This is a genomic window from Paractinoplanes hotanensis (assembly GCF_023717965.1).
Lineage (GTDB): Bacteria > Actinomycetota > Actinomycetes > Mycobacteriales > Micromonosporaceae > Actinoplanes > Actinoplanes polyasparticus.
Genome location: NZ_JAMQOL010000049.1, coordinates 55,220 through 111,104 on the forward strand (window position 1 = coordinate 55,220; position 55,885 = coordinate 111,104).

Sequence of the window (55,885 nt, forward strand, 5' to 3'; positions counted from 1 at the left end):
GACGCGCAGCGGCGGGCCCGTGCCCGGGAACGGGCGCTGCACCAGGCCGGCGCCACGCTGTTCGCCGCCACCACCGAACCCGAGGCCGCCCAGGCCATCCGCGACGGCGTCGCCACCTTGATGCCGCCCGACACGCCGTTCGAGCTCACCCTGGCCTGCGACCCGGACGCGCCGGTCGAGCCCGGTCTGCGGCTGCTCACCGCGGCCGAGTTGCCCGCCGGTCTGCCCGCCGGCGATTTCACCCACTTCCTGTGCGCCACCGTGCCGGTGCCGGGCGACAAGGGGAAGGGCATCTGGCTGCTCGGCGGCCCCGGGCCGGTGCTGCGCGAGCTGATGCCGTCGATCGAGGCCTTCCTGGCCCAGATCGAGGTCGTCATGCAGCGCATCGGCCTGTCCCGCGAGGTCAGCCGGCGCGACAGCGAGGCCTACTTCCGCACACTCATCCAGAACGCGTCCGACGTCATCCTCATCGTCGACGGCGACGACCGGATCACCTACGCCAGCCCGTCGGCCGACACCGTGCTCGGCCAGCCCGACCTGACCGGCGCGCCGCTCGAGTCGCTGATCGCGCTCAGCCACCACGCCGCCCTGCACGACGCCCTGGCCGCGATCCGCGACGGCCACGACCAGCACGAGGCGACCGACCTGGCCGTGCTGTGCGCCGACGGGCGGCTGCTCCAGGTGGAGTGCACCGGCCGGGATCTGCGCGAGGACCCGACCGTACGCGGCCTCGTGCTGACCATCCGGGACGTGACCGACCAGCGCCGCCTCGAGAGCGACCTGTCCCACCTGGCGTTCCACGACGGCCTGACCGGGCTGGCCAACCGCGTGCTGTTCCGCAACCGGCTCGAGCAGGCGTTCGCCGTGGCCGGCCGGGACGCCGCCACCATCGCCGTGCTCTTCGTCGACCTCGACGACTTCAAGGACGTCAACGACACGCTCGGGCACGCCGTCGGCGACCAGCTGCTGGTCAGCGTGGGCGAGCGGATCGCCGGGATCATCGGGGTGGCCGACACGGCGGCCCGGATGGGCGGCGACGAGTTCGCCATCCTGATCGAGCAGAGCCCCGACGCCACCCGCGCCGAGGAGCTGGCCGCCCGGATCGTGCGGGCGCTGGCCGTACCGGTGGAGGTCTCGGACGGCATCGGCGGCACCCACATCGTCAGCGGCGCGGCCAGCGTCGGCGTGGCCACCAACCACGACGCCGAGTCGGCCACCGAGGTGCTGCGCCACGCCGACCTGGCGCTGTACCAGGCCAAGGGCGACGACAAGGGCACCTGGCAGCGCTACCGCGGCGAGCTGCACACCGCCATGGTGCAGCGGCTCGAGACCCGTACGGCGTTGCACGAGGCCATCGACGACGAGCAGTTCGCGCTCATGTACCAGCCGATCGTGGACCTCGCCGACAGCACCATGGCCGGGGTCGAGGCGCTGATCCGGTGGCAGCACCCGGTCCGCGGCCTGCTCGGCCCGTACCACTTCATCGAGGTGGCCGAGGAGAGCGGCGCGATCGTCGAGATCGGCCGGTGGGTGCTGCGCGCGGCGCTGAACGAGTTCACCAGCATGCGGGCCGGCACCACCCTCAAGTACGTCAGCGTCAACGTCTCGGCCCGCCAGTTCCGCACGCCCGGCTTCGTCGACCAGGTGCGCCAGGCCCTCGAGGACAGCGGCGCCCGCCCCGAATGGCTGCTCCTCGAGATCACCGAGAGCCTGCTGCTGCGCGACGCCGACCAGGTCTGGCACGACCTGGGCGAGCTGCGGGCGCTCGGCGTCCGGATCGCGATCGACGACTTCGGCACCGGGTACTCGTCGCTCAGCTACCTGCGCCAGATGCCGGTCGACGTGCTCAAGGTCGACAAGTCCTTCATCGACGACGTGCTCGGCAGCGAGCAGCAGCGGGCGCTGGTCGACGCCATCGTCACCCTGGCCCGCAACCTCGACCTGGCTGTGGTGGCCGAGGGCATCGAGCACGAGGGGCAGCGGGCCGAACTGGCCGCGATGGGATGCCCGTACGGCCAGGGCTATCTCTTCTCGAAGCCGGTGTGGCCGCACGAGATCGCGGCCCGGTCGCAGCCCGGCGTCATGTCGCCCGCAGCCTGAATTTCGGTTCATTCACTGGCAATAACGGTCAGTAGGCGGCAGGGTTCTCGGTGTGCTCGAGAATCCCGTATGGGCCGCCCTCTCCGGACCGCAGGCCTGCTTCGCCGAGGCGTCCGGTGACGCCGCCCGCTACCGGTCCGACGTCGCGCCCTGGTGCGCCGTCGCCGACCCGGCCGACCCGTCGGCCTGGGCCGACCTGGCCACGCTGACCGATCAGGCCGCCCTTACCGCCCCGGCGCTCCGTCCGCCGGCCGGCTGGCAACCGGTGACCGTGATCCCCGGCGTCCAGATGGTCGGCCACACCATGACAGGCGTGCACGACCCGTCCGCAGTCCGCCTGACCGAGACCGACGTGCCCGAGATGCTCGACCTGGTCTCCCGGGCCAAGCCCGGCCCGTTCGGCAAGCGCACCGTGGAACTCGGCAACTATCTCGGCATCCGCCACGAGGGCCGGCTGGTCGCGATGGCCGGGGAGCGGTTCCGTCTGCCCGGCTGGACGGAGGTCAGCGCGGTCTGCACCGATCCCGATTTCCGGGGCCAGGGCTTCGGCGCCCGCCTCACGATGGCGGTCGCGGCCGGCATCCTGGAGCACGGCGACCTGCCGTTCCTGCACGTGGCGGCCGAGAACGCGGCCGCGATCCGGCTCTACGAAAGGCTCGGCTTCCAGACCGGCCACGAGGTGGTGTTCGCGGCCTACCGCCGGGTGGACTGACTATTCGCCCAGCGCGCCGTCCGGGTCCGGCTTGGCGTGGCCGGTGTCGGCCCAGCGGTCCTGCAGGTCACCGATCTGCTGCAGCACGTCGGCGATCTCGGCGCGCACCCGGGCGAGGCGGTTCTGCTCGTCGGCGGGCAGGCCGCCACCGTGGTCGTGCGAGGTGAGGGTGCTCTCGGACTCCTCGAGCTCCTCCCGCCGCTCGTGCAGCCGGTTGAGCTGGGACTCGTACTCTGCCTGGGTGATCGGTTCGGGTTGCATGGCCGTCCCTTTCCCGGGTGTCGGCCGTGCTGAAACTCGGCGTGAGCCGGCACACGGCGCCGTTCTGTCGTACCGGGGTGGAAGGCTCTGCCTCATGGTTAGCTTCGACCCCAAGGCCGATCTCGTCCACTATCTGCAGCAAGCGCGCGAGGCGTTGCTGTGGAAGCTCGACGGGCTGTCCGACTACGACGTCCGGCGGCCCCTGGTCTTCACCGGCACCAATCTGCTCGGGCTGGTCAAACACGTCGCGAGCGTCGAGGCGGGCTACTTCGGCCAGACCTTCGGGCGGCCGTTTCCCGAGCCGATGCCGTGGATCGAGGGGGACGCCGAGGACAACGCCGACATGTGGGCCGACGAGTCCGAGTCACGCGAGCAGATCGTCGATTTCTACCGGCGGGTCCGGGTCCACGGCGACGCCACGATCGCGGAGCTGCCACTCGACGCGACCGGGCGGGTGCCGTGGTGGCCCGCCGAGCGCGCCGAGGTGAGCCTGCACCGCATCCTGGTGCACGTGACCGCCGAGGTGAGCCGGCATGCCGGGCACGCCGACATCGTGCGTGAGCTCATCGACGAGTCGGTCGGGGTGCGGGCCGCCCACAGCAACCTGCCGCCGGGCGATCGCGACTGGCGGGTCGCCTACCGCGAGCGGCTCGAGCGGGTGGCCCGGCTGTCGCTGCGGGAATGAGGGCGGCGTGCCCGGCGGGGCAGTTGCACGCCGGCGAGGGTGCGGGTGGCCGCCGGTCCGCGCCGTCGGCGGGGCTTGGTCTTCGGGCGGCCCAGGTGCGCCAGCAGGTCGATGGTGTCGTGGGTGCGCACGGGGTCCGGCTGCTCGTCCTCGGGGCGGGCGTAGGCCGCCTCGTCCTCCACCGGCGCGACCCACTGGCGCTCGGGCTCCGGCAGCACCACCGGGCGGAAGCGCGGGAAGCGGTCTGCCACGGCGAGAGCGCGCTCCGGGCTCGCGAAGACCAGGGCGGCGGCCAGGTTGGCGACCGCGAAGGGCAGACCGAGCAGCAGCCAGCCCGGGTTCGAGCCGATCGATCCCGCGGCCAGCACGGCCGCGGCCACCGCGACGCTCAGCGCCGCGCCGGTGCCGATCCGGCGGATCGAGTACGAGCCGAGACCCGAGAGCCGGGCCACCGCGGTGGCACAGACGCCGGCGAGCACCACGGCGATCAGCCACGAGACGATGAGCGGCCACAGCCGCAGCCAGGTGCCGTCCTCGTCGCCGAAGAGGAACATCAGCAAGGGCACGCCGACGACGGCCACCGCGAGCAGCACCACCGCGTCGACGGTCAGCACGATCGCCGCCGCCATCACAGTGTCGACGCGCGAGCCCCGTACGGACTCCCCCGCCTCGATGTCGACCATTGCCCCGCCGCCCTCCGCCAGATCCTGACGCAGGAACTTAACGTATCGATACCCGCGGTGTCTCCTCGGCCGACGGCGGTGTCAGAGCTGGCCGTGGTTGGGCGGCTGAACGCCGGAAAGCTTCGTCGACGGCGCGGGCGGCGCCCGCGCGGACGGCCGGGGCCGCCGTAATCAGCGGTCCAGCAGCTCCAGCGTGCGCTCGTCGGGGCCGTCGTAGAAGTGGTCGATGACCTGCTGGAACGGGGCCGGGTCGCCGTCCACCGCGGCGGCCCGCGCGAACAGGGTCATCGACGAGCGCAGCTTCAGGTCGTCGGGGTAGCCGAAGATCTCCGTCGCGCTCCGCTCGGCCTTGACGAGCACGGCCGCCAGCTCGTACAGCCGCGGCCCGAGCACCGGGTGCGCCAGGTAGGCCCGGGCCTCGTCGAGGTCGCGGATCGCGTAGTGCTGGGCCGTCGGGCTCGAACCGAGACCGCTGAGCTGCGGAAAGACGAACCACATCCAGTGGGTGCGCTTGCGGCCGGCCGTCAGCTCGGCCTTCGCGTCCTCGTACGTGCCGTTCTGCGGCTCGACGAACCGGTCCAGACTCATCGGTTCAGGCTACGGCGCGACTCCCGGTCGTTGGCCTTCCGGATGGCCTCGACCAGCTCGGCCTTGGTCATCCGGGACCGCCCGGTGATGTCGAGCCGCTTCGCGAGGCCGAGCAGGTGCTCCTTGCTCGCGTTGGCATCCACGCCGCCGGCCGTCTCGGCCCGGGTATCCCGCCCGCCCGCGGCCTTGGCGTCGCTCGGGCCCTTGGTCTCCTTGGGCTCCCAGTGGTCGCCGACCTTCTCGAACGAGTGCTTGACGGCTGAGAACGCGGTGCGGTGCGCGCGCTCGCCCTCGCCGTACTGGTCGACGGCCGAGTCGTGCGTCTTCGCGAACGTGTCCTGGGCCTTCTCGGGCGACCGCTTCAAGGTGGCGGGCATCTCCTCGCGTGCTGGCATGGTTCTGGCCTTCCCCCACCCGGATCGCCCAAACACACCGACGTATCGTCCGGCGCAGGCCTCCAAAACAGGACAGAGGCGCAGATACGGCGCGGCACCTGGTGCCTGAATCAGAAATGGCGCCGGTAAAGGCCCATAACCCCGGACAATAGGGGCTCCTGATCATCTAGGAGTCCTCCATGTCGGACGGCGAGTTCCTCCGGTACGCCGGGGCGCTGGCAGCGTCGGGCCTGCTGTTCCTGATCCTGGCCGTGCTGGGCGTCGGCCAGGGTCTGCCCGTGCGCGCGCTCGACGTGCTGCTCGGCCTGGCGTTCCTGGGTTACGCGGGCTACCTGATGGTGGTCGCGCCCGAGTCGCCGTTCATGAGCTGGTTCGTCTTCGCGACGCCCGCGCTGGGCCTGGCGGTGGCCGTGATCGCCCGCCGCCGCACCCGCGTCCGGATGAAACGGCTGGAGGAGGACCTCACTTCCCCGTACGCGGCCCCGGCCGTCACCGGCCATGCCGAGCGCCAGCCGTTCCCGACCCCGCCGCCCCCGCTCGACCCGTCCGCGCCGGCGCCCGCGCCGACCAGGCACAAGAAGTCGGACGCCCCCGCCTCGTCGACCGCGATGCCGTCCGGCCTGCCCCCGTCCGGCCTGGGCGAGAACCCGGTGGTGGCCGAGCCGCGCCCGCCCCGCCCGTCCGGCCTTCCCTCCCTGCGCTCCGAATCCGGCTCTCCCGCGCATTCCGAGCCCGGCGGCCCTCCGGCCCACGTAAGGACCAGCAGCCCCTCCACACACGCCGAACCCGGTTGGCCCACGGCGCACCCGCAACCGGGCGGACACTCCGCGCACGCCGAACCCGGCGGGCCGTCGGCGCACTCTCATCGGGGCGATCGCTCACCGCACGCCGAACCGGGCCGGGCGTCGGCGCACTCTCAACCGAACGATCCGTCGACACACGCCGAACCGGGCCGGGCGTCAGCGCACTCTCAACCCAGCGAACCGTCAACACACGCCGAACCGGGCCGGGCCTCAACGCAGGCTGGCGGGTCGTCGACACACGCCGAACCGGGCCGGGCGTCAGCGCACTCTCAACCCAGCGATCCGTCAGCGCAGGCTGGCGGGTCGTCGACGCACGCTGAACCTGGCTGGGCGTCAGCGCATGCTCGGGCCGGCGGGTCGTCGACGCCGAGCGGGCCGGGGGCATCAGCGCGGCGAGGCGGGAACGACCGGCTCCCGAGCCACGCCGAACGCGGCCCGGCCCTGCGTCCGCCGTCGCCGGGTTATGCCGAGCCCGGTTATGCCGAACCGGGGTATGCCGAGCCCGGGTATCGGGCCCGCCACGGGGCGTCGGGGGACGAGACGGCCGAACACGACTACGCCCGCGGCCGGCACCGGTCCGACTCTGACTAAATTGACGGCATGGACTACCGCCGGACATACCGCTCCGCCGCCGTGACCTTCGTCGACCTCGTGGGGCGGGTGCCCGCCGACCGCCTCGACGGCCCCGGCCTGGGCGAGTGGACGCTGCGCGAGCTGATCGGCCACACGGTCAGCTCGGCGCTGGAGCAGGTGCCCGCAGTGCTGGGCACGGCATCGTCACCCGGACTGCGCTCCCCGTCCCTCCCCGGCGCGACCGCGGCCCAGCGGGGCGGCCCCCAGGCGGTCAACGTCGAAGCGCCCGAGGGCTACTTCGCCTTCGTCCGCGATGTGCCGGCCGACGTGTACGCGGCCGCCGTCGCCGCTTCCAGTGACGACGCCCGCCGGGCCGTCGACCTCCTGGACGCCGCAGGGGAACTGGCCGGACGAGCGACCCAGGCGCTGGCCGGCGCCGGCGACGACGACGTGGTGACCACCCCCATCGGCGGCATGCGCGTGCGCGACTGGCTCCCGACACGAACGTTCGAACTGGTGGTCCACGGCAACGACGTGTCCGCCGCGGCCGGGGTCCCCGCCGGCTTCGACCCCGCGGCCGTGTCGGAGGCGACGCTGCTGGCCGTCCGGATCGCCGTGGCCCTGGGCGAGGCCCCAACGGTGCTGAGCGCCTTGACCGGCCGTTCACCCCTGCCCGAGAAGTACTCGGTCGTCTGAGACATCACCCGGGCCGCCGAGCGCGCGCTGCACCGGGCTCTGCGCGACGCCGCGCCTTTGCATGACGCGCGCACCTTGCGCGACATGGAGCGACATGAGCACCCTCCGCAACGCCCCGAATATCGCGTGACCGCGCGGGTTGCGCGATGCCCGGACTTGCGTGACCCCCAGGGGTTTGCCTCAAACACCGACTTCGCGTGACATCCGAGCGCTGCATGACGCCCCCTCGGCCGGCGATCGACGTCGGAATCTGAGGGTTCCGGGCCCGGTCTCACCGAACTGCAACCGGTCTGCACTCCACAACGGGCCGAAATGCCCGAAGAGAGGGGCATGACCGACACAATGATCATCGAGCTCGGCCTGGGCGCCATGACCATCGCCGCCAAGATGTGCGCGCCGGTCCTGCTGACGGCCCTGGGGGTCGGCTTCGCCATCTCTCTGTTCCAGTCGGTGACCCAGATCCAGGAGGCCACCCTGTCCTTCGTCCCGAAGGCCGCAGCAGTCTGTGCCGCCCTCCTGTTCTCGGGCAACTGGATGCTCCACGAAATGACCACCTACACGACGCAGCTCTTCAGCCGCATCCCGGAACTGATCGGCTGACCCAGCCATCCCACCACCCATTCAGCGGCCGACGATGAGTTCGCGCAGTCTCTGGACGGCGTCGGTTCGCGCACCGGCCAGTGCGGGCTCGTACTGCACATTCGCGGCGCGCACCGGCACCGGCCGGGGCGAGCACGCGACCTCCTGATCGATGAGGTCGATAAGCTGCAGCCCCCATCGGCCACCGATGACCACCCTCTCGGGGTCGATGAGCGTGGCGAGCGCCGCGATCAGCCCGCCGACGGCGGTCACCACCGCGGGCGGACGCTCCTCGAGCACGCGCCCGACGTCGATGGCGGTCGAGGCCGCACGCCGCAGGCCGAGCTCACCGAATACCTGGATCAGCGGCATCGCCCGCCCGCCCGGACCCACCGTGATCAGATGGGCCACCTCGCCGGCGACCCCACGATGTCCCCGGCGCACCTGCCCGTCGCTGACGATCGCGCAGCCGAGTCCCTCATCCAGATACACGTAGGCGAAGTCGTCGACCGGCGCCGCCGCCCATTCGGCTTCGGCGGCCCAATTGACGTCGTTGTCCACGTACACAGGGCCGTCCACCCGCCCCGCCAGCACCGCCACCGGATCGATCTCGCCCAGCAGGAACGGCGCATCGGGCAACTGCAGCAGCCGCCCCGTCTGCCGATCAACCGGATCGGCCGCGCTGACCACCGCCAGCCGGGGCTTCGGCCCGGGCGAGGCGGCTCGGATCGGCGGATCCACGCCGTTCGACGGCGACCCGTGGACGGTGCCGGCTTCCGGCTGCTCCCCGGCGAGTTGGCGCGCCCGGTCGACCGCCCGGGCCAGCGCTGCGGTCACGTCGTCGGGCTGGGCGGGCCGGCCCACGGGTTCCTGAGCGCGGGCCATCAGATCGCCGTAGGCGTTGTGGCACTCGGCCACCACTCCCTCGGGGGCGATGCTGACCGCCAGCGCGGTGCCCACGTCGGGAGCCAGCGAGTAATAGGAACCGACCCGGCCTCGGCCCCGCCCACCGGGGGTTCGGCGGCCGGTATCCACAACCAGACCGGCCGCGGTCAGGCGCCGGACGCTTTCTCCGGCGGTGGGCTTGGAGATGCCGGTCTCGGTGGACAACTCGGCGCGCGTCAACAGGCGTCGGCGCATGAGAGCGCGCAACACGTGCTCATCGGTCAGCGAGCGCAGCAGCTCCTGGGAGGGCTTGGCCGGATCCACCGCGCCCATTCTAGTCAAGGCTCTTGCCTGGAAGGGGTGCGGGGCCTTACCGTGTTTCCAGTAAAGGGACATGACTAGAAGGGACCCACCATGTCGCTCCCCCACTGGGAGGAGACGCCCGCCGACCTCCCCGCCGCCATCCGCGAGGTCAAGGCTGCGCTCCGCCGGCAGATCGCCGCTTCCGGCCGTACGGTCGAGGAGGTCTTCGCCGTCGTCGAGCGCTCCATCGCCGCCGAGGTCGCCGAGATCAATGCCGCCCGGTCGCGCGGCGAGACGATCTGGCCCGTCATCTCCTACGACGACATCGAGGCCGGCACCGTCAGCGCCGCCGACGTAGCGCGGCTGCGCAAGCGCGGCTGCCTGGTTGTGCGCGGTCACTTCGAGCGTTCGCAGGCCCTCGGCTGGGATGCCGGCATCGTGCAGTACGTCGAGGACAACAACTTCTTCTCCGACTATCGCGGCCCCGGCGACGACTTCTTCGGCAGCGTCGGCTCGAAGCCCGAGATCTACCCGATCTACTGGTCGCGCGCGCAGATGGAAGCGCGCCAGAGCGACCGCATGGCCCGCGTGCAGACGTTCCTCAACAGCCAGTGGAAGCACACCTCCGAGGGCGTGCAGTGGTTCGATCCGTCGCGTGACTCGCTCTATCCCGACCGCATCCGCCGCCGGCCCGAGGGCGCCGACTCCGCCGGCCTGGGGACGCACCTCGACCCCGGCACGCTCGACCTGTGGATGACGGAGGCTTATCAACAGGCCTTCCGCCACCTGTTCAACGGCGATGTGGAGAAGTACGACCCGTGGGACGCGGCCTACCGCACGTCCGGCCCGCAGTACCCCGGCTCGACCATGTGCTCGGCCTTCCGCACCTTCCAGGGCTGGACGGCACTCTCCGACATGGCCCACGACCAGGGCGTTCTGCACACCGTGCCGATCCCCGGCGCGATGGCGTACCTGATGCTGCGCCCGCTGCTGAGCGACGTGCCCGACGACGAGATGTGCGGCGTGACCGTCAACCAGGTCTTCCCGGCCACCGACAAGTGGCACGGCCTGCTCCTGGAGGCGCTGGCCGGCATCCCCGACGTCCAGGCCGGCGACTCGGTCTGGTGGCACTGCGACATGATCCACAGTGTCGCCCCGGTGCAGGACCAGAAAGGCTGGGGCAACGTCATGTACATCCCCGCCGCCCCCTGGTGCCCCCGCAACAAGACCTACGCCGCCACCGTCCGCGAGGCGTTCCTGTCCGGTTCGAGCCCGTCGGACTTCCCGGCCGAGCACTACGAGCGCGAATGGCCCGACCGTTTCACCGAGGCCGACCTCAACGAAACCGGCCGCCGCGGCCTCGGCTTGATCTGACCGCGGCAGCGCGCGGCCGGCGACAGCAACGCGGTCAGGGCGGCCAGGCCAGCGCCGATCACGAAGGCGACCGGCGTCTCGGTCGACGACGTGGGATCACCCTGGGAGAAGGGCAATGTCGAGCGCTGCCCGCAGCCGAGCTGCGCATCCTCACCGCGTCGGCCGACCTGTTCCGCACCCGGCCCTTGTACTGCCAGTCGTCGAGGACAAGTCGAACGCCGAAGCGCCGGCGCATGACACTCGGCTCAGTCGGCGCGCCTGGCGCGCGTCGTTATTTCGGTGCCCGGAGACCGGGCGGTCACTATCCTCGGGCCATGATCAGCGCTCGGCGGGCCACGGTGGACGACGCGGACGAGTTGGTGCGGCTTCGAGGCGTGCTCTTCGGCATCGACGACGATTCGGACGAGCAGGGCTGGCGCGATACCGCCCGGCGCATCCTGTTGAGACGGCTGGCCGAGCCGGAGCCGTCCATGGCCGGCTTCGTCGTGGACCAGCCGGGTGCGGACGGGCGGCTCGCGGCCTGCGCCGTCGGCATCCTCGAGGAGCGGCTCGGCGGCCCGCGCAATCCCCGAGGACGGGTCGGCTACATGTTCAATGTCGCCACCGATCCCGGCCACCGGCGCCGGGGCTGTGCGCGGGCGTGCACGTCCGCGCTGATCGAGTGGTTCCGGAATCAGGGCGCCGGCCTGGTCGACCTTCGAGCCAGCGAGGATGGCCTGCCGCTCTACACCTCGCAGGGCTTCGTCCGCACCGCCGACCCCGCGATGCGGCTGACCCTGCCCCGCGCCTGACATTCCCGGTACCGCCACATCGATCGCTTCGGCCGGACCTCGCCCGGCCGGGCCACGCCATCACCCCGCGGAATCTCGTCGGCGCGCGATGTGGCACCGCTCGGAGCGCTCACGCACCCAGCACAACAAACGGGTCCGTAACGCGAACCGGTGTTTCTGGCATTCGGTTAGTACTGCTCGGCGGCCGGCCAGCGGTCACCGAACGTGATGGCGAAGGCGTTGAGTACTGGTTTCCAACGGATCGTCCATCGGGTGCGGCCGGTCCCGGTTGGGTCCACGAGGTTGCCAGCACCGGCCCGGAACCGATCGGTGCGGTCGGGGCTATCAGCTCGGCAAGGCGTTGGCGTCAGCGACGGCCGGAGCGGTCAGGCGATCAGCTTCAGCAGGGCCGCATGGGTGTCGCGGTCGGCGGTGGCGATGAGGCCCTGTGTTCCGCTGTGCACGGGTGAGCCATCGAGAGCGGTCACGACGCAGCCAGCGGCCTGGCACAGCGCTATGCCGGCGGCGAAGTGGACGCTGTCGTTCAGGTGCCCGTCGGTGATGTAGGCGGCCCGACGGCCGGCGGCGACCCACGCGACGGCCAGGGTGCTGGAGATGACACGCGGGCGGAAGTGATCGGTGAACCCGTCGTCGAGCAACAACCGGGCCGCCCGGAACGTGGGCGCGTTCGGGAACGGCGGGTCGAGATTGAGGTCGACCAGGTTCGACGAGGCATCCGGTGTCAGCGGCTCATCGCGCCCAGCGTTGCGGACCCACGCGCGGTCGCCATCGGTCCAGAACACCTCGCCCGCGAACGGATCAGCGGACGCGGCCACCGTGCGCCCGCCGCTGCGAAGGGCGACGTTGACCGAGACCAGCATCGTGCGCGCCGCGTAGTTCAGCGTGCCGCACAACGGATCCACGAGCCACTCGCGCTGCGAACCGACGCCATCGGACGAGCCTTCGCTGCGCCCGCCCTCCTCCCCGACGACCACGTCCCCCGGCCGGGCCTCCCGCAGGATTCCCAGGATCGCCTTCTCGGCTTCCACGTCGGCCTCGGTGGCGAAGTCCCCCGGCGCCTTGTCGAAGCGCGCGAGATCGGTGCCGTAGCGCTCGAGCACAACCGCAGCGCCCGCTTCGGCCGCTGCCACGGCCAGTTCCCCGTCAGTGTTCAGCACCGCCCGATCTTAAGATCTTCGCTCTTGAGCGGAACCACTCACTCACGTCGCCGTGGTGGGGTGAGCGTCCTGGGCGCGCCAGCGCCCTGCTCGCCCCGCCGCGGCCCTCGGCGTGAGCAGCGGTCCGTACCACCACCCCGCCACGACATCCTGCTCTTGACCCTAAGAAGCTCGCCCTCGGCCGTGAGCGACGATTCGCACCACCCGCCCCGCTACGACATCCGGCTCTTCGAAGTGGGCCCGCCGGGCCACCTGGATCTGCCGCAGGGTAAGGATTCACCATGAACCTCGACGAGCAGCGGGCGCACATCCTGACCGGCGCGATGTATGACGATCTGACAATCGAGCTGGTCGCTGCCCGGCAGCGAACCGTCCTGCTCACCGGTGAGTACAACGACAGCTTCGGACAGCCGCCGGCCGCACGCGAGGCGATTCTGCGTCGGCTGCTACGTGACGTCGGGACCGGCTGCCACTTCGAGCCGACGTTCCGGTGCGAGTTCGGCTTCAACATCTCGGTCGGGGACCGCTTCTACGCGAACTTCGACTGCGTGCTGCTCGACGGGGGCGGCATCACCATCGGTGACGACGTGCTGTTCGGTCCGCGGGTCGGCATCTACACCAGCAATCACGCCATCGACCCGGTCGAGCGCGCCGCCGGCGGCTGTTACGCGAGACCGGTGACAATCGGTGACCGCGTCTGGGTGGGTGGCGACGTCACGATCAATCAGGGCGTGACGATCGGTGACGGGTCGATCGTCGGGTCGGGCAGCGTGGTGACGCGACCGATTCCGGCCGGGGTGATCGCCGCGGGAAATCCGGCCCGCGTGCTCCGTAAGATCACCGACGCGGACAAGACCGGATTCAAGGGGAGCTCGTCGTGACGCGTGTCGGTGTGATGTTGCCGCGGGACCTGCCTGTGGATGAGGTGCTCGACTATGCGCGACGCGCCGACGACCTCGGCTTCGACGAGCTGTGGGTGGTCGAGGATCTGGGCTTCCGCGGCGGCATCGCCCAAGCGGGAGCGGTGCTCGCCGCCACGTCGCGGATCGTGGTGGGCATCGGGATCCTGCCGGCCGGGGCGCGCAACGCGGCCTTCGCGGCGATGGAGCTGGCCACACTCGCGCAGCTGTTCCCCGGCCGGTTGATCGCCGGGATCGGCCACGGCATGCCCGACTGGATGCGGCAGACCGGCGCGTGGCCGAAGAGCCCGCTCACCCTGCTCGAGGAGTACACGATCGCCGTCCGCACGCTGCTGCGCGGCGAGCCGGGACCCGCCGCGGGCCGGTACGTGCAGGTGGAGGGCGTGATCATCGGCGAGAAGCCGAGCGTGGCGCCGCCGGTCGTGCTGGGCGTGCGGGGGCCGAAGTCGATCGCGGTCGCCGGCCGGGTCTCCGACGGCGTGCTCCTGGCCGAGCCGGCGGCGCCGCCCTACGTCGAGGCGTCGATCGGGCGCCTGGGCTCGTCGTCCCTCGAGGTCATCACGTACGACGCCGCCGTGGTCGGGGCCGACGGCCAGGCCGCCCGCGACCTGGTGCGCCCCGGCCTGGCCTGGATCGGCGAGCCCGACTGGGCCCCGCATCTCGCCCCGATGCCGTTCGCCGACGACCTGGCCCGGCACCGCCAGGCTTCGTCGGGCCCGGAGGAATTCGCCGCCACGATGCCCGACGCCTGGGTCGGCGAGCTGTCGCTGGCCGGCACGCCCGATGAGGTGCGGGCCCGGATAGCGGCCCGGCACGGCGCCGGAGCGACCAGCGTCGTCATGATCCCGGCCGAACCCGCCCGCCTCGGAGCACTCGAACGCCTCGCACAAGTCGTGCCGCGATAGCAGCCGCGCGGCGTGAGCTGGCAGGCCGGCGTGCCCGACCGGCGCTAACCTCGGCTGACCTGCTGCATCGCGCTGACGTAGCGGTTGGTGGCGTACCGCTGGACCTGCTTCGCCACCGGGCTGCCCAGCCGTACGAGGAAATTCGCCGGCCGGCTGAAGGCCCGCAGTTGGAAACGCACCTCGCCGTCGTCCTTGAGCACAACGAAGAACGCCTCCTCGCCGCTCTCGGGGTGGCCGGGCAGCGTGCCGTAGCCGAAGCCCCGCCGGTTCGGCTCGTCGATCGTGTAGACGACGCGGCACGGGATGCTCAGGAACAGCAGCCGCAGCGTCACGTCGACACCAGGTGCGGCCGGCCCGGGAGCGTCACGAACGCTCAGGCCGGCCGCGCGGTGCATCTGCCAGTGGAAAAGTCCGTCCACAGCCTTCTCGTACGTCGTACGCCCCTCGCCCAGCCGCACGTCGCGGAAGACGTGGTCGTAACCGGCGGGCAGCGGGCCTTCGCGGGTCGCGCCGACCTCGGCGTACGTGAGCGCCTTCTGCATGAGATGAACGTATCCGGTCAGGTTCCGCGCAGGCGGAGCACCTCGGCCCGGGCGTGCGCCACCCGCGGTGTCTCCTGCCCACCCGCGGCCGCGATCTCCTGGGCCAGGTCGCCCGCGCTTTCCACGAGGTGGCGAGCGCGGCGCCGGCTGTGGACGAGTGTGCCGAAGTGACGACGGTCCTTGTGCAGGCCGCTCACCGCGTCCAGCAGCGGCGCGTCGATCACGCCGGTCTCGACCTCGGGCGCGAGCAGTTCGCGCATCCAGGCGCGTTCCTTGGCCGAGGCCAGCCGCCGCACGACCAGCAGCGTCGCGATCGCGAGCGGCATGAGGATCAGGTAGGGCCCGACCACGATGAGGAAGGTGCTCCAGCCGAACAGACCGGACGCGTCGTCCCACGCGAAGTGCAGGAACATCGCGGCCAGGCAGGCCAGGATGCCGCGTCCCACCCGTCGTTCACCGGGCGCGCGGCCGAGAATCCACATGACGCCGGCGCAGAAGATCGCGCTGAACAGGGCGTGCGACGTGATGCCGACGAACCCGCGAACGGCCAGGATGAACAGCGAGGACTCCAACTGGCCCACGCCGAAGCTGGAGGTCGCGTTGTTGTAGGCGTACAGGACGTCCTCGGAGACCTGAAAGCCGAGCCCGATGAACGCGCCGACGATGAAACCGTCGTACGCGCTGCGGATCAGCCTGGGCGCCAGCGCGATCAGCAGAATGAGCCCGAGGGCCTTGCTCCATTCCTCGTCGATCGGCGCGCTCAGCCCGGCGGCCCACGTGCTCGCGCCGGTCGGGCCGAGCAGTTTCGTCCAGATCTCGAGCAGAGCGGTGTTGGCCGGCAAGGCGATCCAGAACGTGGCGGCCACCGCGCCCCAGACGAAGCCGGTGGCCAGCAGGCGGCCCGGCTGCGCGGTGTAGCGGTTCTGGCGGCGCAGGAAGATCAGCCACGGGATGAGATAGATCCCGAAGAACACGATGCCGCTGGTGACAGCCAGGCGGTAGGTGCCACCGAGGGCCGGCCCGAAATACTTGATCATGCCGAGCGCGCCGGCGCCCACGCCGATGACATAGACCCAGAAGGCCGGGTTGTGCGGCTGGAAGAACTTGAAAGGGGCGCCCCAGCCGGACTCGTCGATCGCCTCGAGCTGAGCGTTCTTGGCGGTGGAGGGGGTGATCGTCATTCGTTCGCCCCCGAGGTGATGCTGCGCAGGAACGTGTCGACCTCACTGGAGACCTGCTGGAACTCCCCGGGTACGGCGGCGACCTCCACCAGCAGGGCCGGCGCCGCCGCCGGTTCGGTCCGCGACATCTTGAACGCCGCGAGCAACTCGTCGCCGCCGGTGCCGCTCGCGCTGCGCACCACACCGACCAGTCCGGACGTCGTGGTGAACGTCGTCGGCGTGTCGGAGATGCCGGCGTCCGGGTCTTCCGAGCTGATGACCTGGTCGAGGAACTGGGCCGCGGTGCCGTTGAACGCCGCGCCGGTCATCTGAATGGTCGCGCCGGCCTTGACCAGCTTCACGTCGTCGTTGGTGGCGCTGACGCCCGTACGGTCGCTGACCAGCGCCCCGTCCTCCAGCTGCCAGCCGACGGGCGGCACCGCGGTCGCGCCGTCGCCCAGGTCGAGCACGTCGCCGGCCTTCGTCGGGTTGTCCCAGGGAACAATCGCGTTCAGCGCCGGCCAGCCGTAGATGAGGAGAAGAGCGACCACGAGAACGAACAACGCGGGCTTCATCTGTCGCCGGTCGAGCCCGAACCACCTATGTTCGACGGGCACCCAGCCCGGTATGCCTGTACTCATGCGCACCCCCTGGGCATCAACCTAGTGCTGACGACCACCGGACGCTCGGATTGACGACGGTGGTGGGAGGGAAGCAACATCCGCATGCACATCTGGCCAGGAAACCCGTACCCTCTCGGCGCCACGTACGACGGCGGCGGGACGAACTTCGCGCTCTTCTCCGAACTCGCGGAACGGGTCGAACTGTGTCTGTTCGACGAAGACGGAAACGAGACGCGTATCGACCTGCCGGAACGGGAAGCGCTCGTCTGGCACGGCTATCTGCCCCGGATCGTGCCGGGTCAACGGTACGGATACCGGGTGCACGGCCCCTTCGATCCGGCCAACGGTCTGCGCTGCAATCCCAGCAAACTTCTCCTCGACCCGTATGCCAAGGCCATCGACGGGCGTAACGACTGGAACGAGGCGCTCTTCGCGTACCGCTTCGGCGATCCCGGTTCGCGCAACGACGACGATTCCGCGCCGTACGCGCAGAAGTCCGTCGTCATCAACCCGTTCTTCGACTGGGGCAACGACCGGCCGCTGCGCATCCCGTTCCATCAGACGGTCATCTACGAGGCGCACGTCAAGGGCATGACCGAGCGCCATCCCGGCATTCCCGAGGACGTGCGCGGAACCTATTCGGGACTGGCCCACCCGGCAATGATCAAGCACTTCAAGGAGCTGGGTGTCACCGCGGTCGAACTGATGCCGGTGCACCAGTTCGTGCACGACAGCACGCTCGTCGACCGCGGGCTCACGAACTACTGGGGCTACAACACCATCGGCTTCTTCGCACCCCACAACGGGTACGCGTCCTTCGGCGGGCACGGCGGGCAGGTGCAGGAGTTCAAGTCGATGGTGAAGGCGCTGCACCAGGCCGGCATCGAAGTCATTCTGGACGTGGTCTACAACCACACCGCCGAGGGCAATCACCTCGGGCCGACGCTGTCGTTCCGGGGCATCGACAATCCGGCCTACTACCGGCTGGTCGAGGAGGACAAGCAGTTCTACTACGACACGACCGGCACCGGGAACAGCCTGAACGTCCGGCACCACGAATCGTTGCGGCTCATCATGGACTCGCTGCGCTACTGGGTGACCGAGATGCACGTCGACGGTTTCCGCTTCGACCTGGCGGCCGCGCTGGCGCGTGAGTTCCACGCCGTCGACCGGTTGGCCGCCTTCTTCGACCTGGTCAACCAGGACCCGGTCGTCTCGCAGGTCAAGCTGATCGCCGAGCCGTGGGACGTCGGCGACGGCGGCTATCAGGTCGGCGGCTTCCCCCCTTTGTGGACCGAATGGAACGGCCGTTACCGCGACTCGGTCCGCGATTTCTGGCGCGGCGAGCCGTCGTCCCTGGGTGAGTTCGCGTCCCGGTTCACCGGCAGTTCCGACCTGTACGAGATCGACGGACGGCGGCCGATCGCGTCCATCAACTTCGTGACCGCGCACGACGGCTTCACCCTCGAGGACCTGGTCTCGTACAACGAGAAGCACAACGACGCCAACGGTGAGGACAACCGCGACGGCGAGAGCCACAACCGGTCGTGGAACTGCGGCGTCGAGGGCCCCACCGACGACGCCGACATCGTCGCGCTGCGGGAACGGCAGAAGCGCAATTTCCTGGCCACGCTGCTGCTTTCCCAGGGCGTGCCGATGATCGCGCACGGCGACGAGCTCGGCCGCACCCAAGGTGGCAACAACAACGTCTACTGCCAGGACAACGAGATCAGCTGGGTCGACTGGGCCGAGGCCCGCAATCAGGACGTGCTGACCGGTTTCACCCGGCGGCTCACCGAACTGCGGGCGAAGCACCCGATCTTCCGGCGCCGGCGGTTCTTCACCGGCGAGGCGTTCGGCGACGACAAGGTGCCCGACATCGCGTGGCTGCGGCGCGACGGCCGGCCGATGACGGAGGCCGATTGGAACACCCGCAGCGGCATGACGATGACGGTGTTCCTGAACGGGCGGGGCATTCCGGAACGCGGCGCGCTCGGCGAGACGATCACCGACGACTCGTTCCTGCTGTTGTTCAACCCGCTCGGCGACCCGGTGCAGTTCACCTTGCCGGACCGCAGTTTCGGGCGTACGTGGGAGATCGTGGTCAATACCGCGGATCCGTTGCTGGCGGCCCGGCGGAAGACCGCGAAGGCCGCGTCGCAGCACGAGGTGATGGGGCACACGCTCGTGGTGCTACGGTGCCGCTATTAGTGAGACGCCGTTCGCCCTGTTCCCTTCGATGGGCGAATATCCGGTGTACGACGACGGCGTGTACGACGCTTTCGATGTCCGGGACGAACGGTTCCGCGCCTATGGCGACGCGATTGCCGGATCGGTGGCGGGCAAGGTCGTGCTCGACATCGGCACCGGGCGCGACGCGCTGTGGGCCGTCGCGGCGGCGCGGGCCGGAGCTGCGCATGTCTACGCGATCGAGCGACAGCCCGACGTGGCCGCGCAGGCGCGCTCGGCCGTGGCCGATCTCGGCGGCCGGGTGACGATCCTCGAGGGCTTGTCGACGGGCATCGACCTGCTCACGCCGGCCCAGGTGTGCGTCTCGGAGATCGTCGGGAACATCGCCTCCGCCGAAGGGGCCGTCGCCGTCCTCGCGGACGCGCGGCGGCGCCTGTGCGCCGCGGACTGCCTGTGGATACCGTTCCGCATGCAGACCTGGGCGGCGGCGGTCTCGCTTCCGGAGGGCGCCCGGACGCTGGCCGCGGAAGGCCGTCCGTACGTCGACAGGGTCTTCGCCGCGGTCGGCCGGCCCTTCGATCTGCGGCTGTGCCTGGGCGGCCCCGCCGCCGAACTGCTCGTCTCGTCGGCCGCGCTGGTCGAGTCGCTGGTCTTCGACCACCGGCGCGCGCCGCCCGACACCGACGAGGTCGCCTCGGCGCAGCTCACGGTCGAAGCCGCCGCGGCGCGGATGACCGGACTGCTGCTGTGGAGCCGGATCGCCGTCTCGCCGGCGACCTCGTCGCGCGAGATCGACACGCTGTCCGGCGGCACGCGCGGGTGGGCGCCGGTCTACGTGCCGCTCGGCGCCACCGAGGTCCGGTCCGGCGACCGTCTGGACGTCACGTGGCGCCGCAGCACCAGCGATGACGGCGTCCATCCCGACTATCACGTGTCGGTGGCCGTGCCGGGCGCCGGGGAGCTGCTGGTGTGGTCGAGCCCGCATCACGGTGGCGGCTTCCGCGAGACGGACCTGCACCGGGAGTTGTTCCCGTCCTGACTTGCGCTGTCCATTGAGGTCGGTGGATCGTGGGTGCATGTGGCCGCCGCCCGAACCGGACTGCTGGCTGCATCCTGCCGTCGAGGTGCGGCCCTCCTCCGTCCAGGGTGACGGCCTGTTCGCGCGGGCGCCGATCTCCGAGGGCGCAACGGTTTCCCGCCTGGGCGGACGCCTCGTCTCCACGACGGAGCTGACCGCCCTGCTCGCCACGGCTGACGCATATGTTGACTCGATCAATGTGTATCAAGATGTACACCTGGTGCTGCCGCCCGGCCGCCCGAACGGCAAGGGCAACCACAGCTGCGACCCGAACCTGTGGTGGGCCGCGCCCTACACGCTGACAGCCCGCCGTGACATCGCCGCCGGCGAGGAGTTGACCAACGACTACGCCACCGGCACCGGCATCGACGACTTCGCCATGCCGTGCCGCTGCGGCGCCACTCGATGCCGCGGCCTGATCACCGGCCAGGACTGGACCCGCCTCGACCTGCAGGAGCGCTACGGCGACCACTGGGTGCCGGCGCTCCTGAGCCGCATCCACCGTCTCGGCTAGTGTCCGCGGTTGCGCGGATGGTTCCGGGCCACGCGCTCGTTGCCGTGCCGGTAGTTGCCGGTCAGCCGGGCCATGAGCTCCTGGGGGTCGCCCTCCTCGACCTCGGCCAGGAACCGCGCGGCCGCCGGCCCGCGCAGCACCCCCGCTGGTCGCCCATGGTGCGACATCTCGATGTCGCCGTTCTTGCGAACGCGGTAGGTGAATCCCTCAGGCGCATTGGTCATTCCGGCATCGTGCGCGCGGTCCGGAACCCACGCGACCGATTTCCCCAGCCATCGTCGCCCCGACCCGCACGGTCCGGCATCACGGTCCGGTGCGGCCTCAGTTCCGGGCGGGCAGTCGGGCGGCGTGGCGGCGGGTGGCCGTTGCCCAGCCGGGCAGGTCGGCGGCAGCGCGTCCGGACGGGCCCACGTAGTCGGCCGACGGCCGGATGATCTTCGCCAGGCGCTTCTGCTCGAGGATGTGCGCGCTCCAGCCGGCCGTGCGGGCACAGGTGAACATCGCGGCGAGCATGTCCACGGGCACCTCGGCGAAGTCGAGCACGATCGCCGCCCAGAACTCGACGTTCGTCTCGAGCACCCGGTCGGGTTTGCGCTCCCGCAGCTCGGCCAGGGCGGCCTTCTCGAGTTCGGCAGCGACTTCGTAACGCGGCGCCCCCAGCTCGCGCGCCGTCTCCCGCAGGATCCGGGCGCGCGGGTCCTCGGCGCGGTAGATGGCGTGCCCGAAGCCCATCAGCCGCTGCCCGCTGTCCAGCACCTTCCTCACGTACGTCCGCGCGTCCCCGCTCTTCTCCACGGCCTCCACCATGCCCAGAGCTCGGGCAGGCGCCCCGCCGTGCAAGGGCCCCGACAGCGCAGCCACCGCGGCCGACAGACACGCCCCGACATCCGCGCCGGTGCTGGCCACCACCCGCGCCGTGAACGTCGACGCGTTCATGCCGTGCTCGGCCGCGCAGACCCAGTAGCGGTCGATCGCCGCGACGTGCCGCGGGTCGGGCTCGCCACGCCACCGGATCATGAACTGCGACGTCACGTCCGTCCCCTCGGCGACGCGCCGCTCCGGCACCACCGCCAGCTCCTCGCCTCGGGCCGACGCCGCCACGACGCTCATGATCGCTGCCGACGCCCGCGCCAGGTCCTGACGAGCCTCCGCGTCCGCGATGTCGATGAGCGGCCGCATCCCCAACGCGGCCACGGTCGCCTGAGCGTCCACCCGCGCATCCCCGGTCCGCAGCAGCCACCGGGCCGGCTCCCCCGCTCCCGCCGCCGGCAGCAGCGGCGACTCGAACGAGCCGTCCGCGAGCAGCCCCCACACGTCGCCGAACGAGACGGCGCCGGCCAGCGAGCGGATGTCGACGCCGCGGTAGCGGAGCGCCCCACCATCGCGGTCGGGCTCGGCGATCTCGGTGTCGAACGCGACGACACCGGCCAGCCCTGGGTTCACAGTCATCATGGTGAGAGACTGGATCGCGTACATATTGACGTCAACATTGAACCAGTCAATATGAGAGCATCTGCACATGACCGCCGAGCTGACCCGCCTGACCACCGCCGAAGTCGCCCAGCGCCTCGGGGTGCGACCGGCTACGGTCTACGCCTACGTGAGTCGCGGCCTGCTCAGCAGCCACCGCAACGCCAGCGGCAAGGGCAGCCTCTTCGACCGGGCCGAGGTCGACAACTTTCTGGCCGCACGCAAGCAACCGATCCTGCCCGGCATCCAGACCGGCATCACCCTCATCCGGAACGGCGCCCTGCAGTATCGCGGTCACGACGCCATCCGGCTCGCGAGCGTAGCGAGCTTCGAAGAGGTCGTTGAGCTCCTGTGGACAGGCGCCCGCGCCTACGTCGCCCTGCCGCCCGACGAGACCCAGCGCCGCCTGGCCGAGGCCGTGATCGCCCCGCTGCCCGCGATCGCCCGCCACACCGACCGGCTCCGCGTGGCGGTGTCCGCCCTGGCCGCCGGCGATCCCCTCCGCTTCGACACCACCCCCGCCGCCGTGACCGCCACCGCGCGCACCCTGCTCGGCACGATGGTCGCCGCGCTCCCCCGCGCGGCCCAGCCGGCGGGTAAACACAGCAGCCAGTCCACCGGCAAGGCGGCCGAGCCGGCCGGCACCATCGCCGAACGGCTCTGGCCCCGTCTCACCGCCCACGAGCCGGCCCCCAAGAACCACAGCCTGCTCAACGCCGCCCTGATCCTGCTGGCCGACCACGACATAGCCGCCTCCACCCTGGCGGCCCGGGTGGCAGCCTCCACCCGCGCCAACCCGTACGCTGTCGTCGGCGCCGGACTGGCCGCGCTCGACGGCCCCCTGCACGGCGCGGCCAGCAGCCTGGCCTACCCCCTGCTCGCCGAGTCGATGTCGCGGCCCGACCCGATCGGCACGATCGCCGACAAGCTGCGTTCCGGCGATCCGGTGCCGGGCTTCGGCCACCGCCTCTACCCCGGCGGCGACCCGCGCGCGACGGCCCTGTTCGCGATGCTCGGCGACACCCGCGCCCGGGACGCCGCCGAGCGGCTGGTGGACATCATGCGTACGCGATCGGGCCTGCGACCGAACGTCGACCTGGCCCTCGCCGCCCTGACCATGGAGCACGGCATGCCGGCGGAGGCGGGCGAGACCATCTTCGCCATCGCCCGCACGGCCGGCTGGATCGCGCACGCCCTCGAGGAGTACGGCGATCGCCCGTTGCGGTTCCGCCCGTCCGGCGAGTACGCCACGCCCGCGCCCTGATCGCGGGGCGGGCCGGGCCTGTCCGAGACCGGTAAGGTCCGGGCATGTCGTCCGAAGATCCGAACAGCCTGTCCCTGCTCGAAGGGCTGCACTCCACACCCGCCCGCCGGTATCTGTCCACAGAGCCGATCAGCGACGAGGTCGTCCGCGCGATTCTCGACGCCGCCGTCCGCGGTCCCAGCGGGGGCAACAGCCAGCGGTGGGCGTGGATCGTCGTCCGGGACGCGGAGGTCAAGCGCCAGATCGCCGAGTGGTACCGGGAGGGCTGGGACAAGAATTACGGTTCACGGCGTGAACAAATTCTCCGCGCCGACGACCCGGAGGGCATGAGCGCGGCCAGCTTCCGGGCCGCCGACCATCTCGCCGCGCATCTCGAGGAGGCGCCGGTCTGGGTCTTCCCGGTACTGCTCGGGGCTGCGCGGTCGAGCAACCCGCGGCTGGGCTCCTCCATCTACGGTGCGGTGCAGCAACTGATGCTGGCCGCTCGCGCCTACGGAATCGGCTCCACCCTGACGACGCTCTACGCCGGACACGAGGACGGCGTACGCAAGCTCCTGAACCTGCCCGACGACGCGCTCACCATGGCGCTGATCCCGCTCGGCTACCCGGCGCGCGGGCGGTGGGCGCAGCCGAAGCGGCGCCCGCTCGACGAGGTGGTCTTCAACGAGCGGTACGAGGAAAGGGGTTGACGGCGTGAACCCGTACGTCAAGAGCTTGACCATCGACTGCCAGGACGCGTTGGTCGTGGGCCGCTTCTGGGCGGCCGCGCTCGGTGGCGAGTTGGAGGAGGACTCGACCTCGGCCAAGGCGTTCGTGGAGGCGCCGGGCTGGGGCGGGCCGAACCTGTGGTTCCAGCGTGTGCCGGAGCCCAAGCAGGGCAAGCTGCGCATGCACTTCGACCTGCGGGCGCCCGGCGGCGACATCCCGGCCGAGGTGGAACGGCTGAAGGACCTGGGCGCGACGTTCGCCTGGGAGGCGGACGGGCTGATCGTGCTGCGCGACCCGGAAGGCAACGAGTTCTGCGTCGAGGAGTAGGCGTCGCCGAGTCGTAAAGTGCGGCGGGGGCCGACCGATATCGGGGTATCGCACGACGACACCACGAGGAAGGGACCCGCCCATGGCTCAGCGGACATTGCCGGTCCGCGAGGACCGGTGGCAGCCCACGGACCGGATCTACGAAGGTCTCATCGCCCGCGCGGTCGACCGTTCCGAGGATTCCGAGGCCCGCGACGGCACCGCCGAGATGATGGCCGGCGCCCTGATCCTCGTCATCCTGTTCATCGTCGTGATGAAGGGCTCGGGCTCGGTCACCGCGGCGCTCGCCGTGACCGGGCTGCTCGGCGCGCTCGGCTTCCTCTACACGGTCAACAGCGCGCGACCGGCCAAGGGCAACCGTTCGCAGGTGCTGCAGGAGCTCGGTGGTCCCGGCATGCTCCCGGCCGGCTACCTGGTGCACCCGAAGGCGTGGCAGGCGGGCATGTCCGACCATGTCGCGAGTGTTCCCGAGTCGCAGCTGCTGGCCGCGGCCGAGCTGTGCGACATCTTCCCGGGCACGGTCAACGACCTACTCCGTTTCGTCGGCAACGTCGCGATCCACGTGCCGTCGGGCCGTCACACGAACGCCGAGGACGTCCGCCGCCGGGCTCGCGAGCTGGTGCACGTGGCCAAGCCGATCGTCGTCGACTACGCGAAGAGCGCGCCCAAGCTTCCCGCCCCGCCTCCCGAAGGCAAGAAGAGCAAATAACCACGAGAACCGCCCCGGGCCGATCGGCTCGGGGCGTTTCTGTATCGGGCTGTCACAGCGGGTCAGCCGGCGAGGGCCGCGTAACGGCCGCCCACGTCGACCAGCGAGTCGTGCGTGCCGGACTCGAGGATCCGGCCGTGGTCGACCACGGCGATCTGGTCGGCGTCGCGGACCGTGGACAGGCGGTGGGCGATCGTCACCGTCGTCCGGCCGCGGGCGAGTTCGTCGAACGCTTTCTGCACGGCTCGCTCGGTCTCGTTGTCGAGCGCGCTCGTGGCCTCGTCGAGCACCAGGATGCGCGGGTCGCGCAGCAGGGTCCGCGCGATGGCGATCCGCTGCTTCTCACCGCCGGAGAACCGGTGGCCCCGCGAGCCGACCATCGTGTCGTACCCGTCGGGCAGGCCCGCGATCATGTCGTGGATCTGAGCGGCCCGGGCCGCGGACTCGATCTCGTCGTCGGTGGCGTCCGGCTTGGCATAGCGCAGGTTCTCGCGGACGGTCGTGTGCAACAGGTAGGTCTCCTGCGACACCACTCCGACGATCGAGGTGAGCGTCTCGAACGACAGGTCGCGCAGGTCGACGCCGTCGATCGTGATGCGACCGGCCGTCGGGTCGTAGAGCCGCGCGATCAACGAGGCGATCGTGCTCTTGCCCGAGCCGGTCTCGCCGACCAGGGCGAGCGACGACCCCGAGGGCACGTCCAGGGTCACACCGGCGAGGGCGGCGGACGGACTTCCCGCGTACGTGAAGGTGACGTCCTCGAAGCGCAAGTGGCCCCGCGGAGCCGCGACCGGCACGGGCCGGGCCGGCTCCTCGACATCGACCGGCAGGTCAAGGTACTCGAAGATGCGCGCGAACAACGCCAGCGACGTGGTGACCGTGACGCCGACGTTGAGCAGCCCCATGAGCGGCCGGAACAGGCCGGACTGCAGCGCCGTGAAGGCGACCAGCGTGCCGATGCTCATGCCGCCGGAGGTGACCGGCAGACCGGCGGCGAGGTAGATGACCGCCGGGATGGCCGCGAACACGATGCTCATCGAGGCCATCCGCCAGCGCCCGGCCAGCTCGGAGCGCAGCTCGAGATCGATGAGCCGGCTCGACGAGCTGCTGAACCGGTCGACCTGGGCCGGGCCGGTGCCCATGGTGCGGCTCAGCTGCACGCCGCCGATGGACAGGCCTTCCTCGATGATGACGTTGAGGTCGGCCAGCTCGCGCTGGCGCTGGGCGGTGATGGCCCGGCGCATGCTCGCGACCCGGCGGGTGAGCCAGATCGACGGCGGCAGCACGAGCAGCGACACCAGCGACAATTTCCAGGACAGGGCAGCCATGGCGACCGCGGTGGCGACGACCGTGGTCAGGTTCGAGGCGATCGAGGTGGCGGTGGACGTGACGACCGATTCCATGCCGCCGATGTCGTTCGTGATGCGCGACTGCACCTCGCCGGTGCGGGTCCGGGTGAAGAAGGCGATCGACTGGCGCTGGAGGTGCCGGAAGACGTCGGTGCGCAGGCGGTGCATGACGCGCTGGCCGATGGTGGTGGAGATCCAGGTCTGGACGACACCGAGCGCGGAGGTGACGGCGGCGACGGCGACCATGCCGGCGACGAGCCAGACGAGCAGTCGCACGTTCCGGTCGGGCAGCGCGACGTCGATGACCTCGCGCAGCAGGAACGGGCCGGCCAGGCTGACGATCGACGAGACCACGATGGTGAGGACGACGACGGCCAGGGGGCCGCGGTGGTCGGTGAACAGGGAGCCGATGCGGCGCAGGGACACGTTCTTCGCCTGCGCGATCTCGGCGGCGGTGGGCTTCTTGCCGCGAGTGCGGCCGGGAGTGGGGCTTTCCAAGAGCGAACCTCGTTCCGTACGGGGATTCGGCCGCGGCCGCTCGTAGCGGCGCCTACCGGCCGGGACTTTGCTGAGGTTACCTCAACATGAGGGAACAACAGAAGCCGCTGGTACGGTATTCCCGTGGACGACGAGGGTCTGCTCGAGGCGTTCTTCGCGGTGTCCCGCCAGTTGCGGCACCGCACCCGCGAGGCGCTGGAGCCCTGGGAGCTGTCCCCCTCGCTGGCCCGCGCGGTCAGCGCGCTGTCCCGCAGCGGCGACATGCGCCCGGGCACGCTCGCCGAGCATCTGCGGATTGCTCCGCGCTCCGCCACCGAGGTCGTTGACGACCTGCAGGCCGCCGGCCTGGCCGAGCGTCATCCCGACCCGGCCGACCGCCGGGCCGTGCTCGTGACGCTCACCGACGAGGGCGTCCGCGTCAGCCGCGACATCCGCGAGGCCCGCCAGGCCGCGGGCGAGCGCTTCTTCGCCACCCTCTCGGCCGACGACCGGGCCGAGCTCGGCCGCCTCCTACGCCGGCTGCGCGCGGACGCCGGCTGACCGAGCGCCGGGGCGCGGGACGCCGGCTGGCCGAGCGCCGGGGCGCGGGACGCCGGCTACCCGAGGCGTCGCGTGTAGGCGGTCAGACAGGCTGCCGAACCGGTGACGCAGAAGACGACGACCAGCAGGGGCATGGGAATCTCGACCCCGGCCAGGCGGATGAGCACGGCCAGCACCACCAGGGCGACCAGGCAGACGCCGAGGGCGACCGCCGCGACATGACCGAGGGCCGAACGCGCCTGGTCCGGACGACGGATTCCCCCGGCCGGGACGCGCAGGGACTCGGCGAACGCGTCGGCCAACCGCACCAGCGAGTCGGCGTCGCGGATCTGGTTCTCGGCCGCGGTCAGGCGCCGCAGCTCGGACAGGGCACGCTGGTGGCCGGGCGCGATGCGCAGGGCACGGGCGTACACCTCGCGGGCGCTCAGCGGGCGGCCCACGGCGAACAGCGCCATCCCGTACGCGACCTGGACGTCGGCGTCGTAGTGGGCGATCTCGGCCGCGGCGGCCAGCACGGTCTCGGCCTCGGCTGTGCGCCCGGCCGCGAGCAGCGCGCGACCGTGCCGCTCGGCCGGCCGCGGGTTGCCCGGGTCCTCGTCGGCGGCCGCCGCCGCGGCCGTGATCGCCAGGTCGTGGCGGCCGAGCGCGGTGTAGGCGGCGCTGACCCAGAACAGCTCCTCGACGCCCCGAGGGTTGATCCCCAAGGCGGTCCGGGCCGCGTAGAGGGCGTCGGTGTACGAGCCCAGCGCCATCCGGGCCCGGGCGAGCAGCAGCCAGGCGACGGCGTTGCCGGGCTCCGCGCCGACCACGGGGGTCAGCAGGGTCGCGGCCTGGCCGGCTCGCCCGCTGGTCAGCAGGTCATCGGCGCGGTCGAGAACGTTTTCGCTGGGCACGCAGTGGTGATCGGTCCGCACCGGGGCGGACAGCGGTACCGCTCGGGTGCGTCTCGGTTGTGGAAAACGTGACGCAGCTCATTCGCTCCGGCCTTCAAGCGCGACGGTGGCGATGCCGATCGAGAACGGGTGCGAACGAGGAGCAGCACCGACTCGGGAGCCCGAAGCCCTCACCCCCCGGCTTCGTAGCGAGACGAAGGGAAGACCGCCATGAACCTGACCATCGCCGAGACCCGCTGGGCCGCCCACACGAGCCTGGTCCACCTGAACGCGGACGTGCAGCGCCTCCGCACGGACTTCGCCACGGGCGCCGACAAGGAGACCCTGGCCGCCGACCGCGCCGCCGTCCACGACAGCCGCCGGGTCCTCAACACCCACCGCGCCAACCTGGTCGACGTCACCGTCTGACTGCCGCGCCGCGGGCGCCGTCACGTGTCGCGAGTGCGCAGTTCCTGATGGTGTTCCGTGATCGCTTCGAGCATTCCGCTCAGAAAACGACGCACGGTCTCCATCTCGTCCGCGCTGAAGTCGTCCATGACCACCTGGCTGCGGGCGCCCAGGGGCCCGAAGAACGCCACCGCGAGCTCCATCCCGGGCTCCCCGTAGCGCAGGTGCACGACCCGGCGGTCGGCGCTTTCCCGCGTACGTCGCAGGTGCCCGGCCCGTTCCAGGCGGTCGATCACCGCAGTGGTCGCCCCCGACGAGAGCCCCAGGGCTTCCCCCAGCCGGCCTGGCGTCAGCGGCGTCCCGCGCCGCTCGGCGTGCATCACCGCGATGAGCGCCTGCAGGTCGGTGAAGTGCAGACCCTGCTGTCCGGCGAACTCATGGGCGACCCGTTGCGCCTCGATCGTGTAGAGCCGCAGCAGGTCCACGACGTCGCGGCGCACATCACTCACCGCGCCAGTGTTGCAGATTCCGTCACGAGGGGTAAGAATCTCGATTGTCGAGATACTTAATCGTGGAGGGTTCATGCGACGCGCCTGGCTGACGCTCGTGCTGGCGGTGCTGATCGGTGGCGGCGTGCTCGCCTTCGCCGGTCCGCTCGAGACGACGAACGACCCCACCGCCTCGCTGCCCAGCGCGGCGGAATCGACGCGCGTGGCCGAACTCGAGCGCCGGCTCCCGTCCGGGCAGGTCAATCCGGCCCTGATCGTCTTCGCGAAGGACGACGGCACCGCGCTCACGCCGGCCGAGCTCAAGACGATCGAAAGCTTCGGCACGCCGATCGTGGCACCGGGCAACGACGCCGCGATCGTCTCCAAGCCGTACCCCGCCGGCTACTCGGCCGAGCAGATCGTCGAGGCGGTCGGTCAACTGCGTGATCAGGTGCGCGCCGAGGTCCCGCCGGGCATCACGGCCCAGGTCACCGGCGGCGCGGGCTTCACCGCCGACCTCGCCGACAGCTTCTCCGGCGCCAACACCCGCCTGCTGATCGTCACCGTCCTCGTGGTGGCGCTGCTGCTGCTCGTCACGTACCGCAGCCCGATCCTGTGGCTGGTCCCGCTGGCCGTCGTCGGCCTGGCCGACCGCCTGAGCGGCTCCGTCGTCGCGATCCTGTCGCGCCACACCGACCTGGCGATCGACGCGTCCACCAACGGCATCATCACCGTGCTCGTCTTCGGCGCCGGCACCAACTACGCGCTGCTGATCATCTCGCGCTACCGGGAAGAACTGCACCGGTACGAGGACAGGTTCGAGGCCATGCGGCACGCGCTCAAGGGCGCCGGCCCCGCCGTCCTGGCCAGCTCGGGCACGGTCGTGCTCAGCCTCCTGACCCTGCTGCTGGCCAGCCTCGGCAAGAACCTCGCGCTCGGCGTCGCGGGCGCCGCCGGCATCGCCATCGCCGCTGTGTTCGCCCTGTTCGTTCTGCCGCCCGCGCTGCTCGTTTGCGGCCGAAAGTTGTTCTGGCCGTTCATCCCGCGCGTGGGCGCCGCCGGGGCCGAGGCGGAGAAGGGGCTGTGGGCCCGCATCGGCCGGGGCGTCTCGCGCCGGCCCGCCATCGTCACGGTCGCGGCTGTGCTCGTGCTGGCCGCGCTCGGCAGCGGCCTGGCCGGCACCAAACTGGGTCTCTCGCAGGCCGACCAGTTCCGGGTCGAGGCCGAGGCGGTCGACGGCCTCGAGACGGTCAGCCGCTATTTCCCGGCCGGCGCCACCGACCCCGCAACGATCATGACCACTCCCGACCGGGCCGAGGAGGTGCTCGCGCTCGTCACCCGGACGTCCGGCGTCGCCTCGGCGCGGATCGGTGAGCGCACGGCCGACCTCGCCAGCATCAGCGCCGTGCTGACCGCCGCGCCGGACACACCCGAGGCGTACGACACCGTGCGCGCCCTCCGCGAGAACGTGCACGCCGAGCAGGCGCTGGTCGGTGGCAGCGTCGCGGCGAGCCTCGACGACCGGGACGCGGCCCGGCGCGACCTGACAGTCATCGTGCCGGCCGTGTTGATTGTCGTGTTGCTCGTATTGATCGGCCTGCTCAGAGCCTTGGTCGCGCCGATCCTGCTGCTGTTGACGGTAATCGCCAGTTTCGGGGCCGCACTGGGCGCCGGCTCGTGGCTGTTCCGGCACGTGCTCGACTACCCGGCCCTCGACACCGGCGTGCCGCTGCTGGCGTTCCTGTTCCTCGTGGCACTGGGCGTCGACTACAACATCTTCCTGGTGACCCGGGCCAAGGAGGAGACGCCGCTACGCGGCACGCGGGACGGGATGGTGCACGCCCTCGCGGTCACGGGCGGCGTCATCACCAGCGCCGGCATCCTGCTGGCGGCCGTGTTCGGAGTGCTCGGCGTCCTGCCGGTGATCACGCTCACCCAGATCGGCGTCATCGTCGGCATCGGCGTCCTGCTGGACACGCTGCTCGTCCGCACCGTGCTGGTCCCGGCCCTGGCCACCATGTGCGGCGACCGCTTCTGGTGGCCGGGCCGCCCGGCCGTCAGCTCGGCGAAGCCGGAGCCGGATCCTGATCCGGACTCGCTTCGGGCTTGAGCGGCACCCCGGCGAACGGGATCCCCGCCACGCTGAATACCCACACCGGAACCGTAGCCCGGCCCCCTGTCGTGGGAACATCCACATGGCCGGACGCGCCCCGGTCACTTCGAGCGTCTCGCACACCGCCGCTGTGAGCGCCGCAGGGTGACCAGGTCGAAGTGGCGGTCGCGCCGGGAGCGGCATGCGCGAGCGAGCCGGATGGGCACGCGGAACGACCAGCAAGCGCGCGGGAACGACCAGCAAGCGCGCGAAACGACCAGCAAGCGCGCGGGAACGGGCAGCAAGCGCGCGGGAACGGGCAGCAAGCGCGCGGGAACGGGCAGCAAGCGCGCGGGAACGGGCAGCCGCAGGCCGCAGGCGCGGCCGCGGCGAACGCGCGACGCCGTATCGTGGCGGTGGCTTGTGGTTGCGCCTGGAGCGGGCCGGTGTCAGCTCACGCGGAGGATGGAAATCGTGTCGTCGTCGCCGTTCGAGACGTAGGCGAAGCGGCCGTCCGGGGCCACCGCCATGGTTCGGGGGCTGCGGCCGACCGGCACCGTTGCCGTGATGCGGCCGGTGCGTGGGTCGATGACAGAGACCGAGTTGCCGGCTTCGTTCACCGCGTAGGCATGGCCGCTGTCCGTCGCGAAGGCAGCCGCCTGCGGTTTCTGGCCGACTCGGAACGGGCCGCGGCGCTGGAGCGTGGTCGTGTCGATCAGTTCCACGGCGTTGGCTCCGAAGCAGGCGACCACGACCGTACGGCCGTCGGGCGACACGGCCAGGCTGTGGGGCGCCCTGCTGACCGGGATCGAGCGCAGCCGCTTGTCGGTGCGGACGTCGATCACCGACACCGTGCTCGACTCGTGGTCGGGCGTGAAGGCCCGCTGCCCGCCGGTGTCGAAGGCGACCGCGTGCGGGTTCTCCGGCACGAACACCCGGGCGGTCAGCCGCAGAGCGGCGGCCGAGTAGATCTCGACGTTGCGCCCACCGTGGATCGGCACCCACAGGCGACCGTCGGGGGCGACCGACAAGGCGTACGGCTGCACGCCGGTCTTCAGATTGCCCACGACCTTCAGCGAGGGAGCGTCGACGACCGCGACGCCGCTGCCGCTGAGGTCGTTCTCGTACATCGAGACGAAGACCCGCCGGCCGTCCGGGGCGACGGTGACGAACCGCGGCGTGTTCCGCAAGGTCACCGATCGCACCTTCCGGGAGGCGAGGTCGACCACGGAGAGGATGCGCGAGTTCTGGTTGGCGACATAGACAGTGCGACTGTCGGGTGACACCGCCACGCCCTCCGGCTCGTCACCGACCCGGATCGTCCCTTCGACAGCAGGCCTGTCCAAACTGGCCGGACCGGCCGGCGGCGAGGTCGGCGCGGAGGGCGCGACGGACGAAGGGGGCGAGGACGGCGCGGAAGGGGGCGAGGAGGGCACGATGGACGGCGAGGAGGACGTGCCGGTGAACGTCACGGCCGCCGCAATGCCGGTGCCGCCGAACAGAGCGACGGCGGCCGCGCCGGCGACGATCAGACCCTTCGCACGCCGCGCCGGACGAGGCCCCCGAGCCGTGATCGATCGCCATGACCGACCGCCTCTCACTCCGAGACGCCCGGCCGCCGCCGGATCAGCCCTCTCGCCGGAGCCAAAACGCAGCCGACCGCCACTCGGCAGATCCGCGCCACCACCCGGCAGATCCGCGCCACCGCCCGGCAGATCCGCGCCACCGCCCGGCAGATCCGCGATACCGCCTGAACCGGAACCCAGGTGGCCACCCGGCAGATCAGCCCCACGGAGGCCCGAATGGCCGAACAGCAGATCAGCTCCACCGGCCGAGCTCAAGCCCAGATGCCCACCCGGCGCGCCGGCCGAGGCGACGCTCAGGTGCCCGGTCACCGGCAGGTCGGCCGCGCCCGCCGGACCGTCGAGCGAGATCATCCCGGTCAGCGGCCTCTCCCCCGGCGCCCATTCGATCTGCAACTGATCGCCGGCGAGGCGCGCCCGCAGCCCCGGGCCGGTCACCTTGAGCCGTGAGCTCAGCGCCGCCGGCGAGCCCAGCACGGCGACGCTCGCCGACAGGCGGGGCGTTCCGGGCGTCACCGGCCCGAAGTCGAGGCGGGCCGGCTCCAAGGCGATCGAGGTCGCGGCCAACGCCTCGGCCGCCTCGGCCGCGACCTCGATGGCCCGGGAGCCGGCCAGCCGCACAAGGGCGGCCCGGGCCGCCACGGCCGCGTCCAGATCGGTGCCGGCGGCCAATTCGCGCAGCTCACCGACGGTGGTCGGAAGATTGTCGGAGTTCATGGTGTCACCGCGCCCCATCCTTCGATGGGCAGCGGATCGGCAAGCCCGCCCCGGTCAGTCGACCGGGTGGGGCCGGAGCTTCAGCACCGGAGCGATGTGCCCCGGGGGAAGCGCCGGAGCCCGCTCCGCGCCCAGTTCCTGGCGGAGGCGTCTCGCCGTACGCCGCCACCGCAGATCGTCGTCACCGGTCGGGCCCTGGTCGAAGGCCTCGGGTGGCAGCGCGGCGAGCGCGGCCAGCAGTCGCCCGTCATCCCACATGTGGGGTGGTACGGACATCGGGACCTCCCGGTTCAAAACCCTGCTGTCCACACGTCGCGACCGCCCGACCGGTTCGACCGAACAAGGGACGAGGAGAACACGGGGCGGACCGGGCAGACTGGGGCCGGTGGACGCACGGGCAGCGGTGGACGAGACCTGGCGTACGGACGCCGCCGGCATGCTCGGTGTGCTGGCCCGCCGGCTGGGCGATCTCGACCGGGCCGAGGAGGCGCTCCAGGAGGCGCTGGCCGAGGCGCTGCGCCGGTGGCCGTCCGACGGTGTGCCCGGGAGTCCGGCCGGCTGGCTGGTGACCACGGCCTGGCGCAAGGCGCTCGACGCGATCAAGCGGGAGGCGACCGGCCGCGAGAAGGTCGCGGTTCTGGCCCGTACGCCCCCGGACGCGCCCACCGGGGACGACCGGCTCGCCCTGATCTTCGCGTGCTGTCACCCCGCGCTGCCGGAAGCGGCCCGCATGGCGCTGACCCTGACCGCCGTGGCCGGCCTGTCCACCGAGGCCGTCGCCGCGGCGTTCCTGCTGCCGCGGGCAACCATGGCCCAGCGGCTGGTGCGGGCCAAGAAGAGCCTTCGAGCTTCCGGCGTACGGGTGGAAGTGCCGCCCGACGACGAGCGGGGAACCCGGCTCCCGGCCGTGCTGACCGTGGTCTACCTGATCTACAACGAGGGCTACCTGGTCTCCGACGAGGGTCACCTGGCCCGCGAGGGGCTCGACCTGGCCCGGCAGCTGGCCCACCTGATGCCGCGCGAGCCCGAGGCGGCCGGCCTGGCCGCGCTGCTCGAACTGCACGAGGCCCGCGCGGCGGCTCGCTTCGACGAGCGGGGCCGCCTCGTGCTGCTGGAGGAGCAGGACAGGTCCCGCTGGGACAGTGCCGTGATCCGGCACGCGGTGGGACGGCTCGCCCGGGCGGCCGCGTTCGACCGGCCCGGGCCGTACCAGTTGCAGGCGGCCATCGCGGCCCAGCACGCGCTGGCGCCGTCCTGGCCGGCGACCAACTGGGCCGCCGTACGCACTCTCTACGACCGGTTACAGCTGCTCACGCCGTCGCCCGTGGTCTCGTTGAGCCGTGCCGTGGCGACCGGGTTCGTGGCCGGGCCCGCGGTGGCGCTCGGCGAGGTGGACGCCCTCGCCGAGCGCTTGTCCGGCTATCGGCTGTGGCACGCGACCCGGGCCGACCTGCTGCTGCGACTGGATCGCCGGGACGAGGCGGTCGAGGCGTGGCGACGGGCGCTGGCCCTGGCCACCAACCCGGCCGAGCGGGAGCTGCTCACCCGGCGGCTGGCCGCTCTCGGCACGGAATGACGGCTCAGCGTTCCAGGACCGGGCGGATCTCCACCCGGTCGCCGATGGCCGCGATGCCCGGCCAGGTGGAGGCGATCGCCACCGCCTCGTCCATGTCGTCGGCGGTCAGGAAGATGATCGCGCCGACGACCTCCTTCAGCTCGAGGAACGGGCCGTCGGTGACCGTCGGCCTCCCGTCGGCGCCGCGGCCCACCGTCTTCGCGGTCGAGGAGGGCTGCAGCTCGGCGCCACCCTCCTCGATCTTGCCGGCCGCCGACCACTTCTCCCACCACGAGGTGATCTCGCCCATCAGCCGCTCGGCGGTCCCGGGGTCGTTCCAGGGGGCCTCGTCGCCGGCCAGGATCATGACGTAACGCATGGTGTTGTCTCCTCCGCTGGTGTGTCGTCTCCATGGTGACGATCGAGGCGGCGCCGGAATCGACATCCCGTCGGATCTTTTACGAGGCCGGGGTCTGCTCGCCGAACGCGGTGAAGAACTTGTCCCGGAAGTCGTTCATCGGCCAGACCGGGGCGTCGGGGCGGGGGCGCAGGCCCTCGGTCCAGCCCCAGCTCGCGATGCGGTCGAGCGCCTTCGGGCCCTTGGCCAGCACCGTGATGGGCACGTCGTGGCTGGCGCCGGCGCCGGCCGCGATCGGGGACGGCTGGTGGTCGCCCAGGAAGACCATCACCAGGTTGTCGTCGCCGTAGAGCTTGACCCAGTTGATCAGCGCGGTCAGCGAGTACACGATCGACTTGCCGTACTCGGCCCGCACCTCGCGCGGCTCGGCCCACAGGGCGCTCGGCTTCTTGGCCCCTTCGACCATACGGTGATAGATCGAGCCGTCGCCGACCTGGTTCCAGTCGGGCAGGTAGTCGGGGATCGGCGCCCACGGCGTGTGGCTCGAGACCAGCGGCATCTCGACCATCAGCGGGCCGCGGCCGGCCTTCTTGTACTCGATGGTGTTGAGCTGCTTGAGCGTGTACTGGTCGGGCATGGGCGACCAGCTGAACTTCGGGCCCTGGTAACCCAGGTTGCGGCTGTCCCACACGGTGTCGTACCCGTAGAAGTTGCCCTCGGGCCAGGCCCGCGTCGCCCCCGGCATGACGCTCACCGTGCGGTAGTTCGCGTCGCGGAACGCCCTGGTCAGCGTGAGCCGGTCGGTGGCGACCAGATTGCGGTAGCGCTGCTCGTTGTTGATCCACAGGCCGGACTCGAACGTGGCGTGGGCCAGCCAGCTGCCGCCGCCGAACGTGGGCGAGGTGAGCCAGCCGCTGCGCGCGGTGAAGCCGGCCTCGGCCAGGGCGGCCGTCCCCCGGTCGAGCACGGGCGTGACGGCCGGGGCGAGGGCGACGCCCTCGACGGCGCTGCGGCCGTAGCTCTCGACGAAGGTGAAGATGACGTCCTTGCCCTTGAGCCCGGTGAGCATCTGCGCCGGCGGCACGGTCTTGAACGGGTCCTGCTGCACCTCCTTGGCGAACTCAGCCTCGTCCCGCAGACCGGCCCGGGCCTGGTGGGCACGGTCCCAGGCGTACGTGGCGGTGCTGCGCGCCGCGACCGGCACGGCGCCCCAGACGGAGACGCCGAGCGAGAACGTGAGCGCCCACGCCACGCCGACGCCGCCCGCGGTGATCGCCGACCGCTTGCGGTGGCGGCCGACCAGGGCGCCCACCCGCAGCACCGACCAGCAGGTCAGGGCCAGCACGCCGGCGACCAGCAGGACGATCACGGCGACGGCGGCGATCGCGGCGAAGCGGCCGTACGAGTCGACGACGAAGCTGAACGCGTCGTCGAACAGCACCCAGTCGAGCACCGGGTCGAACGGCCGGTTCAGCTCGGAGAAGAAGCCCATGTCGAGGCACTTCTCGAGGACCAGCAGACCGACGAGGGCGCCGGCGACGATCGCGAACACCCGGCGCGCCCGCGGTGGCAGCACCACCAGCAGGCCGACCATCACCGCGCCCTCGAGCGGGATGCGCAGGAAGCCCAGCGGCGTCAGGCGGGACAGGATGTTCGGGAAGATGAGGGCCACGAAGAGCAGCAGGGCCGCCAGGACCGTCAGCGTCAGCTGGACGCGGGGGTGGCGGGCGAACGTCTTCAAGCGGCCGACGGCTGGCGGGCCGTCCTGGATCTCGGGCACGCCCAGGGGAACGGATGGACGGGGGTCCGCGGTTCAGTGACACTCAAAAGTCACTTCCACCCGGTATCAAAGACTTTATTGGCCGCCCCCGGGTAGCCATGGTGACTGTCCACGACCGCGAAGTGAGAGGACGAGCCTGTGCCCACGGCTGTCTCCGACCTGCTGCCGACGCTCGACGATGCCGACCTCGCTCGTATCGACGCCTGGTGGCGGGCCAACAACTACCTGACCATCGGTCAGATCTATCTGCAGGCCAACCCGCTGCTGCGCGAGCCGTTGAAGGCCGAGCACATCAAGCCGCGGCTCCTCGGCCACTGGGGCACCAGCCCTGGCCTGTCCTTCGTCTACGCCCACGTCTCGCGCCTGATCCGCCACACCGGGCAGGACGCGATCTATCTGACCGGCCCCGGGCACGGCGGCCCGGCCCTGGTCGCGGCCGGCTACCTCGAGGGCGCCTACTCCGAGGTCTACCCCGAGGTCACCCGCGACGAGCCGGGCCTGCGCAAGCTGTTCCGCCAGTTCTCCAGCCCCGGCGGCATCCCGAGCCACGTCTCGGTGACCACCCCGGGCTCGATCCACGAGGGCGGCGAGCTGGGCTACGTGCTGGTCCACGCGTTCGGCGCAGTCTTCGACAACCCCGACCTGCTGGCGATCGCCGTGGTCGGCGACGGCGAGGCCGAGACCGGCCCGCTCGAGGGCTCGTGGAAGGGCGTGTCCTTCCTCAACCCGGCCCGCGACGGCGCCGTGCTGCCGATCCTGCACCTCAACGGGGCCAAGATCTCCGGCCCCACCGTGCTCGGCCGCAAGAACCCGGCCGAGGTGCGCGAGCTGCTGAGCGGTCACGGTTACGAGGTGATCGAGGTCGAGGGCGACGACCTCCCCGGCATGCACCAGCGGTTCGCCGCCGCGCTGGCCGAGGCGTGGGGCCGCATCCGCACCATCCAGCGCTCGGCCCGCGAGGGCGGGTGGGACGGCACGCGCCCCACCTGGCCGCTGATCGTGCTGCGCACCCCCAAGGGCTGGACGGGTCCGGCCGAAGTCGACGGTGTCAAGGTCACCGGCACGTTCCGGTCCCACCAGGTGCCGCTGTCCGGCGTGCGCGACAACCCGGAACACCTGGCCCTGCTGGAACAGTGGCTCAAGTCGTACCGGCCGGAGGAGCTCTTCGACGACGACGGCGCGCCCGTCGCCCTGCTGCGCGAGCAGGACCCGGAAGGCGACCTGCGGATGAGCGCCAACCCGCACGCCAACGGCGGGGTGCTCACCCGCGAGCTCGACCTGCCCGACTTCCGCGGCTACGGCATCGACGTGACGACGCCGGCGACGCTGCGGGCCGAGTCGACCCGCAAGCTCGGCGAGTACATGCGCGACATCTACCGCACCAACCCCGACCGGTTCCGGCTGTTCTCGCCCGACGAGACCAACAGCAACCGGCTGGGCGCGGTCTTCGAGGTCTCCGACCGCACGTTCATGGAGAAGGTGTACCCCGGCGACGTGGCGCTCGGCCCCGACGGCCGGGTGATGGAGGTGCTGTCCGAGCACAACTGCCACGGCTGGCTCGAGGGTTACACGCTGACCGGCCGGCACGGCCTGTTCGCGACGTACGAGGCGTTCGCCATGGTGAGCGCGTCGCAGACCATCCAGCACGGCAAGTGGCTGGAGGAGGCCGCCCACCTGCCCTGGCGGGCCAAGGTGCCGAGCCTGAACGTGCTGCTCACCTCGACGGCGTGGCGCAACGACCACAACGGCTTCAGCCACCAGGGCCCCGGCCTGATCCAGAACGTGCTGACCCAGCGCGGCACGGTGAGCCGGGTCTACCTGCCGCCGGACGCGAACTGCCTGCTCTCGGTGGCCGACCACTGCTTCCGGTCGAAGTCCTACATCAACCTGATCGTCATCGACAAGCAGCCGCAACTGCAGTGGCTGACCATGGACGAGGCGATCGAGCACTGCGCCCGCGGCGCCGGCATCTGGAACTGGGCCGGCACCGACGACGGCACGACCGACCCCGACATCATCATGGCCTGCGCCGGCGACGTCGTGACCATGGAGACGGTGGCCGCGGCCCAGATCCTCAAGCAGAAGCTGCCCGGCATGCGGGTGCGCGTGGTCAACGTCGTCGACCTGATGACGCTCGTCCGGCGCAAGGACCACCCGCACGGCATGAGCGACACGCTGTTCACCGAGCTGTTCACCGACACGGTCGACGTGGTGTTCGCGTTCCACGGCTACCCGGGCGCCGTGCACCAGCTGGTGCACGGCCGGCCCGACGCCGACCGTTTCCGGGTGCGCGGCTTCATCGAGCAGGGCACCACCACGACCCCGTTCGACATGACGGTGCGCAACCGGGCCTCGCGCTACCACCTGGTCATCGACGCCATCAACAACGCGCGCCGCCTGCCGCAGGGCGCCGAAGACCTGAAGAAATGGTGCGAGTCCCAGCTGGCCCGCCACGAGCAGTACGTGGTGGAACACCTGGAGGACATGCCCGAGGTCCGCGACTGGTCGCTAGGCGACTGGGCGGAGTCCTAGGCGACGGTGGTGGCGGCCCGTAGCGGGGTGCGGGCCGCCGCGAAATCGGGGTCGGCGACCGGGCGGCCGAAGTGGTAGCCCTGCAGGTAGCGGTAGCCGAGACGCTGCAGGGCCTCGGCCTGGGCCGCCGTCTCGACGCCCTCGGCCACCGCGGTCAGGCCGAGGCCGGCGGTGACCTGGAAGAGGGCGTCGGCGATGACCGTGTGCCGCCCGGCCTCGGTCACGTTGTCGACGAAGGACTTGTCGACCTTGAGGATGTCGACCGGGACGGTCTGGAGCAGGCCGAGCGACGAGTGCCCGGTGCCGAAGTCGTCGAGCGCGATCCGCACGCCCAGCGCGCGCAGTTCGTGCAGCGCGACCACGGCCTGGCCGCCCTCGAAGACGGCGGTCTCGGTCACCTCGACGGCCAGGCACGAGGCGGGCAGGCCGCTGTCGGCCAGCGCGGCCGCCACCGTCGCCGCGAAGTGCGGGCGGGCCAGCTGCCGGGCCGAGACGTTGACGCTGATCCGGTCGGGCGCGCCCGGGCCGAGGCCGGCGCGCCACGCCGCGAGGCGGTGGCAGGCCGTCCGCAGGATCCACTCCCCCAGCTCGACGATCAGGCCGTTGCGCTCGGCGACCGGGATGAACGCGGCCGGGCTGACCAGGCCCCGCACCGGGTGCTCCCAGCGCACCAGGGCCTCGACCGCGGCCACCCGACCGGCCGGCAGCTCGACGATCGGCTGGTAGACCACCCGGAACTGGCCCAGGTCGAGCGCCGTGCGGATCTCGGCGCCCAGCCGGACGTGCTCGCCGGCCCGCTCGTCGAGGGCGGGCGTCCAGCGGCGTACGGGCTCGCCGGTCTGCTTGGCCGCGTGCATCGCCGACTCGGCCTGCCGCAGCAGCTCGACCGGGGTGGTGCCGGCGCCGCCGGCCAGACCGATCGCGACCCCCACATACAGCTCGTGACCGCCCTCGGCAACCGGCGCCCCCAGCGTGCGGGCCAGCGACGCGGCGAGCGCCCGGACCTGGTCGGCGTCGGCGTCGGCCAGCAGCAGCGCGAACTCGTCGCCGCCGATGCGGGCCACCAGGGCGCCCGCCGGCGCCGCCTCGGCCAGCCGCGCGGCCACGGACACCAGCACCCGGTCGCCGATCGGCCGCCCGAGCTCGTCGTTGACGTTCTTGAAGCCGTTCAGTCCGAGCAGCGCGATCTGCGGGCGGCCGGCGGCCAGGGCGTCGCGCAGCTCACCTTCGAAGCGGCGCCGGCTGGCCAGCCCGGTCAAGGGGTCCTGCATGGCGGCCCGGGTCAGCTCGGCCGACTGCCGGCGCACCTCGAACACGAAGCCGGACATGCGGGCGATGATCAACAGCACCAGCGTGCACGCGCCGGCCGCGACCGAGAGGCGGCCGACCGGGTCCGCGCCGATCCGCGGGACGAGCAGCAGGACCGGCGCGAGCAGGGAGCAGGCGCCGAACAGCAGCAGCCGGGACGGGCCGACGCGGGCGGCCACGCGCTCCTCGCCGCCGCGCTCGCCGGCCATCGACGGGTGCAGCGCGGCCACCGACCACAGGATGTAGGCGAGCAGGAACACCGGGTCGGCCAGGTGGGTCGAAGCCGTCGTGTAGAGCGGGATGACGGCGAACGCGGTGTCGGCCACGAGCATCATCACCGCGCCGGCGACCAGCAGGCGGGCGCTCGGCGATCGGGCCGCGCCCCCGGTGAACAGGCGCGCGAGCAGTCCGATGACCATCGCGTCGGCCGCCGGGTAGGCGACGGTGGTGATCTGCTCCAGCGTCGACGAGCCGGAATCGGCGGCCACGGGATAGAGCACGAACAGCCAGAAGACCAGCCCCAGGCCGGTGCCGACGATGGCCGCGTCGATCAGGTCGCCGGTGCCGCCGCGGTTGCGCCGCACCAGCAGCAGAAGGCCGGCGAACAGCATCGGGTACGAGCCGAGGTAGAAGATGTCGGCCGGCGAGGGGTACGGCGCCTGGTGCAGGACGTTCTCGTAGAACTCGTAGGTCAGGTCGCCGGCGACGAACGTGATCTGCGCGGCGGCTAGCCAGCGCCACATCGCCGGGCGCTCCGGCCGGTGCAGGCGCAGGGCGAGCAGGATGCCGGCCGCGGTGGCCACCCCGATCACGTCGTAGAGGAGGTTCGCGACCGTGCCCTCGGGCAGGACGTAGTGAACGACGGTCGCGACCATCCCGGTCGCGAGCCACCAGATCCAGAGCCGTCCGTGCCGCACACCGGGTGATCGGACGGGCGGCGGCCCGACCTGAGCCGGTGCGATGGACCTCACATGATCACGTGCAGTGGCCTCCGGTGGCCGCTCATCAGGAAGGGTGGACATGGTGATCCGCGGCCGAGCACCCGGCGGCGCGGCGCCTGCGGATCGTCCTCGCCCCGACCGAGCCGGCCGGGCCGATCATCCGCGACCGGCTACTGCGGAATCGCTTGCCGGGGCTCGCCTGAGGGACCGGAACATTGGTAGCGTCTCGCCATGACGACGGAATCCGGAGTTGATCGTGCCCTGCTCGCCGGGCTGGCGACCCGCGAGCGCAGCGTCTTCGCGCAGCGGCGGCCCCGCTCGGCCGCTGCCTATCAGCGGGCCGGCCACCTGTTCGGCCGGGTGCCGATGACCTGGATGAACAAGACCGCCGCGGGCTTCCCGGTGTATGTCGAGCGGGCGTCCGGCAACCGGATCACCGACGTCGACGGCCACGAGTACCTCGACTTCTGCCTGGGTGACACGGGCGCCATGGCCGGGCACTCGCCGGCGCCCGTCGTCGAGGCCGTGAACCACCGGCTGGCGACGCTGGGCGGCGCCACCACGATGATGCCGACCGAGGACGCGGCAGCGGTCGGGGCCGAGCTGAGCCGGCGCTTCGGGCTGCCGTACTGGAGTTTCGCGCTCACCGCGACCGACGCCAACCGGTGGGCCATCCGCCTGCTTCGCGCCGTCACCGGCCGGCCGAAGATCCTGGTCAACAGCTACTGCTACCACGGCTCGGTCGACGAGTCGCTGATCGTGGTCGGGCCGGACGGGCACGGCGTGAGCCGCGAGGGCAACGTCGGCGCGCCGGTCGACGTGACCGCGACGAGCCGGGTCGCCGAGTTCAACGACCTGGCCGGGCTGGAGCGCGAGCTGGCCCACGGCGACGTGGCGGCCGTGCTGATGGAGCCGGCGCTGACGAACATCGGCATCGTGCTGCCCGAGCCGGGTTACCTGGCCGGGGTGCGCGAGCTGACCCGCAGGTACGGCGCCTATCTGATCAACGACGAGACGCACACGTTCTCGGCCGGACCCGGCGGGGCCACCGCGGCCTGGGAGCTCTCCCCCGACGTCCTGACGATCGGCAAGGCCATCGCCGGCGGCATCCCGATCGGCGCGTACGGGCTGAGCGCCGGCCTGGCCGAGGCGATCCTCGGCCGCGACGACCTCGACCTGGTCGACATGGGCGGCGTCGGCGGCACCCTGGCCGGCAACCCGGTCTCGATGGCGGCGGCCCGCGCCTGCCTCGAGCAGGTGCTCACCGAGCAGACGTTCGACGTCATGATCGCCACCGCCACGGCGTTCGCCGGCGGGCTACGCAAGATCATCGAGGGGTACGGCCTGCCGTGGTCGGTGAGCCAGCTGGGCGCCCGCGTCGAATACCGGTTCGCCGACCCCGTCCCGCGCAACGGCACCGAGTCGGCGGCCGCCGCCGACGCCGAGCTGGAGGACTTCCTGCACGTCTATCTGGCCAACCGCGGCGTGCTGCTCACCCCGTTCCACAACATGGCGCTGATGTCGCCCGGGACCACCACGGCCGACGTCGAGCGCCACCACTCGATCTTCGCCGACGCCTTGGCCGAGCTCACGGCCTGAGGCCGGGCGCCGTTTCACGATAGTGCCGTAAATACCGCATAACACTCCGTAGCCTGACATCATGGGTCTGTTCGGAAGGCGAGCGGTGGACGAGGGCGCGCCGCAGCGTGCGCTTCCCCGCGACATCGAGGCACTCGAAGAGCTGGTCACCAACCTCGAGTCGGCGGTCGACGAGGCCAGCAGCTGGCGCGTCTACGCTTCGACGAACCTCGAGTTCTACGGCCTCGAATACGTTGCTGTCTGGCTCGTCGACAAGGGCAGCCCGCGGCTGGAGTTCGAGTGCGGCCAGTTGGCCGGCAAGCTCACCGGCTCCGGGCCGTCCCCGCTGGTGCAAGAGGCCGTCCGCAGTGGGCACGCGGTGTGGGCGAACGAGCGTACGGCGGCCACCGATCCCCGCCTTGCCTCGGCGCTGCGCGGCGGTGCGAACGCCGGGGTGGCCGTTCCGGTCGTCAAGCACGGCCGTTCCACCGCGGTGCTGGAGTACTACACCACTGCCGACTTCGCTCCGGACGCCGCCCTGATCAGCAAATGGGGTGCCATCGCGCGGGTCGCCGAGCAGGCCCGGGTGGCCGCGCTGACCGCGTACTACACCCGGCAGGTGGCCGACGACCGGCTGGCCGTCACCAACGTGGTCGCCGCGCTGGGCCACACGACCGACTCGTCGGTCGCGCTCCGATCCGCCCTGGACGCCGTGCGGACGGCCTTCCACTGGGCGTACGGGTCGTACTGGCAGATCGACGACCAGGACAACGTGCTGCGCTTCTGCGTGGAGTCGGGCGACGCCGGCGAGGAGTTCCGGAAGGTGACGCTGGCCGCGACCTTCGCCGAGGGAGTGGGCCTGTCGGGCCGGGCCTGGCGGGCGCGCGACCTCGTCTTCGTCCGCGACATCGGACAGCTCACCGACTGCGTGCGGGCCCCCGCGGCGCAGCGGGCAGGCGTACGGTCCGGGGTCTGCTTCCCGATCTCCAGCGGCGACCGCATCGTCGGCACGATGGACTTCTTCACCACCGAGTACGTCGAGCTCTCCGACTCGCGGATGGACGCGCTGCGCAACGTGCAGCAGCTGGTGTCGCAGCGCCTCGACGTGGTACGCGGCGCCGAGCAGGCGGCGCACAACGCCCGCGAGCTGCTCGACACGGTGTCCCGCCTGCGCACGGCCACCAGCGACGCGAGCCGGGTGGCCGAGGACGCCGTGAGCCGGGCGTCCGACATGACCGGCGACGTCGCCTCGCTCAACGACGCCTCGGCGGCGATCGGCGACGTCATCCAGATCATCTCGTCCATCGCCGACCAGACGAACCTGCTCGCCCTCAACGCCACGATCGAGGCCGCCCGCGCGGGTGAGATCGGCAAGGGCTTCGCGGTCGTCGCGGGCGAGGTCAAGGAACTCGCCCGCGAGACGGCCGAGGCCACCAAGAAGGTCTCCGAGCAGATCGCGGCGCTGCAGTCGAGCGCCGAGTCGGTGGCCTCCGGCATCCGGACCACGAGCGACACGATCGCGCAGCTGGACGCGGTGCAGGCCCGGATCGGCGAAGTGCTCGAGGAGCAGGCCTCGATGGCCCACGCCTTCGAGCACTAGGCCCTGGGCGTCAGTAGCGGAAGCGCGAGACCAGGGTCTGCAGCTGGCTCGCGGTCGTCGCCAGATCGTCGGCCGCGTGCCGGGTCTCGCCGACCGAGGCCGTCGTGCGCTGGGTCGCCTCGGAGACGCCGCCGATCGTGGCGGCGATGTTGCCGGCGTTCGACGCGGCCTCGGACAGGGTCCGGTTCATCTCCTGCGTGGTGGCGGTCTGCTCCTCGACGGCCGAGGCGATGGTCATCTGGATGCCGTTGATCCGCTCGATGATCGCCGAGATCTCGCCGATCGCGGCGACCGCGCCGCCGGTGTCGCTCTGGATGGCCTGCACCCGGCGCGCGATGTCCTCGGTGGCCTTGGCCGTCTCCTGGGCCAGGTCCTTCACCTCGCCCGCGACGACCGCGAAGCCCTTGCCGGACTCACCCGCGCGGGCGGCCTCGATCGTGGCGTTCAGGGCGAGCAGGTTGGTCTGCTCGGCGATCGCGGTGATCGTCTTGACGACCGAGGCGATCTCGCTGGACGACTCGCCCAGCCGGGCCACGATCGCGTTGGTGGCTGAGGCGACCTCGACAGCCTGCACGGCGACCTCGGACGCCTCGGTGGTGGAGACGCTGATGTCGCGGATCGCCGAGCCCATCTCGTGCGAGCCGGCCGAGACGACCTGCAGGTTGTTGGAGACGGTGTCGGCCGCGGTGGCGACGGACCCGGCCCGGACCGAGGCGTCCGAGGCGGCCGAGTCGACCGCGCCGGAGACCGCGGTCAGCTGGCCCGCGGCGGCGTGCAGCGTGGAGGCGTTGCCGGCCAGGGACACGACGTCCTGGCGCAGGCGGGCGATGGCCTGGTCGAGGGAGCCCGCCATCAGGCCCACCTCGTCGCGGACGGTCACGCCGGAGGTGCGGGTCAGGTCGCCCTCGGCCAGGCCCTCGGCGACCCGGGCGACCCCCCGCACCGTGGTCCGCACCCGGTTCGCCACCCGGAACCCCAGCAGCAGGCTGATCAGCACGCCCAGCCCCAGCAGGACGGCGATCGTCCAGGTGGCGGAGGTGGTCTCCGACTCGGCGTCGTGGATCGCGGCCTCGGAGCGGCTCTGCGCCAGCTCGGCCAGTGCGGTCTGGTCGGCGCCCAGCGCGGCGTAGAGCTTGTTGTACGTCTCGAGGATCGTCTGCAGCTGGGCCGCCGAGGCTTTGCTGTTGTCGGTCCCGAGGAACTTCAGGAAGGCCTCCCAGTCTGCGGCCGCCTTGTCGACAACGGCGACGGCGCCCGCGTCACCGGCGAAGGCCACCCGCAGCCGCTGGAGCGAGTCCTGGATGGCGGCCTTGTTGGCCTCCATGTTCTGCTCGATGACCGTCCTCAGCGCCGGGTAGAGCCGGGACGCCGAGGTGTTGCCGCCGAACGACTCGATGTTCTTGGCGAACGCGCCGGACGCCGCCGAGACGTCGATGGTCGACCGCTGAGCGGCCGCCGCGTCCCTGTTCTGGCCGCGCAGGGTGACCAGCGCGACGCCGCCGACCAGCACCCCGCTCAGCGTCCCGGCCAGCACGGCCGTCCCGATCTTCGTCCGCAGCGAGCGGTTGTCGAACGCCCCGACCAGTCCCATAACCCCGTGCCTTTCCGGTTGAGCTCCGGTCTCGCTCCGGCTTCGCTCCGGTTTTTGATCCGCGAAACATCAAATCGGCACGGAAGGCGCTCTTGCTGAGGTTTACGGCACAGCACCGCAACGTGATCCGTTCGACGAGCTTCACCAGGTCGCGGTCGTCCGTGACGTCGGCGGCGACCACGACGGCGCCGAGCCCGGCGGCCACCTGGGGATGACGCCAGGGAGCGCCGAGCGCCGGATCACCAGCAGAACCCGCCACCCCACTCGCCATTCCCGCCATCCGGCGCGCTGGCCGGCGGCGAGCGGGTCGTTCACGATGTGTCGGTGACGGTCGACTTCACGGATCCCGAATTCATCCAGGACCCGTATCCGGGGCTGGCCCGGCTGCGCGAGCAGGGTGCGGTCACGTGGCACGAGCCGACCGGGCAGTTCCTGGCGGCCTCCCACGCCGCGGCCGGCGCCGTGCTGCGAGACAGGCGGCTGGGGCGGTTCTGGCAGGACAGGGAGCCGGCCGAGGTGTACGAGCCGTTCAACCTGCTGCACCGGAACCAGATGATGGAGAACGAGCCACCCGTCCACACCCGGCTGCGGTCGGTCGTGGCCCGGGCGTTCGGGCGCGGGCACGTCGCCCGGTTGCGGCCGGCCGTCGCGGCGTCGGCGCAGACGCTCGTACGGGAAGCCGGGTTGGAATTCGATCTGCTGGCCGACGTGGCGGAACCGTTGGCGGTCACGGTGATCGCGGAGCTGCTGGGCGTTCCGCCGGGTGACCGGGGGCGGTTGCGGCCCTGGTCGGCGGCGATCGTGCGGATGTACGAGGTGTCCCGCACGGCCGAGGTCGAGACGGCCGCACTCGAAGCCTGCCGGGAGTTCACGAGCTACCTGCGCTGGCTGACCGCCGAGCGCGCCTCGTCGCCGCGGGACGATCTGATCAGCCACCTGGTGCCGGGGCTCTCCGCCGACGAGCTCGTGGCGACCGCGATCCTGCTGCTCAACGCGGGACACGAGGCGTCGGTCAACGCGCTCGGCGGCGGCATGGTGGCGCTGCTGCGGCACCCGGCCGAACTGGCGCGGTTGCGGAGCGATCCGGCGCTGCTCGTCCCGGCGGGTGAGGAGATGATCCGGTACGACTCCCCGCTGCACATGTTCGTGCGGACGGCCGCCGCGGACGTCACGATCGGGGGCGTACGGGTTCCGGCCGGAGCGAAGATCGCCGCCCTGCTCGGGGCGGCCAACCGGGATCCGGCCGTCTTCGCGTCGCCGGACAGCTTCGACGCCGGCCGGGATCCCAACCCGCACCTGGGTTTCGGCGCGGGGCTGCACTTCTGTCTCGGAGCGCCTCTGGCCCGCATCGAGCTACAGGCCGGGCTGCGGGCGCTGCTGTCGTACGAGATCGAGCTGGCGGCGGAGCCGGTCAACCGGCCCACGTTCGTGCTGCGCGGCTATCGCGAGGTGCGGCTCACCCGGTCGTGACCGGCAGCGCCGAGAAGCCGCGCAGCACCAGGCGGTCGCGGCGCTCGGCCACGCCGGTCAGGGCCAGACGCGGCAGCATGGTCAGCAGCAGCGGGAAGGCGACCTGGGCCTCGAGCCGGGCCAGCGGCGCGCCCAGGCAGTAGTGGGCGCCGCCGCCGAACGAGACCGGCTGGATGTTCGGGCGGCCGGGGTCGAAGCGGTGCGGGTCGTCGTAGCGGGCCGGGTCGCGGTTGGCCGAGCCGAGAAGCATCGTGAGACCGGCGCCGGCGGGAACGCTGAGTCCGTCGCCGAGGTCGAGCGGCTCGGTGGTGAGGCGGGACGTGAGTTGCACCGGTGAGTCGTACCGCAGGATCTCTTCGACGAAGGCGGGCGCCAGGTCGGGGTGCGCGCGCAGCCGCTCCGCCTCGGCCGGGCGGCCCAGCAGCAGGTGCAGGCCCAGGCCGAGCAGGTTGGCCGTGGTCTCGAAGCCGGCCACGAGCAGCAGCACCAGGTTGGCCAGCATCTCCTCGCCGGTCAGCGTGTCCCCCGAGGCGGCCAGGGCGGTGGTCAGATCCTCCCGCGGGTGGCGCCGGCGCTCGGCGATCAGGCCGATGAAGTAGTCCTCGAGGTCGCGCCCGGCCGCGTCGGCCAGCTCCATCTCGTCGACCGTGCTGATCGGCTCCAGCACCACCGTCAGGTCGGCCGCCCGCTGCCGGAACCAGGCGCGGTCGCTGTCCGGCACGCCGAGCAGCGCGCAGATCACGCCGATCGGCAGCGGGTAGGCGAACGAGGTCATGAAGTCGGCCGTCGCGGGCATCGCCTTGATCAGCTCTTCGGCCTGCCCGGCGATCACGTCGCGCATGGCGGCGATGCGTCGCGCGGTGAAGGTGGCCGCGGCGGCCCGGCGCACGCGGGTGTGGTCGGGCGGGTTCATCTGCAACATCGACAGCACGACGGACGCGACGCCCCGGTTCTGCCGCCACTCGGGCCAGAACTGGTCGTAGTCGCGGCTGTCGGCCAGGCGGACGGCCGGGTCCCGCAGGAGGCGGGTGGTGAGGGCATGGGTGGTGACATACCAGCGCTCGTCGGGCGCCAGGAAGGCGGGTGCGTGCGCCCGCAGGACGTCGTAGGCCGGGTAGGGGTCGTGACGGCCCTCCGGGGAGAACAGTGAACCGAGCGCGCTCTGGTAGTCCATGCCGTCCATCATCTCCGGCGCGGGCCAGTGTCGCGCCGGCCGGTGGTGGGCGGGCCGCCGCCCCGCTGCCCGCCCACCCCGGCACGTGACTGCCGCCGCGCGCCTGGACAAGCGTTCCCCCGGCGGCAGTCACCCCGGCCGGCCGGCCGCGACCCGGTTCCCGCGGTGTCGTCGGCCGGCTCATCATCACGTTCGATGTGCCGTTACCACGCTATGGAGGTTTCCGGTCGCTCCGGAATCGGCCGTCCCACCCCGGCGCCCCCTCGCGTTGGGGGTCCCGTCCGGACCGATCCGCCTACCCCGCCGGGACGGCCGGCACATGCGCCGACAGGAACTCCCAGGCCGCGCTGGCCCGGTCGACCCGGTTGTAGATCCCGACCCACGTCTGCGGGCGCCCGCTGAGGTCCGGGGCGTCGCAGGTCTCGCGGTCGGCGGCCCCGGCGGTGACGGTCTGCAGTTCCAGAGCGCCGTCACGCCGTACGAACATGGGCCCGCCGCTGTCACCCCGCGAGGAGCCACCGTGGACGGACGTCACGAACGTCATCTCGCGATCGGGGAACACGCAGGGTCCGTTGTTGACCGCGGCCAGGCTGGCGACCCGCACCCGCCCCACGTGCTGGGACGGCCGGCCGGCGAAGCCGTACACCTCGGCCGTGGCGCCGTTCGGCGCGCCCCGGGCCGCTATCCGAGCCGGCGTCACCGTGGTGACCGGGTCTGTCAGCTCGAGCAGCGCGATGTCGTTGGCCAGGCTCCGGCTGTCGTAGCCGTCCATGCGCCAGACGGCCGCGACCGCCCACCGCGCGTCGTCGGGGGCCGACGGCCGGACCACCATGTCCTTCGCCCGGTAGCCGTGGCCGGGCTGCCGGTCCACATTCGTGCAGTGCTGCGCCGTGACGACCCAGCGCGCCGCGATCAGCGTGCCGGTGCAGGCGAGCCCGTCGTCGAGCAGACCCCGGTCGGCCCCGACCCGCACGACGGCCGCGACACCCGAGTCACCGGTCACCTCGGTCGCCATGGCCTGGGCGCCGACGATCGCCGAAGCCTGCCCGGTCATGGCCCAAGCGACGAAGGCGGCCAGTCCGGCCGAGGCGACTCGCCCCCATGTGAGCCTGTTCACCACCCGGACCTCCTCGTAGCGTTCCGCCGCGACGCCCTCACGCTACGAACAACGCGCCACTCCGCGGAATCCCCCGACCCACCGGGCCCACTCGTCGATCCGCCTACCTCGAAAGTGGAACGCGGACATGACGCGGCCCGGGCCGCTCGGACGAGCGACCCGGGCCGGGGACGACGAAGCTACTGGAACAGCTTGGCCGCGGTCATCACCGTCTGGATGATGCCGTAGCCCAGCAGGACGGCCACCAGCAGCCAGGACAGGACCAGACGGGCGCTCATGCCGCGGCCTCCTTCTCGAGCGGCCGGGCCGGCTCGTGGTAGCGCTCCGGCACCGGCCGGATCAGCAGGTTGGCGACGAAGCCGACGACCAGGATGCCGACCATGGTGAACAGGGCCGGCTGATAGGCCGCGCTGGTCAGCGTGCCCGGCTTGCCCTCGGCGTCGAGGAAGCCGTTGATGATCAGCGGCCCGGCCACGCCGGCGGCCGACCAGGCGGTCAGCAGGCGGCCGTGGATCGCGCCGACCTGGAACGTGCCGAACAGGTCCCGCAGGTAGGCCGGGACGGTGGCGAAGCCGCCGCCGTAGAACGACAGGATGATGCCCGCCAGAATGACGAACAGCCAGGTGGCGGCGTCGCCGACCGTGGCCAGCAGCAGGTAGAGGATCACGCCGACGCCCAGGTAGACCAGGTAGATGGGCTTGCGGCCGATCACGTCCGACGTCGACGACCAGGCGAACCGGCCGGCCATGTTGAACAGCGACAGCACGCCCACGAAGCCGCCGGCCGCGGCCACGCTGACGCTGGATACGCCGTCCGACCGGAAGAAGTCCTGGATCATCGGGCTGGCCTGCTCCAGGATGCCGATGCCGGCGGTCACGTTGCAGAACAGCACGATCCACAACAGCCAGAACGCCCGGGTGCGGATCGCGTTGGCGGCCGACACGCTCGCGGACGTGACCAGCGGCTTCACCTTGACCGAGGCCGGATCCCAGCCGTCGGGCTTCCAGTCGCCGGCCGGCACACGCATGTTGGCCACGCCGAACATCATGATGACGAAGTAGGCGATGCCCAACGTCAGGAACAGCGCCACCAGAGATCCGCCCGAAGCGACCGAGGTGGCCACGCTCGGGTCGTAGTTGTCGTCGTAGAACGAGAGCAGCTGGCGCGAGGCCGGGCTGGCGATCAGCGCGCCGCCGCCGAAGCCCATGATGGCCAGGCCGGTGGCCAGGCCGGGCCGGTCGGGGAACCATTTGATCAGCGTCGACACCGGCGAGATGTAGCCGATGCCGAGGCCGATGCCGCCCAGCACGCCGTAGCCCAGGTAGACCAGCCACAGCTGGCTCGTGCCGATGCCGAGCGCGCTGACCAGGAAGCCGGCCGCCCAGAAGCAGGCCGACACGAACATCGCCTTGCGCGGTCCGTTGCGTTCGACCCAGGTGCCGCCGACCGCCGCCGACAGGCCCAGCATCACGATGGCGATGCTGAAGATGATGCCGATGGAGGTCTGGCTGGCCTCGAAGTGCGAGACGAAGGAGTTCTTGTAGACACTCGTCGCGTAGACCTGGCCGATACAGAGGTGCACCGACAGGGCGGCGGGCGGGATCAGCCAGCGGCTGAAGCCGGGCGGCGCCACGGAGTGTTCGCGGTCGAGCCTGGTGAGCAGGGACAAGGTTGCGCCTCCCAACCCCGGTGGAGGGTATCGATCTTCATGATCGGCCCTCCGGTCCGGGGCGGCAACCGGAGACGGCCCTAACGCCGGGCGTTGGCGACGATCGCGTCGACGGCCCGCGGCCACAGCGCTTCGGGCAGGTCGTGGCCCATGCCGGGGATGACCAGGAGCTCGGCGCCGGGGATCGCGGCCGCCGTGGCCCGCCCGCCGCTCACGTTGATCAGCGGGTCGTCCGCACCGTGGATGACCATCGTCGGCACGGCGACCGACTGGAGGGCGGCCGTCCGGTCGGGCGAGGCGACGATCGCCGCGTACTGGCGCTGGCCCCCGGCCGGGCGGTAGCTGCGCTCGAACTTGGCTGTGGCCCGCCGGCGCAGTTCGGCCTCGGCCGTCGGGTAGCCGGGCGAGCCGATGACCCGCGACGCCGCGACGGCCCCCATGATGATCTCGTCGCGGGTGGTGGCGGGCGGGCGCATGAGCGCGGCCGCGGCCTCCGGCGTCGGGCGGCCGACCGCCCGGTCGCCGGTCGTCGACATGATGGAGCACAGGCTGGCCACCAGGTCGGGGTGGTCGACGGTCAGCTGCTGGGCGATCATGCCGCCCATCGAGGCCCCGACGACGTGCACCGGTTCCAGGCCGAGCTCCTTGATCAGGGCCGCCGCGTCGGACGCCATGTCGCTCAGCAGATAGGGCACGGTGGCCGGGTCGCCGCCGAAGATCGCGGCGAGGTCGGGCGCCGGCAGGTCGTCGAACGCGGTCGACAGCCCGGCGTCCCGGTTGTCGAAGCGCACCACGTGGAAGCCGCGCGCGGCCAGCTCGTCGACGAATCCCGCCGGCCAGTCGACGAGCTGCGCGCCCAGCCCCATGATCAGCAGCAGCCCCGGGTCATCCGGGTTGCCCGTCGTCTCGTATCTCAGATCTATCCCGTTGGCCCGCACATCCGGCACCGCGGCTCCCCTTCCTCGCGCCTTCGCGACCAGCATGCCGCATCCCCCTCAACCCGCCATCGGCAGAACCACCCGTTTCAGCTCTGGCTTATATAAGGGCGAGTTGATATCGTACGGCCGTGCATGCGTTCGATGTTCTCGGAGATCCCGTGCGGCGGCGGATCCTGGAGCTGCTCGCCGAGGGAGAGCAGAGCTCCGGGGCCGTCACCGGCGTGATCCGGGCCGAGTTCGGCATCTCGCAACCGGCCGTGTCGCAGCACCTGCGCGTCCTGCGCGACAACGGCTTCGCGACCGTGCGCCCCGAGGGCGCCCGCCGCCTCTACGCCGTCGACGACACCGCGCTGCGCGAGGCCGACGCCTGGCTGGCGAAGTTTCGCCGGTTCTGGGCGCCCCGCCTGGCCGCCATGGAGACCGAGGTGGCTCGGGGCAAGCGGCAGCGACGCCTACAACACGACGAGGAGAAACACGATGATTGACGTCAACCACCAGATCAGCCAGGTGCGCCGGCAGCAGGGCCGCCGCACGCTCGAGGCGGGCGAGGCACGCGTCCAGACCATCAGCCAGGTCTACGACACGGACATCGAGGACCTGTGGGACGTGGTGACCAACCCCGAGCGCATCGCCCGCTGGTTCCTGCCCGTCGAGGGTGAGCTCAAGGAGGGCGGCCGGTATCAGCTCACCGGCAACGCGGGCGGCACGGTCACCCGCTGCGACCGCCCCAGCGGCTACTCGGCCACGTGGGAGTTCGCCGACCAGGTGAGCTGGATCGAGGTGCGCCTGACCCCCGAGGGCGACAGCACCCGCTTCGAGCTCGAGCACGTCGCCCACGTCGCCGACGAGTGGTGGGACCAGTTCGGCCCCGGCGCCACCGGCGTGGGCTGGGACGGCGGCTTCTACGGCTTGGCCAACTATCTGGCCGACCCGGCGACCGCCCCCGACCCGGCGTCGATGGCGACCTGGCACGAGACCCCCGAGGGCCGGTCCTTCTTCCGCCTGTCCAGCGACGCCTGGGTCGAGGCCTCGATCGCCGACGGCGCCGACCCCGTGGCCGCCAAGGCCGCCGGCGAGCGCACCTACGCGTTCTACACCGGCCAGGAGGCGCCGAGCTGACCTGCGCATACTGATCGCATGAACCTGCTCTCCGCCCGCGCCGGCCACTGGACGTCCGACGGCACGGGGGTCACCGTGATCCTGCCGCCGCCGGGCACGGTCGGCTCGGGCGAGATCAGGGGCGGCGCGCCCGCCACCCGCGAGTTCGCCCTGCTCGAACCCACCCGTCTGGTCGACCGCGTGGACGCGGTGGTGCTGTCCGGCGGGTCGGCGTTCGGTCTGGCCGCCGGCGACGGTGTGATGTCGCTGCTGCGCGGCCGGGGACTCGGTCTGCCCACCCCCGCCGGCCCGGTCCCCATCGTGGTGGGCCTGTCGCTCTTCGACGCCTCGGTGGCCGCGCCGGTCCGCCCCGACTTCGCCGAGGGCGGCCGGCGGGCCGCCCGGGCCGCCCTGGACGGCGCTCCCTTCGAGACCGGCCGGGTCGGCGCGGGCACCGGCGCCACCACCGGCAAGTGGCGCGAACGCCTCGACCCGGGTGGCCTCGGAATGGCCGAGGGCCGGGCCGGCGACGCGTCCGTGGTGGCCCTGGCCGCGGTCAACGCCTGGGGTGACGTCATCGGCCCCGACGGCCGGCCGCTGACCGCCCCGCCCGTCCTGCCCGGCGCCGCGCCCGCCCCGCCGCCCTTCCCCACGGCCAACACCACGATCGCCGTGGTCCTGACCGACGCCAGGCTCGACAAGGTCGCCTGCAACTGGCTGGCCCAGAGCGCCCACACCGGCTTCGTCCGGGCCCTGCGCCCCGCCCACACCCGCTACGACGGGGACGCCGTGGTCGCCCTGGCCACGGGCGAGCGGGAGGCCCCCGTCGACCTCGAGCACCTGCGGGCCGTCACCGCCGACGTGATGGCGGCCGCGATCCGCTCCACGGCGTGATTCGCGAACGGCCGCTACCGTTGGTGGGGTGTTCCTCATCTTCGGCATCCGCGGCAAAGACAAGATCGTCGGTTCGCGCCTCGGCCGGTGCGAGGTCTGCGGCGCCACCGCGGCCCAGACCCTGGTGCGGCGTACGACGAAGTTCAGCCTCTTCTTCGTGCCGCTGTTCCCGGTGCGAGCCGCCCGTCACTTCGTGATCTGCACCAACTGCGGGCGCTCCCGCGCCGCCGCCCGCGAAGAACTCGTCGCGGCCTGAGCCCCACCCGGCGACAGCCCCCGGCCGTCAACGTGATCGACTGACCGGCGTGACAACGAGAGGGCAAGCATGAATCCGGCCACCGAGGGCGACACCCCGTTGCCGGCGCGGGTGGCCGAGCACCTGCAGCCGGGCGAGAGCCTCGTAGCCGCCATCTGGGTCAGCCGCCCCGCCGGGGTCGAGGCGCTCCGCATCTCCCGCAGCGAGATGTCCCCGTGGCGCCTGCGCCGGGCCGCCCCCGAATCGCGCCGGGGCGTCAACGGCCTACCGCGCAGCCACGCCGTCACCCTGGACGAACACATCCGCACGGTCAACGACCCCCGCGTCCTGGCCCGGACCGACCGCCGCCTCCTGCTGCTGTCCCAGGGCCTCGGCTCGTGGCGCGACCTGCTCCCCCGCCCCGCCGGGACGCTGTCCCCCTTGCGCCTGCGCTGGGAATCGCCTCGCACCGACCTGACCAAGGCCACCGAACAGTCCGGCGAGC

General features: G+C 71.6%; 55 protein-coding genes (2 of these 55 cut by a window edge). 30 read left to right on the plus strand and 25 right to left on the minus strand.

Annotated features, from left to right (window positions below; all coding sequences use genetic code 11):
• On the plus strand, positions 1-2,100 hold the 3' portion of the coding sequence (locus tag LXN57_RS33850; protein WP_251802294.1) for a putative bifunctional diguanylate cyclase/phosphodiesterase. Its footprint begins 942 nt before the window's first position; 2,100 of the gene's 3,042 nt are visible here — the last part of the coding sequence; its start codon lies beyond the left edge, outside the window; it ends in the stop codon at positions 2,098-2,100.
• A 52-nt stretch (positions 2,101-2,152) separates the two neighbouring features.
• The gene (locus LXN57_RS33855; protein ID WP_251802295.1) at positions 2,153-2,812 is read left to right on the plus strand and encodes a GNAT family N-acetyltransferase; all 660 of its coding nucleotides are present in this window, start codon (positions 2,153-2,155) and stop codon (positions 2,810-2,812) included.
• On the opposite strand, the gene LXN57_RS33860 is transcribed toward LXN57_RS33855, so the two are convergent.
• Positions 2,813-3,073 carry a hypothetical protein gene (locus LXN57_RS33860; RefSeq protein WP_251802296.1) on the minus strand — a complete coding sequence of 87 codons (261 nt, stop codon included), beginning with the start codon at positions 3,071-3,073 and terminating at the stop codon, positions 2,813-2,815. It lies immediately after the preceding gene.
• A gap of 94 nt (positions 3,074-3,167) precedes the next feature.
• Here LXN57_RS33860 and LXN57_RS33865 point away from each other — a divergent pair, with 94 nt between their 5' ends.
• Positions 3,168-3,758: a DinB family protein gene (locus LXN57_RS33865; RefSeq protein WP_251802297.1), complete on the plus strand. Its 591-nt coding sequence runs from the start codon at positions 3,168-3,170 to the stop codon at positions 3,756-3,758.
• Here the strand turns inward: LXN57_RS33865 and LXN57_RS33870 are convergent.
• From LXN57_RS33870 to LXN57_RS33880, 3 genes are all read right to left on the minus strand, one after another.
• Positions 3,710-4,441, minus strand: coding sequence for a hypothetical protein (locus tag LXN57_RS33870; RefSeq protein ID WP_251802298.1), 732 nt, complete (start codon positions 4,439-4,441; stop codon positions 3,710-3,712). The two genes, LXN57_RS33865 and LXN57_RS33870, sit on opposite strands and share 49 nt — an antisense overlap.
• 171 nt (positions 4,442-4,612) lie before the next feature.
• Positions 4,613-5,029, minus strand: a complete 417-nt coding sequence (locus LXN57_RS33875; RefSeq protein ID WP_251802299.1) for a DUF1810 domain-containing protein — start codon at positions 5,027-5,029, stop codon at positions 4,613-4,615.
• On the minus strand, positions 5,026-5,424 hold the full coding sequence (locus tag LXN57_RS33880; RefSeq protein ID WP_251802300.1) for a ChaB family protein: 399 nt from the start codon (positions 5,422-5,424) through the stop codon (positions 5,026-5,028). The genes LXN57_RS33875 and LXN57_RS33880 overlap by 4 nt, the downstream gene beginning before the upstream one ends.
• A gap of 179 nt (positions 5,425-5,603) precedes the next feature.
• Here LXN57_RS33880 and LXN57_RS33885 point away from each other — a divergent pair, with 179 nt between their 5' ends.
• The 3 genes from LXN57_RS33885 (at position 5,604) to fliQ (ending at position 8,096) form a co-directional block, all read left to right on the plus strand.
• Positions 5,604-6,818, plus strand: coding sequence for a hypothetical protein (locus LXN57_RS33885; protein WP_251802301.1), 1,215 nt, complete (start codon positions 5,604-5,606; stop codon positions 6,816-6,818).
• Between the two features lie 9 nt (positions 6,819-6,827).
• Positions 6,828-7,496, plus strand: a complete 669-nt coding sequence (locus tag LXN57_RS33890) for a maleylpyruvate isomerase N-terminal domain-containing protein (protein WP_251802302.1) — start codon at positions 6,828-6,830, stop codon at positions 7,494-7,496.
• 330 nt (positions 7,497-7,826) lie between these two features.
• Positions 7,827-8,096: a flagellar biosynthesis protein FliQ gene (fliQ, locus tag LXN57_RS33895; protein WP_251802303.1), complete on the plus strand. Its 270-nt coding sequence runs from the start codon at positions 7,827-7,829 to the stop codon at positions 8,094-8,096.
• A gap of 21 nt (positions 8,097-8,117) precedes the next feature.
• Here the strand turns inward: fliQ and LXN57_RS33900 are convergent, their stop codons facing one another.
• On the minus strand, positions 8,118-9,284 hold the full coding sequence (locus LXN57_RS33900) for an ROK family protein (protein ID WP_251802304.1): 1,167 nt from the start codon (positions 9,282-9,284) through the stop codon (positions 8,118-8,120).
• A 90-nt stretch (positions 9,285-9,374) separates the two neighbouring features.
• Between LXN57_RS33900 and LXN57_RS33905 the strand changes: the two genes are divergently transcribed.
• Entirely contained in the window at positions 9,375-10,637 is a 1,263-nt protein-coding gene (locus LXN57_RS33905; RefSeq protein ID WP_251802305.1) for a DUF1479 domain-containing protein, read from the plus strand.
• A gap of 314 nt (positions 10,638-10,951) precedes the next feature.
• On the plus strand, positions 10,952-11,428 hold the full coding sequence (locus tag LXN57_RS33910) for a GNAT family N-acetyltransferase (RefSeq protein ID WP_251802306.1): 477 nt from the start codon (positions 10,952-10,954) through the stop codon (positions 11,426-11,428).
• A gap of 365 nt (positions 11,429-11,793) precedes the next feature.
• On the opposite strand, the gene LXN57_RS33915 is transcribed toward LXN57_RS33910, so the two are convergent.
• Entirely contained in the window at positions 11,794-12,585 is a 792-nt protein-coding gene (locus LXN57_RS33915) for an inositol monophosphatase family protein (protein WP_251802307.1), read from the minus strand.
• Positions 12,586-12,866: 281 nt separating this feature from the next.
• Between LXN57_RS33915 and LXN57_RS33920 the strand changes: the two genes are divergently transcribed.
• The gene (locus LXN57_RS33920) at positions 12,867-13,466 is read left to right on the plus strand and encodes a sugar O-acetyltransferase (protein ID WP_251802308.1); all 600 of its coding nucleotides are present in this window, start codon (positions 12,867-12,869) and stop codon (positions 13,464-13,466) included.
• Complete coding sequence (locus tag LXN57_RS33925; RefSeq protein WP_251802309.1) at positions 13,463-14,410, plus strand: LLM class flavin-dependent oxidoreductase; 948 nt, start codon at positions 13,463-13,465, stop codon at positions 14,408-14,410. The genes LXN57_RS33920 and LXN57_RS33925 overlap by 4 nt, the downstream gene beginning before the upstream one ends.
• 44 nt (positions 14,411-14,454) lie before the next feature.
• Here the strand turns inward: LXN57_RS33925 and LXN57_RS33930 are convergent, their stop codons facing one another.
• From LXN57_RS33930 to LXN57_RS33940, 3 genes are read right to left on the minus strand one after another with little or no spacing between them, the layout of a single operon-like run.
• On the minus strand, positions 14,455-14,952 hold the full coding sequence (locus LXN57_RS33930; protein WP_251802310.1) for a DUF1990 domain-containing protein: 498 nt from the start codon (positions 14,950-14,952) through the stop codon (positions 14,455-14,457).
• A gap of 17 nt (positions 14,953-14,969) precedes the next feature.
• Positions 14,970-16,133, minus strand: a complete 1,164-nt coding sequence (locus LXN57_RS33935; protein WP_251802311.1) for a PrsW family intramembrane metalloprotease — start codon at positions 16,131-16,133, stop codon at positions 14,970-14,972.
• Complete coding sequence (locus LXN57_RS33940) at positions 16,130-16,753, minus strand: hypothetical protein (protein ID WP_251802312.1); 624 nt, start codon at positions 16,751-16,753, stop codon at positions 16,130-16,132. Before LXN57_RS33940 ends, LXN57_RS33935 begins: the two co-directional genes overlap by 4 nt.
• An 84-nt stretch (positions 16,754-16,837) precedes the next feature.
• On the opposite strand from LXN57_RS33940, the gene glgX reads away from it, so the two are divergent.
• The 3 genes from glgX to LXN57_RS33955 are packed head-to-tail and all read left to right on the plus strand — an operon-like array spanning position 16,838 to position 20,517.
• Positions 16,838-18,946: a glycogen debranching protein GlgX gene (glgX, locus tag LXN57_RS33945; protein WP_251802313.1), complete on the plus strand. Its 2,109-nt coding sequence runs from the start codon at positions 16,838-16,840 to the stop codon at positions 18,944-18,946.
• Positions 18,947-18,974: 28 nt separating this feature from the next.
• Positions 18,975-19,964 carry an SAM-dependent methyltransferase gene (locus tag LXN57_RS33950; RefSeq protein WP_251802314.1) on the plus strand — a complete coding sequence of 330 codons (990 nt, stop codon included), beginning with the start codon at positions 18,975-18,977 and terminating at the stop codon, positions 19,962-19,964.
• 37 nt (positions 19,965-20,001) lie between these two features.
• Positions 20,002-20,517, plus strand: coding sequence for an SET domain-containing protein (locus LXN57_RS33955; RefSeq protein ID WP_251802315.1), 516 nt, complete (start codon positions 20,002-20,004; stop codon positions 20,515-20,517).
• On the opposite strand, the gene LXN57_RS33960 is transcribed toward LXN57_RS33955, so the two are convergent.
• Together LXN57_RS33960 and LXN57_RS33965 are read right to left on the minus strand one after the other, a co-directional pair.
• Positions 20,514-20,741 carry a hypothetical protein gene (locus LXN57_RS33960; RefSeq protein ID WP_251802316.1) on the minus strand — a complete coding sequence of 76 codons (228 nt, stop codon included), beginning with the start codon at positions 20,739-20,741 and terminating at the stop codon, positions 20,514-20,516. The genes LXN57_RS33955 and LXN57_RS33960 overlap by 4 nt on opposite strands.
• A 97-nt stretch (positions 20,742-20,838) precedes the next feature.
• Entirely contained in the window at positions 20,839-21,969 is a 1,131-nt protein-coding gene (locus tag LXN57_RS33965) for a citrate synthase 2 (protein ID WP_251802317.1), read from the minus strand.
• Between the two features lie 67 nt (positions 21,970-22,036).
• Between LXN57_RS33965 and LXN57_RS33970 the strand changes: the two genes are divergently transcribed.
• From LXN57_RS33970 to LXN57_RS33985, 4 genes are all read left to right on the plus strand, one after another.
• Positions 22,037-23,251 carry a citrate synthase gene (locus LXN57_RS33970; protein ID WP_251802318.1) on the plus strand — a complete coding sequence of 405 codons (1,215 nt, stop codon included), beginning with the start codon at positions 22,037-22,039 and terminating at the stop codon, positions 23,249-23,251.
• A 44-nt stretch (positions 23,252-23,295) separates the two neighbouring features.
• Positions 23,296-23,940: a nitroreductase family protein gene (locus tag LXN57_RS33975; RefSeq protein WP_251802319.1), complete on the plus strand. Its 645-nt coding sequence runs from the start codon at positions 23,296-23,298 to the stop codon at positions 23,938-23,940.
• A 4-nt stretch (positions 23,941-23,944) separates the two neighbouring features.
• Complete coding sequence (locus LXN57_RS33980) at positions 23,945-24,286, plus strand: VOC family protein (RefSeq protein ID WP_251802320.1); 342 nt, start codon at positions 23,945-23,947, stop codon at positions 24,284-24,286.
• Between the two features lie 82 nt (positions 24,287-24,368).
• A complete protein-coding gene (locus tag LXN57_RS33985) occupies positions 24,369-24,995 on the plus strand; it encodes a hypothetical protein (protein WP_251802321.1) in 627 nt (208 codons plus the stop codon).
• 62 nt (positions 24,996-25,057) lie between these two features.
• On the opposite strand, the gene LXN57_RS33990 is transcribed toward LXN57_RS33985, so the two are convergent.
• Positions 25,058-26,788: an ABC transporter ATP-binding protein gene (locus LXN57_RS33990; protein WP_251802380.1), complete on the minus strand. Its 1,731-nt coding sequence runs from the start codon at positions 26,786-26,788 to the stop codon at positions 25,058-25,060.
• 177 nt (positions 26,789-26,965) lie between these two features.
• On the opposite strand from LXN57_RS33990, the gene LXN57_RS33995 reads away from it, so the two are divergent.
• Positions 26,966-27,382, plus strand: a complete 417-nt coding sequence (locus LXN57_RS33995; protein WP_251802322.1) for a MarR family winged helix-turn-helix transcriptional regulator — start codon at positions 26,966-26,968, stop codon at positions 27,380-27,382.
• A gap of 56 nt (positions 27,383-27,438) precedes the next feature.
• On the opposite strand, the gene LXN57_RS34000 is transcribed toward LXN57_RS33995, so the two are convergent.
• On the minus strand, positions 27,439-28,275 hold the full coding sequence (locus tag LXN57_RS34000) for a tetratricopeptide repeat protein (protein WP_251802323.1): 837 nt from the start codon (positions 28,273-28,275) through the stop codon (positions 27,439-27,441).
• Between the two features lie 210 nt (positions 28,276-28,485).
• Here LXN57_RS34000 and LXN57_RS34005 point away from each other — a divergent pair, with 210 nt between their 5' ends.
• Positions 28,486-28,683: a hypothetical protein gene (locus LXN57_RS34005; RefSeq protein ID WP_251802324.1), complete on the plus strand. Its 198-nt coding sequence runs from the start codon at positions 28,486-28,488 to the stop codon at positions 28,681-28,683.
• A 20-nt stretch (positions 28,684-28,703) separates the two neighbouring features.
• Here LXN57_RS34005 and LXN57_RS34010 read toward each other — a convergent pair whose 3' ends face one another.
• A complete protein-coding gene (locus LXN57_RS34010; RefSeq protein WP_251802325.1) occupies positions 28,704-29,171 on the minus strand; it encodes a MarR family winged helix-turn-helix transcriptional regulator in 468 nt (155 codons plus the stop codon).
• Between the two features lie 73 nt (positions 29,172-29,244).
• Here LXN57_RS34010 and LXN57_RS34015 point away from each other — a divergent pair, with 73 nt between their 5' ends.
• Positions 29,245-31,260 carry an MMPL family transporter gene (locus tag LXN57_RS34015; protein ID WP_251802326.1) on the plus strand — a complete coding sequence of 672 codons (2,016 nt, stop codon included), beginning with the start codon at positions 29,245-29,247 and terminating at the stop codon, positions 31,258-31,260.
• A gap of 431 nt (positions 31,261-31,691) precedes the next feature.
• Here LXN57_RS34015 and LXN57_RS34020 read toward each other — a convergent pair whose 3' ends face one another.
• Both LXN57_RS34020 and LXN57_RS34025 read right to left on the minus strand, forming a co-directional pair.
• Positions 31,692-33,542: a beta-propeller fold lactonase family protein gene (locus LXN57_RS34020; RefSeq protein WP_251802327.1), complete on the minus strand. Its 1,851-nt coding sequence runs from the start codon at positions 33,540-33,542 to the stop codon at positions 31,692-31,694.
• 54 nt (positions 33,543-33,596) lie between these two features.
• Positions 33,597-33,818, minus strand: coding sequence for a hypothetical protein (locus LXN57_RS34025; protein WP_251802328.1), 222 nt, complete (start codon positions 33,816-33,818; stop codon positions 33,597-33,599).
• A 109-nt stretch (positions 33,819-33,927) separates the two neighbouring features.
• Here LXN57_RS34025 and LXN57_RS34030 point away from each other — a divergent pair, with 109 nt between their 5' ends.
• A complete protein-coding gene (locus LXN57_RS34030) occupies positions 33,928-35,118 on the plus strand; it encodes an RNA polymerase sigma factor (RefSeq protein ID WP_251802329.1) in 1,191 nt (396 codons plus the stop codon).
• A gap of 4 nt (positions 35,119-35,122) precedes the next feature.
• Here the strand turns inward: LXN57_RS34030 and LXN57_RS34035 are convergent, their stop codons facing one another.
• Both LXN57_RS34035 and LXN57_RS34040 read right to left on the minus strand, forming a co-directional pair.
• A complete protein-coding gene (locus LXN57_RS34035) occupies positions 35,123-35,476 on the minus strand; it encodes a YciI family protein (RefSeq protein ID WP_251802330.1) in 354 nt (117 codons plus the stop codon).
• 79 nt (positions 35,477-35,555) lie between these two features.
• Complete coding sequence (locus tag LXN57_RS34040) at positions 35,556-37,235, minus strand: sulfatase-like hydrolase/transferase (RefSeq protein WP_251802331.1); 1,680 nt, start codon at positions 37,233-37,235, stop codon at positions 35,556-35,558.
• 138 nt (positions 37,236-37,373) lie between these two features.
• Between LXN57_RS34040 and LXN57_RS34045 the strand changes: the two genes are divergently transcribed.
• Positions 37,374-39,767 carry a phosphoketolase family protein gene (locus tag LXN57_RS34045; protein ID WP_251802332.1) on the plus strand — a complete coding sequence of 798 codons (2,394 nt, stop codon included), beginning with the start codon at positions 37,374-37,376 and terminating at the stop codon, positions 39,765-39,767.
• Here LXN57_RS34045 and LXN57_RS34050 read toward each other — a convergent pair.
• Positions 39,764-42,046, minus strand: coding sequence for a putative bifunctional diguanylate cyclase/phosphodiesterase (locus LXN57_RS34050; RefSeq protein ID WP_251802333.1), 2,283 nt, complete (start codon positions 42,044-42,046; stop codon positions 39,764-39,766). The two genes, LXN57_RS34045 and LXN57_RS34050, sit on opposite strands and share 4 nt — an antisense overlap.
• A gap of 201 nt (positions 42,047-42,247) precedes the next feature.
• Here LXN57_RS34050 and LXN57_RS34055 point away from each other — a divergent pair, with 201 nt between their 5' ends.
• Positions 42,248-43,615 carry a transaminase gene (locus LXN57_RS34055; protein WP_251802334.1) on the plus strand — a complete coding sequence of 456 codons (1,368 nt, stop codon included), beginning with the start codon at positions 42,248-42,250 and terminating at the stop codon, positions 43,613-43,615.
• A gap of 61 nt (positions 43,616-43,676) precedes the next feature.
• Positions 43,677-45,194, plus strand: a complete 1,518-nt coding sequence (locus tag LXN57_RS34060) for a methyl-accepting chemotaxis protein (RefSeq protein ID WP_251802335.1) — start codon at positions 43,677-43,679, stop codon at positions 45,192-45,194.
• Positions 45,195-45,204: 10 nt separating this feature from the next.
• On the opposite strand, the gene LXN57_RS34065 is transcribed toward LXN57_RS34060, so the two are convergent.
• The gene (locus tag LXN57_RS34065; protein ID WP_251802336.1) at positions 45,205-46,785 is read right to left on the minus strand and encodes a methyl-accepting chemotaxis protein; all 1,581 of its coding nucleotides are present in this window, start codon (positions 46,783-46,785) and stop codon (positions 45,205-45,207) included.
• 324 nt (positions 46,786-47,109) lie between these two features.
• Between LXN57_RS34065 and LXN57_RS34070 the strand changes: the two genes are divergently transcribed.
• Positions 47,110-48,255: a cytochrome P450 gene (locus LXN57_RS34070; RefSeq protein WP_251802337.1), complete on the plus strand. Its 1,146-nt coding sequence runs from the start codon at positions 47,110-47,112 to the stop codon at positions 48,253-48,255.
• Here LXN57_RS34070 and LXN57_RS34075 read toward each other — a convergent pair.
• The 5 genes from LXN57_RS34075 to LXN57_RS34090 all read right to left on the minus strand — a co-directional run bounded on the left by LXN57_RS34075 (position 48,242) and on the right by LXN57_RS34090 (position 53,198).
• Positions 48,242-49,429 carry a cytochrome P450 gene (locus tag LXN57_RS34075; RefSeq protein WP_251802338.1) on the minus strand — a complete coding sequence of 396 codons (1,188 nt, stop codon included), beginning with the start codon at positions 49,427-49,429 and terminating at the stop codon, positions 48,242-48,244. The genes LXN57_RS34070 and LXN57_RS34075 overlap by 14 nt on opposite strands.
• Positions 49,430-49,724: 295 nt before the next feature.
• Entirely contained in the window at positions 49,725-50,546 is an 822-nt protein-coding gene (locus tag LXN57_RS34080) for a trypsin-like serine protease (protein ID WP_251802339.1), read from the minus strand.
• A 179-nt stretch (positions 50,547-50,725) separates the two neighbouring features.
• Positions 50,726-50,824: an MFS transporter small subunit gene (locus LXN57_RS48660; RefSeq protein ID WP_438870903.1), complete on the minus strand. Its 99-nt coding sequence runs from the start codon at positions 50,822-50,824 to the stop codon at positions 50,726-50,728.
• Positions 50,821-52,209, minus strand: a complete 1,389-nt coding sequence (locus LXN57_RS34085; protein WP_308206672.1) for an OFA family MFS transporter — start codon at positions 52,207-52,209, stop codon at positions 50,821-50,823. Before LXN57_RS34085 ends, LXN57_RS48660 begins: the two co-directional genes overlap by 4 nt.
• Positions 52,210-52,295: 86 nt before the next feature.
• The gene (locus tag LXN57_RS34090) at positions 52,296-53,198 is read right to left on the minus strand and encodes an alpha/beta fold hydrolase (RefSeq protein WP_251802341.1); all 903 of its coding nucleotides are present in this window, start codon (positions 53,196-53,198) and stop codon (positions 52,296-52,298) included.
• An 83-nt stretch (positions 53,199-53,281) separates the two neighbouring features.
• Here LXN57_RS34090 and LXN57_RS34095 point away from each other — a divergent pair, with 83 nt between their 5' ends.
• The 5 genes from LXN57_RS34095 to LXN57_RS34115 form a co-directional block, all read left to right on the plus strand.
• Positions 53,282-53,638, plus strand: coding sequence for an ArsR/SmtB family transcription factor (locus LXN57_RS34095; protein ID WP_251802342.1), 357 nt, complete (start codon positions 53,282-53,284; stop codon positions 53,636-53,638).
• Positions 53,631-54,272 (plus strand): SRPBCC family protein, encoded by a 642-nt coding sequence (locus LXN57_RS34100; protein WP_251802343.1) that lies wholly within the window; start codon positions 53,631-53,633, stop codon positions 54,270-54,272. The genes LXN57_RS34095 and LXN57_RS34100 overlap by 8 nt, the downstream gene beginning before the upstream one ends.
• An 18-nt stretch (positions 54,273-54,290) precedes the next feature.
• Positions 54,291-55,145, plus strand: coding sequence for a P1 family peptidase (locus LXN57_RS34105; protein ID WP_251802344.1), 855 nt, complete (start codon positions 54,291-54,293; stop codon positions 55,143-55,145).
• Positions 55,146-55,173: 28 nt separating this feature from the next.
• Positions 55,174-55,401, plus strand: coding sequence for a zinc-ribbon domain-containing protein (locus LXN57_RS34110; RefSeq protein ID WP_251802345.1), 228 nt, complete (start codon positions 55,174-55,176; stop codon positions 55,399-55,401).
• Between the two features lie 69 nt (positions 55,402-55,470).
• A protein-coding gene (locus tag LXN57_RS34115) for a hypothetical protein (protein ID WP_251802346.1) crosses the window boundary here: on the plus strand, positions 55,471-55,885 show its 5' portion. Its footprint extends 80 nt past the window's final position; 415 of the gene's 495 nt are visible here — the first part of the coding sequence; its start codon is at positions 55,471-55,473; its stop codon lies off the right edge, out of view.

What these genes read in the sequence shown, in the direction of transcription:
- LXN57_RS33860 (WP_251802296.1), bottom strand. Translation starts at nt 3,073, where the DNA reads ATGCAACCCGAACCGATCACCCAGGCAGAGTACGAGTCCCAGCTCAAC.
- LXN57_RS33865 (WP_251802297.1), top strand. Translation starts at nt 3,168, where the DNA reads ATGGTTAGCTTCGACCCCAAGGCCGATCTCGTCCACTATCTGCAGCAA.
- LXN57_RS33870 (WP_251802298.1), bottom strand. Translation starts at nt 4,441, where the DNA reads ATGGTCGACATCGAGGCGGGGGAGTCCGTACGGGGCTCGCGCGTCGAC.
- LXN57_RS33875 (WP_251802299.1), bottom strand. Translation starts at nt 5,029, where the DNA reads ATGAGTCTGGACCGGTTCGTCGAGCCGCAGAACGGCACGTACGAGGAC.
- LXN57_RS33880 (WP_251802300.1), bottom strand. Translation starts at nt 5,424, where the DNA reads ATGCCAGCACGCGAGGAGATGCCCGCCACCTTGAAGCGGTCGCCCGAG.
- LXN57_RS33885 (WP_251802301.1), top strand. Translation starts at nt 5,604, where the DNA reads ATGTCGGACGGCGAGTTCCTCCGGTACGCCGGGGCGCTGGCAGCGTCG.
- LXN57_RS33890 (WP_251802302.1), top strand. Translation starts at nt 6,828, where the DNA reads ATGGACTACCGCCGGACATACCGCTCCGCCGCCGTGACCTTCGTCGAC.
- fliQ (WP_251802303.1), top strand. Translation starts at nt 7,827, where the DNA reads ATGACCGACACAATGATCATCGAGCTCGGCCTGGGCGCCATGACCATC.
- LXN57_RS33905 (WP_251802305.1), top strand. Translation starts at nt 9,375, where the DNA reads ATGTCGCTCCCCCACTGGGAGGAGACGCCCGCCGACCTCCCCGCCGCC.
- LXN57_RS33910 (WP_251802306.1), top strand. Translation starts at nt 10,952, where the DNA reads ATGATCAGCGCTCGGCGGGCCACGGTGGACGACGCGGACGAGTTGGTG.
- LXN57_RS33920 (WP_251802308.1), top strand. Translation starts at nt 12,867, where the DNA reads ATGAACCTCGACGAGCAGCGGGCGCACATCCTGACCGGCGCGATGTAT.
- LXN57_RS33930 (WP_251802310.1), bottom strand. Translation starts at nt 14,952, where the DNA reads ATGCAGAAGGCGCTCACGTACGCCGAGGTCGGCGCGACCCGCGAAGGC.
- LXN57_RS33935 (WP_251802311.1), bottom strand. Translation starts at nt 16,133, where the DNA reads ATGACGATCACCCCCTCCACCGCCAAGAACGCTCAGCTCGAGGCGATC.
- LXN57_RS33940 (WP_251802312.1), bottom strand. Translation starts at nt 16,753, where the DNA reads ATGAGTACAGGCATACCGGGCTGGGTGCCCGTCGAACATAGGTGGTTC.
- glgX (WP_251802313.1), top strand. Translation starts at nt 16,838, where the DNA reads ATGCACATCTGGCCAGGAAACCCGTACCCTCTCGGCGCCACGTACGAC.
- LXN57_RS33950 (WP_251802314.1), top strand. Translation starts at nt 18,975, where the DNA reads ATGGGCGAATATCCGGTGTACGACGACGGCGTGTACGACGCTTTCGAT.
- LXN57_RS33955 (WP_251802315.1), top strand. Translation starts at nt 20,002, where the DNA reads ATGTGGCCGCCGCCCGAACCGGACTGCTGGCTGCATCCTGCCGTCGAG.
- LXN57_RS33960 (WP_251802316.1), bottom strand. Translation starts at nt 20,741, where the DNA reads ATGACCAATGCGCCTGAGGGATTCACCTACCGCGTTCGCAAGAACGGC.
- LXN57_RS33965 (WP_251802317.1), bottom strand. Translation starts at nt 21,969, where the DNA reads ATGATGACTGTGAACCCAGGGCTGGCCGGTGTCGTCGCGTTCGACACC.
- LXN57_RS33970 (WP_251802318.1), top strand. Translation starts at nt 22,037, where the DNA reads ATGACCGCCGAGCTGACCCGCCTGACCACCGCCGAAGTCGCCCAGCGC.
- LXN57_RS33975 (WP_251802319.1), top strand. Translation starts at nt 23,296, where the DNA reads ATGTCGTCCGAAGATCCGAACAGCCTGTCCCTGCTCGAAGGGCTGCAC.
- LXN57_RS33985 (WP_251802321.1), top strand. Translation starts at nt 24,369, where the DNA reads ATGGCTCAGCGGACATTGCCGGTCCGCGAGGACCGGTGGCAGCCCACG.
- LXN57_RS34005 (WP_251802324.1), top strand. Translation starts at nt 28,486, where the DNA reads ATGAACCTGACCATCGCCGAGACCCGCTGGGCCGCCCACACGAGCCTG.
- LXN57_RS34015 (WP_251802326.1), top strand. Translation starts at nt 29,245, where the DNA reads ATGCGACGCGCCTGGCTGACGCTCGTGCTGGCGGTGCTGATCGGTGGC.
- LXN57_RS34020 (WP_251802327.1), bottom strand. Translation starts at nt 33,542, where the DNA reads ATGAACTCCGACAATCTTCCGACCACCGTCGGTGAGCTGCGCGAATTG.
- LXN57_RS34025 (WP_251802328.1), bottom strand. Translation starts at nt 33,818, where the DNA reads ATGTCCGTACCACCCCACATGTGGGATGACGGGCGACTGCTGGCCGCG.
- LXN57_RS34035 (WP_251802330.1), bottom strand. Translation starts at nt 35,476, where the DNA reads ATGCGTTACGTCATGATCCTGGCCGGCGACGAGGCCCCCTGGAACGAC.
- LXN57_RS34055 (WP_251802334.1), top strand. Translation starts at nt 42,248, where the DNA reads ATGACGACGGAATCCGGAGTTGATCGTGCCCTGCTCGCCGGGCTGGCG.
- LXN57_RS34060 (WP_251802335.1), top strand. Translation starts at nt 43,677, where the DNA reads ATGGGTCTGTTCGGAAGGCGAGCGGTGGACGAGGGCGCGCCGCAGCGT.
- LXN57_RS34065 (WP_251802336.1), bottom strand. Translation starts at nt 46,785, where the DNA reads ATGGGACTGGTCGGGGCGTTCGACAACCGCTCGCTGCGGACGAAGATC.
- LXN57_RS34075 (WP_251802338.1), bottom strand. Translation starts at nt 49,429, where the DNA reads ATGGACTACCAGAGCGCGCTCGGTTCACTGTTCTCCCCGGAGGGCCGT.
- LXN57_RS48660 (WP_438870903.1), bottom strand. Translation starts at nt 50,824, where the DNA reads ATGAGCGCCCGTCTGGTCCTGTCCTGGCTGCTGGTGGCCGTCCTGCTG.
- LXN57_RS34090 (WP_251802341.1), bottom strand. Translation starts at nt 53,198, where the DNA reads ATGCTGGTCGCGAAGGCGCGAGGAAGGGGAGCCGCGGTGCCGGATGTG.
- LXN57_RS34100 (WP_251802343.1), top strand. Translation starts at nt 53,631, where the DNA reads ATGATTGACGTCAACCACCAGATCAGCCAGGTGCGCCGGCAGCAGGGC.
- LXN57_RS34105 (WP_251802344.1), top strand. Translation starts at nt 54,291, where the DNA reads ATGAACCTGCTCTCCGCCCGCGCCGGCCACTGGACGTCCGACGGCACG.